The sequence below is a fragment of the Paenibacillus terricola genome (assembly GCF_014779765.1).
In the GTDB taxonomy this organism is placed as follows: Bacteria; Bacillota; Bacilli; order Paenibacillales; family Paenibacillaceae; genus Paenibacillus_T; species Paenibacillus_T terricola.
Window position 1 is genome coordinate 57,672 of the sequence record NZ_JACXZA010000011.1, and the last position, 48,277, is coordinate 105,948.

The following is a 48,277-nucleotide window of genomic DNA, read 5'->3' on the forward strand; positions in this document are numbered from 1 at the left end:
GTGACTACACCCGTAGAAGCCTGTGTGGCGTTGTCTCTGGACAGGGGTTCAAATCCCCTCGCCTCCACCATGTAAAACCACTACCGCATGAGGTAGTGGTTTTTTGCTGTTTTGGAAGCAGGGTTGGTTGTTTGAAAAAGATTGACCGGACACGGAAGCACGGTGCGGGGGCATTGAATGAACGAACTTTAACTAGGAGAGAAGCTCTTTGCTACTACGACGCGAACAGTTGTTTTGCCTCCTGAAGCGTCATTAAGTTAGAATTTTTTCACTTACAATGTGTACGAATAGACGTTAGTATTTATAAAATAATTGAACTTTCACTTTAATGGCAAAAATTTTGGGGGTTAAAATGAAGAGAACAGTATTAGTAGGTCTAATAAGTGCTGCTTTAATGGTTGGTCCAGTGAGTTCATATGCTGCAAATGATGATGTCGCTACAATAAGTTTAAAGGGTATCCTTTCTGAAGGGAGATTATATGCTCCTCTCCGTATAACAGGAGAGAAGCTTGGCGCAGTAGTAAGCTGGAATCAGGAAACTAATACTGCTTCACTAACTAAAGATGGAAAAACTTTTACTGCTACTGTGGGTAATGGAGCATTGCTGATCAGTGGGAAAGTGCATGTTCAATTTAAAGCTTTGAGTAACTTCTTCTATCCGAACGATTATATTAAGTGGAATAAATCTACTATGACAGGAACTTCTGAGCACATTGAAGTTCGGGCTTATCCATTAACAGATGAACAAGCAATAAAATTTGCTACAAAAGCGCTTGATGAAATGCACGGTACCCAGAAGAGAGAGTGGAATAAATTCCTTATTAACCTGCATGGTCTCATGGATAAAGAGATTCAGTGGAATAGCAGCTATACTCAATATACAGCTTCTTTTTATGATTCGCGGGGTGAAAATAGAAACGAAATTATAACTGAGATGACTAAGAAGGGGAATGATTGGATAATGACTTCATTCAAATCCTTAGTAAGATAGGCATCTAATAGAGGATACCTCTCCATTGTGAGGGGTCAAACAGTCCGGCGAGTTGTGGTTTTACACAGCCACGCTTCGCCTCCACCATGTGAAACCCGACCGCGTGAGGTCGGGTTTTTGCTTGTTATCAGAGGTTTACATCGCAGAGGCTTCATTATTTGAATTCCCACTTTATTTCCCCTTCTCTGGTAATACAGGTTCACAGTAATACAGAAATACATTCGGTAAAGAGCAATAATTCCCTGCTAGAACCTTCCTTCAATTTAAAGGAAAGGGAATCCACGCTCCTTCAATGAAGACCGGTCGCAGGAAGATTTCGACGCCTGGACTTGACTTACAAGCTGGCAAACGAAAGCATGAAAAAGCTGACTCTAGTACAGTACCAGAGCCAGCTTGCGAAGTAGGGATTTTTCTTACTGTCCATTAATAAGGGTCTTGACCAAGTCTGCAGCGGGGCTTTTTGTTGTTAATCATAATAATTAAATCATTTAACTACATAATCATATTCATGGGGAACAAACGCTTCACCGAATTTTTTTCTCAGCAGTATTTGATTTTCTGTTGCCTGTTCATAATTAGACCCCGTAGCAATGAAGGCCGGATTCTTATCTTTAAGCTCTATCCAGGTAGTAGATGGCCAGATATTGATATTTTCAAATTTATCATCAAACCATATTAGACCGTATTGTTTAATATTGTGTGGTGGTGAAGGGTCTAGATAAAATAATGAACCCATATTTATGTCTTTATTTCTTTGAGTTATAAATAAAGTGACGTTTTGATCTTTTGTAAAGTCATAGGCATCTATTGTAAAAGTCCCAATAAATTTATTTTGGCGAAATAGTGGTTTATATAGTTTACCATTAACCTTAATTGAGGTGCTTTTCGCGGATGAAGAATCGTTAAGGGTGAAAACGACGGCAGTGCGTTCTACGTTAACCTTTTCCGAAAAATTATAGTTATATAAAAACAAACCAGCACCTATTAGCACAACAACCAGTACAGATGAGATTAAGATTATAGCTTTTTTTAATGTCATAATTCCCCTCCAAAACTTAAAATAGTTGGGATTTACGTCAAAAACGATTTGACGTAAATCCCAACTTCAAATAATTAAAAAATTTAGTACACAAAAGCCATGCCATTAGGTTGAAGAGGCTTAATAGTTTCAACGACTTTACCATCAACACCCCTGAGATCTACTTCAGTTATAAAAGAATATCCAGTAGGACCGGCCAGATAGTAATCTATTGCTTTAGAACCATCTCTATGATACAGGGCAGTAAAACTAAATGGCTGCGATGGTCCCTGATCTATATGTGCACCAATTGTAGCACCAGTTGTTGAACTATAGCTAAACGTAGGAACAGAAAGTGCACTGGAGCCACTAACTGTACTAGTAACAAGCGCTAAGCTTTGATAAGCATCAGACTTACTAGCATTTTTAACAAACATAAAATCTACTGATTCGTACCAATTCCAAATATAAGCGCCCGTAATATTTTTGATTGTAGTTGTTTTACTAAAGTTCGAATCAGAAATAAAGTCCTTTACCGCGTCATATATAGTTATGGCAGCACCTACATAAGCATTAAATGAACCAAGAGTAGATTTCGCTTGTGCTACAAAGAAATTGGAGACACCAGCTGTCAACGTATTTGAGTTTAAAAGAGTCGTTGCCCCCGTGTTCTTGAGTGAAGAGCTTAGGGAATTGGATTCTGCCGTTACGTGTTCAACTTCATATGTAACCCCATTTTTGACCCAGTTAGCCCGGTAACTAGACTAATGAATATTTGAGTCCGCTGGTATAGCAACTAGGGGTTGTATTTGCGAGCCGTTTGCTCCTAATGAATTTTTTTGTGAAATTAAAACTTGTGCTTCCGTTGGTGTTAAGAAATCTACCCCTAAAGATTCTAGTTCCTTCTCTAGTTTATCATATTCTACCTCGTATCCATCCTTATGCTCACCTAGTAGATTCGCTCTTTCTTGATAAATCTTGTTAATCTGCGCTTCGACATCGTTGTTATTGTTGCTCGCGGCGCTAACAACACCAGTTGATCCAAGCAGTACAACACTTGTCAGTGCTATTGCGGCAATTTTTCGGTACATTATCATATTCCCCCTGAAAGTTGGTTTACCAAAAATATTATCCTTTTGGTGGATATTAATGAAAAACGCACTTGTGGTCATAATATTAATGAGCTTAATAAGTTTGCTGGGATGCTCGGAGCATAAGGGTTTTAACCCTATTCAGGGTAGAACTGAGCAGCAGCAAAATGACACGAGTTCAACTGCAGCACCAATGGATATAGCTCAATCCCAGTCCATCTCATCAACATCCCCAGAATTGGATTCGTGGATGGGTGATTATATTTTCACAGAGGATATTACTTCGCAGGAATATGGAAGATTCTACGAGGTCTATATTTCAAAAGAAAATGATGGTTATCATGCAGAGGTGACGATGGATGATTCTGATGCTGGCGAGTATAGTACGCTGTTGGCTCAAGTTAAGGGAGACACGAATCGTATCAACCTCCTGTTCAGTGGCTATTCACCGGATGAGACGAATACGAATACGTCATATCAACCAGGTGATCAATTAATGAGTCTGACAACAACGAACACAGGGGTTATCACATACTGGGGCAAAATGATGCCCATCAACGATATGAACAAAGTGGATGGCACTTATTTTAAAATGCGAGAGAAGAGTGAAGGATATGCTGGACATTGGTATACGTCAACACCGTCTGCAGGAGGAAATAGTACAACGATAGAGGTAGCGAAGTTAACCGAATCGTCTATAAGTTTTTCGTTATATAGCTCGGACATATAGTTATGATGGTACAAATATCAAGTTAGAGAATAATGTTGCCCACTTTATTGATAGTAGTGACGATAATGAAACGATTGGTTCAGTAGAGCTTAGAGATAATCGGATATTCGTCCATATAGAGAAAACCAATATCCCCATTCTGGATACAGGAACAACTGTCTTTAATTACAAGGTTGGTGAGTTTGCAGCCATACACCTTTCTCCTATGAATGGGGCTGCAGGGGTTGATTTAGGGGAAGGAATTGAAATTGATTTTGGCAGAAGAATAACGCCAACTACTAATAGTTTCGATACCCTGCTAGTTACAGCCAATACGCCAATTGGATCGGACGATGGTTATGTAGGAATGACAGCGGAAAAAAAGGGGAATAGGATCAGATACTTTCCTAATTATGATCTCATGAATACATTAGATGAAGTTATTGAGTCAGGACAGAAGTATCAACTCATTATCGGAGATGGTGAGTTTAGAGATGATATAGGAAATATCAATCGTGGATTTACTCTTGAATTTATCACGAAATAATGACGCAAGTCACTCCGGCGAATTGAGGTTATACACATCCATGTTTCGCTTCTGCCATGCTAATTCACTACCGCAAGAGGTAGTGAATTTTACTTTTTCCACAGAATCGCTCTGCACATAAAGAGTAGCAGCATCGCATCGAAGGAATCCTAGGCATAAGGATTTTTTCTGATCGAGGAGCCTTGGGAGGCCTTGGACGATGATGATCAACGTGCTTAATGTGGATGGTCAAGAACTAACCCCATGTGTGCTTGACCGGGCTTGGAGGGAAGTTAACCGAGCACGCGCCATTTGGATAGACGAGCAGACCATCCAATTGCTATACAATCCATTCTTATTTCGTGACTATCGTAAGGCTGCACTGAAACGGGATCATTACAACTGTTTGTGGTGTGGTCGCTCCGGGACGACGGTTGATCATATTATCCCCTCAAGCAAAGGCGGCTCAGATCTGCCCCACAACTTATTCGCTGCTTGCATGGAGTGCAATACGAAGCGGGGAAGTCGTTCGGCGTTCTCTTATTTCAGGGAAAAGATATTTTCTGCGCCAAACAGAATGAAATTATTATATCGTATCCTGAAAGCCAATTATCACCATCTAATGAACGGATACAAGTGATCGTTAGACATCAAATCCGTGATTACACCTGTAGATGCCTGTATGGCGTTATCTTGGACAGGGGTTCAACTCCCCTCGCCTCCACCATGTAAAACCACTACCGCATGAGGTAGTGGTTTTTGCTTTTTCTCGAAACTGCCATTCTAGTTCAAACCCTCCACTAATACACCATCCTGCAACTCATTTGTTATAGTTACCTCCTAAAGTAGTTAGGGGGTTGAACATCATGGTTTTAAGCGTTAAAAACTTATCCGTGACCTATGCCGAGAATGTGGCAGTCGAACGGATCAGTATTCAATTAGAGGCGGGGCAAGCGATAGGATTGCTAGGTGCAAACGGGGCAGGAAAGTCTTCCACAATTGCTGCAGTGCTAGGCATTGAAACAAGTACCTATGATGAGCTTGTTATCGTCGGCAAATCGCCGTTTCGCGACCGGAAGGAAGTATTTGAACAAGTCGGGGTACAGTTTCAAGAAACCCGGTTTCAAGATAAATTAACGGTTTCTGATGCATGTAAGCAGTGGCAAGCACTTTATAAAAAAACGGCTGACGTGCCCGCTTTGTTACAAACCTTTGGGCTTGCAGGTAAGGAAAAGCAGCTTGTTAAGCTGCTTTCCGGCGGAGAGCGTCAGCGTCTCGCGGTACTCCTTGCTTTAATTCCTGATCCGAAGCTTGTGTTTCTGGATGAACTGACCACAGGACTGGATACGAAGGCTCGCCGTATGCTGTGGAAGCAGCTGTTAGCTATGAAAGAGGATGGATTGGCGATTGTATTAACATCGCATTACATGGATGAAATAGAAGCGTTATGCGATAAAATCTTGATTTTGCGTAAAGGTCAAACTGTCTTTCATGGAACAATTCAGGAAGTGTTAATCGCTAGCGGTAAAGCAACGCTTGAAGACGCTTATTTACATTTTGCAGGCGAGGAGGAACAATGGGGATGAATACAATGACTGCGCTCTTAAAAATTGAAGGCAAGCTAGTGTGGAAAGGTATTGATATTTTAATTTTTGGCATTTGTTTTCCGATTATATTAGCTGCCTTGTATGGTTACTTGCTCAGTAGGGATGCATCGGCAGGTTCGTCTAACTTTGAATTATCTTACGCAGCCGTCATAACGATTGGTGTGCTTGCAACTGGTGTAATGGGTCTGCCGCTGACGATTGCTGATTATCGTCACCGAGGCATCCTTAAACGATTTCAAGTGACGCCGGTATCGCCGTTACAGATTCTGGTTGCGCAAGGATTAATTCAGCTTTCTTCAGCGCTTGTTTCTTTTATAGGCGTTACCCTTGTCTACATTTTGTTATTTGATTATCGATTAGCAGGCTCCTGGTTTGTGTTTTTGAGTGTTTATGCCTTTGTTATTGTTGCCATGTACAGTATCGGCGTTTTCATTGGAAGTGTCGTGCCCGATCAAAAGTCAGCAAATATGTGGAGTTCTGTAGCGTACTTTACGATGTTATTATTCTCAGGAGCGACGATTCCGTATGAAGTGATGCCGCGCTTCGTTCAATGGATTATGGATATACTACCCTTGTCGCATGGCATTCATTTATTAAAGGTGGCAACCACAGGTGAAACCATGACGGGTATGGCAGGGGTAGTATCTTTCTTGATATTGGGTACATGCACGGTTGTCAGCTTATTTGGCGCAATCAAATTTTTTAAGTGGAAGTAGGAGTGTGGGATGTACCGAACAAAAGAAATCGCTGCATTAGCTGGGGTGCATCCCAATACGGTACGGATTTACGAAGAGTGGAGATACATTTCATCTGTTCCGAGAGGCGAGAACGGCTACCGCCTATATTCTGACTTGCATTTGTTTCAGCTTAGTATAGCTAGAATCGCTTTTCGTTGTGAAATTGTTCAGGGACGCATCCGGGCAAAAGCAAGGGCCATTATAGAGGCCAGTGGTAAAGAGGAATTTAATCAAGCGCTAGAACTTGCGCAAGATTATTTATCCCATCTAGAAATACAATATGCTCGGGCATTGGAAGCGATTGAACTTTCGGAGCTGTGGATGAGTGAGGAACATTCTATTTTTAATGAAACATATACACAAACATATACACGAAGTGAGGTTGCACAGATTCTAGATCTCACACCTGAAGCCATTCGAAATTGGGAACGAAATGGATTGCTGACGGTACCAAGACTTCCTAATGGATCTCGCTCTTATACCGAGAATGAAATAAGGCAATTGAAAATAATCCGCACGCTAAGAGCGGCCCACTATTCGATAAGTGCCATCCTTCGCTTGATGAATAAAGCAGCGACGATGAGGGGAACGACCGCGATAATTAAGAAAGTGCTCGAAACACCTGAAGATCATGAGGATATCGGTTCAGTAACCGATCGTTTAACCTATTCATTAGAACAAGCGATTGAGTCTGCGAAGGAAATTGTAGAGCTGCTAGAAGAGAAATTGCGCTCAAATGTATAATGAAGTTGGAACGAATCTCGGCGAATTGTGGTTTTGCACAGCCACGCTTCGCTTCCACCATGTAAACCCCGACCACATGAGGTCGGGGTTTCTGCTTTCATCGACGTTGTACTCTCGTTATTATTCATATTCCATAGCAGAATCAACAGGTTCATCAGACGCGATGTCGATAACGGCTTGATATAAATTCGGCGGATACTCGGCGATTCTGTGGCATAAATACAAATACCACTCGTGGCCATAAGTCAGATAGATGCGAACGGGATAACCTGCTTTCCTCAGCTTGCTGCTCAAATCCGGCCGAATCCCGTATAACATTTCGAATTCTACCCCCGGCTTTAGCGCCCATCCCCGATTGATCACCTCATCTACGATGCGCTCATCATGGGTGGCAATTGATACGCGATGCCCTTTATCGATCGATTGCTCCAAGAGATGTAAATAGCGTTCATTGAGAGCGTCTGAACGTGAAATCGCCAGATGTTTCGGCTCTTGATATGCCCCTTTCACAAGGCGCAGACGTCTAGGATCAGCCTGCAAGTCATTCATGTACTGAGCTGTGAGGTGCAGCTGCGCTTGCAATGTGATGCCAATATTCGGATAGATGGCTGCCGCACGTTCATAGATCGCAAGAATCGCTTCCGTTTTGGCGGATTCCTCCATGCTAATAAATAATTCTATTTCAGTTTGCTGGGTCTGGTCCGCCAAGGTCGCCAAATGCTTGAACGCTAATGCGTCGTCTACCGATAAACCGATGTGGGAAAGGTCAAACGACACGCGAGCGGCCATTCCGCGATCAGTCAGATTCTTAATAAGCTGCTTCATTTCTAGTGCCGCCGCTTCACAAGACTGGACATCTGTCGCGTTCTCTCCAATGTACTCTAAAGAAACCGCATATCCCTTATTAATCAGCCTGAGCCCGGCTTCCAGACCGGCAGTTCTATCCTCTCCCGTCACATACTTAGCTGCAGCACGTTGCAGCATATGGTAGATGGATGGCGTCTGCTCGACATAAGCTTTCAAATCCCCTCGCCGAGCAATGGATTTCATTGTTTCTGTAAATTGCTTTTCTAAATCAACTTTTGTCACCATATACTGTTCCTCCTCTTGTTGTCTGATTTCAGTGTACAATCGAGACCAACGAAGAGGATTGTATAAAATTGCTCTTTTCTAAATCGATATCGCGTAAGTTTGAGGCGTCGCACCTACTATTCGGGCAAAAGCTTTCGTAAAATGACTTTGATCATAAAAACCTGTGTTAACGGCTATTTCGGCGATAGGCCGCCGTTTCTTCAGTTCTATCTTGGCATGATTAATGCGCAGCAGATTCTGATACGCATGAGGAGGCAAATGCGTACTTTTCTTAAACAATCGAATGAGATGATAACGGCTGGCGCCGATCTCTTGCTCCAACGTTTCAAGCGTGATCCGATCCTTGTAGTGCGCATGAATATATTCCTTGACTCGTTTGACGTACTTCTGCTCCAGCGCTCCGTACGGTTCGTGCACAAGGTCGGATTCATGCTTAGCGATGAGCATGTGCGCAAGTTCGATTAACGAAGTTTCAATCTCCAGAGAAGATTCATTACAGACAAGGGTTTCCATGGTTCGATTGAATAGTTTCCTGCATGCTTTGTTCTTCCCGTCCTCTAGTAAAAACGGAAATTGAAGTCTATTGATATGAGGCAGTTCGATTTGTTCGAACCATTCCGGTTTAATGAACAACATTTTGTATTTCCAGTCGGCATTCTCAGCAGGCTGACAAGCATGGAGCATGTGCGGAGGAAAGTTGATCATTCTTCCCGATTCCACACGCCATAACAAGCCTTCGCACCACGCTTGCGTTTCGCCTTCATCTATTAATCCGATTGAGTGTTCCTCATGAAAATGTTTCTGATAAGCTAAGTCGCTTTTCCGACATCGTTTTGCTTCCAAGAAAGGCAATGCCTCGTCTCGATAAAATGTTACATCAGCCATGTATGTGTGATCCTCCAATGTGAATGAACAGATTCATTTTATCATAGGCACTTTAGGCAGAGTCGGAACAAATAACTACCAGCGTTGATGCCGTATGCCCGACGGTAACACAATAGCACATAAACGAAGGATGCGCTTATACTCCGAACCTGCCGGAATTTTGCAGTCTTAGGAAACGATTTTGGAGCAAAACTGCCTAAGTCTTAAAACTACTATTTATCAGCTACGACACGTAGGGGCGGATAAGTGATATAATTTTATTACTGCTTACTAGTAAGATAATTGCAGAAGATGGCGTTGAAAATCTGACAACAAAGGAGCCAATGATAAATGAACGTTGTTTATCAATTTGAAGAAGTAGCCAGACTTCCCTTGCCCGGGGATAACTGCGCCGTTGCGATTCGCCAGTTGGACTCCGGTACCGTTATTCAGTTTGAGGGCCAGTCCTTCACCTTGGATTATACGGTTATGGAAGGTCATCGATTTGCGGTGAAAGCAATTGCACAAGGGGAAGAGCTGCTGTCGTGGCAATTGCCTTTCGGCGCGGCGTTAGAGCCAATTCAGCCCGGTCACTATGTGATCAACGAAACTGTTCTGCAAGCGCTTAGTGTGCGTAATCTGGCATTCGCATTGCCGCCTGTGCCCAACTTTGCGGATCAAGTTCATCCTTATGTTCTTGACGAGGAGAACTTCCAGCCGGCGCCAGCATCGCCAGCTTACGAGGATACGCGCACTTTCATGGGGTATCGTCGCCATGTAGATCGCGGGGTTGGTACCCGGAACTACGTTGTCCTGCTTGGCACTACTTCGCACACGGGCAGCTATGTGAAGAAGCTTGCCGCTCGTCTGCATGACGAATGCAAGAACTATGCGAATGTCGACGGAATTGTTCCTGCAGCGCATACGGAAGGCGGCACGGAGAATCCCAATAACGCTGAATTGCTGCTTCGTACGCTAGCTGGGTTTATCGCTAACCCTAACGTTGGCGCCGTATTGGTTGTCGATTATGGCAATGAATCGATCACGAACAAAATGGTGGAGGCTTATGCGCGCGAGAACGGCTACCCGATCGATGATGTGCTCCATAAGTTCGTGTCGCTCACAGACAGCTTCGACGAGGAGTTAGTTAAGGGTGAAGCGTTAGTAAGGGAGTGGCTGCCTACTGTTAATGCGATGCAACGGACGCCCGAATCCATTCGTCACTTGCGTATCGGATTGCAGTGCGGCGGTTCGGACGCATTCTCTGGCGTATCCGCGAATCCGCTGCTGGGCTGGGTGTCGGAACAATTGGTGCGTTACGGCGGCGCGGCCAGCCTGGCTGAGACCGATGAATTGATTGGTGCGGAGCCTTATATTCTCTCAAAAGTACGTAATGTGGAAACCGCACGCAAATTTCTTGAACTTGTAGATCGGTTTAAGGAACGCACGTCGTGGCACGGCACCAGCGCGGAAGGTAACCCATCTGGCGGTAACATGTATCGCGGCTTGTACAACATTTATCTCAAATCCATAGGCGCAGCCATGAAGAAAGACCCTGTAACGCGGATTGACTATGCAACCGAGTATGGGGAGCTTATGAAGGACGGCGGCTACTATTTCATGGACAGTCCTGGCAATGACCTGGAGAGCATCGCTGGTCAGGTAGCCGCAGGCTGCAACATGATCTTCTTTACGACGGGCAACGGTTCGATCACCAATTTCCCTTACGTGCCGACGGTCAAGGTAGTCACAACGACTCGCCGCTTCCAATTGCTCTCGAATGATATGGACGTGAATGCGGGACAATATCTGGAAGGCAAGTCGATGGATGAGCTGGGCCAAGAGGTATTCGAACTGGCGATCCAAATCGCTTCCGGCCAGCGAAGCGTCGGTGAGAAGGCGGGCCATGCTCAGGTACAAATTTGGCGCAACTGGCAGCAGAACGATGCGGGCCAGCTGGATGCCTTGCTGCACGCTCCAGTACCGACAGGAGCGCCAATTGAAATTCAAGAGGATGCAGTAACGATGGCTAATCCAATTGAATTTACTTTTACTCGACATCGCGATCGGCAGTCCAGTGACAATATTGGATTGATTGTGCCGACGAGTCTATGTGCTGGACAAGTAGCTAACATGATCACTCAGCGTCTGAACAAGCAAGGAGCAGGACAGTCTGATCTCTCTCGCTTTGTCACATTGGCACACACGGAGGGCTGCGGTACATCAGGAGGACCGGCTGAATCGCTGTTTGCCCGTACGATGATTGGCTATATTACGCACCCGATGGTGGAGCACTGTTTGCTGCTGGAGCATGGCTGCGAGAAAACGCACAACGATTATATGCGTCATCAGATGGAAGTGCATGGCGTCGATGCAAGCCGCCTCGGATATGCTAGCATCCAGCTTGACGGGGGAATCGCCAAGGTGAGCGAGAAGGTCGAAGCTTGGTTTGCCGATCGATTGGCAGCAGTCGAGCCTGCAGAGAAGGTGACGGTCGGTCTGGAAGGACTCCGTATCGGAATCGTAAGCGACGGTGCCATTACCGACGATGCTGGCAAACAGCTAGCGCAGCTGACCAAGATGATTGTTGGCGCTGGTGGCGTGGTCGTCGTTCCTGAGAACAGTGGATTGCTTGCAGCGACAACATTCGGCCAACACCTTTTTGCATCGTCTCAAGTTTGCCCGTCCATCGCCTATGGTGAACATGTTCGCAACAATGGCCTCCACGTTATGGAGACACCTACAACACATTGGGTTGAGACAATTACGGGACTCGCTGCTACAGGTGTAGAATTAGTGATTGCACTGGTCGGCAACCGTCCGATGCAGACGCATCCGTTCGTACCGATGCTGCAAATGTCAGCAGAGCAGGGCATGCTGCAGAATCATCAGGAAGATCTTGATTTGGTACTCATGGGCAGCCCGGACGTATGGGTGAGTCAAATTCTTGAGCGAAGCAAGCAGATTATGGAGCATACTTATGTGCCGCGTCTCTACCAGAAAGGTAATATCGATTTCCAAATGACGCGCGGCTTCTTGGGCGTGTCGTTATAATCTAGATATTAATGAAAAGAGAGGACTACACGATGTCGAACACACTTTTATCCAAACGGCCGCTCGGCAATACCGGTTTGCTCGTAACGCCGCTATGTATTGGAGCCGCTCCGCTTGGAGATATGCCGGAAACCTTCCAATATGGTGTGCTGGAAGAACAGGCGCTGGACACGCTTCGTACTGCCTTCGAGAGCTCGATCAACTTCTTGGATACGGCTGCAGCATACGGCAATGGCGAGAGCGAGCGGAGAATCGGCAAAGCGATTAAAGCAAATGGCGGGCTTCCGGCAGATTACGTATTGGCGACTAAAGCTGATCGCGACTTGACGACCGGCGACTTCAGCGGCGAACAGATCAAACGATCGATCGAAGGAAGTCTCGAACGTTTAGGTCTTGATCGTCTGCAATACGTTTATATTCATGATCCTGAACATACCACCTTTGAAAACATTATGGGACCCGGTGGGGCTCTAGAGGTGCTGAGAGATTATCTTGATCAAAGAGTTATCGGTAACATTGGAATTTCTGGCGGACCGATCGATATGCTTATTCAATATGTCGAAACAGGAGCGTTCAGCGCTGTAGAGACGCATAATCGATATACGCTGCTTAATCGATGTGCCGAGCCATTGCTTGATGTCGCGAGTCGTATGGGCGTCGCCGTCATTAACGGCGCACCTTATGGCAGCGGCATATTGGCCAAAGGTCCGGATGCCTATGCACGTTACGCCTATAGCGAAGCTCCGGCAATCGTAATCGAACGGGCGCGTTCGTTCGCGAAAGTTTGCCAAGAGTATGATGTGCCACTGGCGGCTGCTGCGCTTCAATTCTCTCTTCGCGACCCGCGAATTGCCAGTACAGTTATCGGCATGACCAAACCGGAACGGGTAGCCCAGACGATAGAGTTCGCGAATTACCCGATTTCTGCTGAGCTATGGCCGGCGCTTGACGCATTCGGCTACGATGTAACCGATCCAGAAGCGACGCGGTTTTAGACTGCTGAGCAAGTTTACAACGGCCACTGTGGCAATATGCAGCGAGAGCTAGAGCATGAGTATAAGCAGTAATGAGTCTTTTGAAGCTTTAGGGGAAATATCAAAAGGACAGGCGACACCCCTTTTCGTTCCGACTGAAAAGGTTAACGTATTCTTGAATCATTAAACTGGACCTTACTAAAAGGATCTCATTCATTCTACACCGTAGACCTGCAAGGCATTGTTTGTAAACCCCGACCACATAAGGTCGGGGTTTATTTATGTGGTAAAAGCGAAGGGTCCGTAGCCCCTTTATCCAAATTTTAAGTGAGTCAACTACTTTTGTAGGATATGATGGGTTTGAATGTAGTCGGTACTAAAGAGATGAGGGCGTCATTGTGAAGAAGTGGCTGTTAGCGATTTTTTTGCTATCTTTAACAATAGGACTTGCTGCTTGCCAATCGGATTCTTCGGACCAGACGCGCGAGGAGCAGCAGGAGGGATCGATACCGAGCTCAACTGAAGATCAGCAGGCGGAGATGGTTAATGAGTCGAGGGATGAGATTGTTATTACCGACATCGCAACTTGGACGCATCCGGTCAAGAGCATTTTGTCAGGTGTGCCATTCGAGTTACATAAGGTTATATTGACGAATGAGTCTACCTATCCAAAGTTTTATGTTCAGTACCCGGATGTAGAGGCTCTGAAGACTTCGCAGGACTTACCGGATAAACTGCTGGCTATTGCCAAGGAGAATGGATATTGGGATTATGAACTTGTGAATGAACAAGGCAAGCTGACCATCGAGGTGAAAATCGATAAAAAAGCGAAGCGCATCAAGAGCATTCTGGTGAATGGCGAACCGTATTCGGTACCTGACGCCGTGAATCAAGATGCGGGCTCTTCGGCGGACGGGGAAGCTAAAGTTCCTGAATCCATTGTAGTTCCTAAGAAGTATGCGGCTTTTGTTGAAGAACACTCTCTTGGAAGCCTTGACGATGTTAACTTCTTCAAGACCGTAGACTTAAACGGGGACGGGATCGAGGAAGCGGTGATTGCATTCTCGGATGTTTATAAAATTTATGTACTTGGCGAAAACAATAGCGAAGTCAAACAATTGGGCGACTCGCTGCAAAGTGCTTATGGAGTGTATAACATCCGGTTCATTCATTTGCAGGACCGGCCTGAGCCTGTCATTGCGTTCGGCTTGTCTAATGGGGGCGGACTGGATGGATTCTGGCTTATTGGCCTCCAAGGAGAGAAGCTCGAAGAGATTTCATATAGCGCATCTGCTACCGGAGCTGGTGTAGATGAGTTAATTGATGCCGATCAGGATGGGAAATATGATGGTTATGTACAAGAGCGATATAGCTATGATGTTATGTATTATCATGTACTTCGAACATTCGAACTCCGTAACCACGAGTTTGTTCAGACTCGGACTAGCGTTGATCTAGGGAAGTATCCTGCAGAGGCGCGGGATGTCATTGCTCAATATATAACGCTGCATGTACTCGATGATGGCTATTCTCCTGAGTTAACGCAGCGCTTAGCAGAGCTATGTCCATCATGTACGGAGGATCAGTTATTGAGATTCGAACATCAATGGAAAACATTCAAAGACTTTGATACTTTCAGTTTGCATGAGTTGTTAATGGATAATGAGAGCATGATTGAGCAAGTAGATCCGAAGATGAATGTAAAGACGATTATACTTACCGAATCGATGGACAATGGGATAGATGGGAAGCTCACAGTACGCCTCGAGAAAACGAAAGACAGATGGGTCATAATTGATTTCTAGTGATAGGTGTAGCCTCTTGATCGCTTGCGGTCAAGGGGCTTTTGTGAACAGCTTGCATGTAATAGCAACAATCCGGCAAATTGTGGTTATGCTAAGCCGCGCTTCTTTTAATATGGTATGATATGGATAAAAATAGTGAGGATTACTCGGAATGAAAAATCGACTATTTTTTCTGGATAACATACGTACGTTTCTAACCATGTTGCTCATAATATTCCACACCGCTATTGCTTACGGAGCGTCGGGGTCATGGATTCTTGATGACGTAGATAAGAGCGAAATCAATGCGACAATTGTTCTGTTAACGATCTTTACCGGAGTATGCCAGGCTTTCTTCATGGGACTCTTCTTTTTGATCTCTTCGTATTTCTTCCCGACATCGTATGAGAGAAAAGGAGCTTTTCAGTTTCTAAAGGGGCGGCTTGTACGTCTAGGAATTCCTCTGCTCATTTATTATTTTGTGATTGGCCCTATGACGGTATGGTATGCCAAATTTCGAGATCAACAAACGATGGTTCAGTTTTATAAGGATAACGTTTGGAGTTTCCGTTGGACTTTCTTTGGTCCTGCTTGGTTTCTGGAAGCCTCTATTTACTTCACCTTGCTCTATATTCTCTTTCGACTTCTTACAAAAGATCGGATCACGAAGAAATCGATTGTTTTTCCCAACAGTAAGACGCTCGTTACTGTGGCGATTGCTCTTGGATTAAGCGCATTTGCAGTACGTCTGGTTTATCCTACGGGCACGGGACCCTTGGAACTGCAATTGGGTTACTTTCCATCCTACATATTGCTGTTCATTGCTGGTATTATTGCGCAAAGACAAGGATGGTTGGAACAAATTCCGGGCAAAATAGAACGGTTATGGAAATGGGTAGCGTTGATTGGCGTGGTGCCCGTTTTGCCACTCGGACTGATCTTAACCGGGGCATTAGATGGAGACGTTCATTTTGACGGCGGATTTAACATGCAGGCCTTGTTTTATGCGATGTGGGAGCCATTCATCTGTTTAGGGATCATTATTTTCCTGCTTTCTTATTTCCACAGAAGATTCAATACGATGAATGCATTCTCGAAATGGTTATCTGATAATGCCTATACGGTCTATTTGATTCACCCGCCAGTCGTTGTCGGATGGACGATCGCTTTTCATGGAGTCGGCGTACCGGCTATCATTAAATGGATCATGGTCTCGGCCCTTTCTATCGCTGTTTGTTTTATTGTCGCCAGTGCAATTCGAATGCTGCCTTATGCCAAACGTGTGTTTTAATAGGAAGTATCCTGGCATCCGCTAATCATCAGATCAGAGCTCCTAACGATTATTCATTAAACTGGGGTCCATTGGGATTAGCTATTTAAGGGTTTGTGTGATATGATGTATATATAAATGTCGTGACTGAATTCACATAGCGTAGAGGGTTATTTACCTAGAGGCAATAACCTTGTACGGTATGTGAATTTTTTATTTCTTTTTCGATAAGAAGGTCATGTAAATATAAATAAGGTGGTTATCCAATTGGAAAAAGGTACAGTGAAATGGTTCAATGCAGAAAAAGGATTCGGTTTTATTGAAGTAGAAGGCGGCGGCGATGTATTCGTACATTTCAGCGCAATCACTGGTGACGGCTACAAATCCCTGGATGAAGGCCAACGCGTTGAATTTAACGTCGTACAAGGCAACCGCGGACCACAAGCCGAGAATGTTGTAAAACTGTAAGTTAGTACTTCAAGCCCCGAACGAACATTTCGTTTGGGGCATTTTTTATCGCAACATCTATTTCATGGAGAGAAAGAGGGATGTACAATTGTATAATAATTCTCGAAAAAAAACACTTGAAGAAATCCCCCTAGTGCCAACCGCCATATGGTCTTGTACAGATGAAAACTGTCGCGGATGGATGAGAGATAATTTTGTTTTCTCCGTCGTTCCTGTATGCTCTCTATGCCAATCCGAAATGGTTAAAGGCGAAAAAATGCTGGCAGCCGTCACCAATACGAGCCCACTCCAGATTAAGCTGTGAATAGGTAATCTTGATAGTAATTCCATTCTCCACGGCTCAAACCAAAATCCGGAACCATACAGGTTGTGGGTTTTGGTTTGAGCTTTTATTAGGAGAGGCGGCGATGAGACCCTCTAACAGACCTTTTCAAGGGGATCGCTGCTCGAATTCTTTTTGCATTCTGCAAAGAATGTGATATAAATCACATTCTTCTCTATCGAAGTATGTTAAATTAAAGCTGCAAGGAGAAAGCAATACATAGCAACAAGAAGAAGGGAAGTATGAACCATGAAAACCCCAGTTCAGAAACGTTCTCGGTTCGAGCGATCTAATATCTCGCGGCAATCCCAGTTTATCGAGTAATTCGGAAGCTAGTTATTTTTTTAGGATATTACGTGAAAAAAATCACAATAATAAAATCGGAGATGATTGTCATGTTAGCATGGCTTAGGACTAATAAATATGTTGCGATTCTTATGATTTTCATTCGTGTCTACCTTGGTTACCAATGGATCGAAGGGGGCTGGCACAAGCTGACGGGCGGTTTCGATGCTGCTGGATTTCTGAAAAATGCAATCGCGAACCCGATCGCCGATAAAACGACGCATGAGTTGGTTTATCCGAACTTCGTATACTTCATCGAGCACTTCGCGATGCCGAACGTAAAGCTCTTTAACATCATCATCCCAATCGGCGAATTCCTCGTAGGCGCCGGATTGATTCTCGGGGGACTGACTGCAGCGGCAGCCTTCTTCGGACTCTTAATGAACTTCATGTTCATGTTCGCCGGAACACTGAACACGAACCCATGGCTTGTCCTTCTCGGAGGAATCGTGCTCTTCGCAGGTACTAACGCAGGACGCTATGGATTGGACTACTACTTGCTCCCGCTGCTGCGCAAAGCACTCAAACATAAGAAGCCTGGTGGAGGCGAAACAATGACTCCTATCGGTACGGCAAACGCCCACTAGCTAAGTAGCTCCAGCAAAAAACGAACCCCCTCGATTCGAGGGGGTCAGCTATTTCATACAGCTGTGAGACAGATTTTATTTTTCATGATACAATCATTTCAAAATCATAGACCGGACACGGAAGCACCGTGCGAGTAGAATGTATATTCTGCTTGCTCGGTGTTTTTTTGTCTCTCTCGAGGAGGATGGAAATGTATCAGAATGTAGAATTCCCGAGGAAGGTAACGGAGAAGTGGCTAACCAAGGCGTTCGCCCCGCTAAAGGATCATTTGGATAAGCACCATTCGGATAATGAGAAGGAAATCATGGCGTGGATGGAGTTCAAGGGTAATTGGGATGGTAAGTTTATCTATGAGAATACGATGACACAGGGTCAAATTATTTTTGCTCAGGATGGACGGGTGATCTCAATCGACGATAATGCTTTGCACTATAAATACGAGCTCGGTTATGAGCGGATTCCGGTGGTAACCGACTTTTATCACCCCAATGTGGATAAATGGATTGAACAGGTTGCAAGTAAAAAGAAGGCTTCCATCTTCCGTGAAGAGCTACGGCTGTTCTTGCAACACATTTGGGGACCGATGGCTAATTTTGATTTTAGCGACTTAAACGTCGGTTATCCGCTTCAAGGTTCGGGTTCATCGTTTTGTTTGTATGTCTATCCGTCACGATTCCACAAGCTGATCGCGTTTCAATTTGTCGGCGAGGAGATCGTGAAACGTACCTGCAGTTTGAGGCAATATCACAAGTTTGAGGAGAGCGAACGGGAATTTGCTTATCAGGGCTGGCAGCTCACGACGCTGATCCACGAACTGCTGCAATATGAGCCGGAACTATCGACGATGCGCGAAGTCATAAAGAAGGGTTTCGGGCTGGCCGACTGGCGCGTTGAAGACGATACGGAGTTTGTGCTTAGCACGAGGGTGGATTAAACTGAGCACGTTGATAACGATGTTAAGGATGGCAGAACAAATGAGTTACATTGTTCAGCCGTCTTTTTTGTATACCAGACTTTTCCCGATCGGATCACAAACAATTCTATTATAATAAGCCCCTTATCAGGCCCGCGAATCCTGTTCAAACCTATCTATTTTGATCATATGGGTTAAAAATGATCATCCTAGGACGAATCAAGAATGTCTTATTGTTGCTAAGAGGAAAGCATAATACGATCTCCATGTATCTGGTTGCATATAATCATCCTGTGAACAAGGAGGTAGCCGTCCGCCTTATCGCTTCGTGAAAGCGCTTCATCAAACTTGTAACATGTAGTATGGCACAACATCTCAAGGAGGTTATGTCTCTATGCATGCTACAGCACATAGGGCTGTAAAGAAGAGGTTAAGCGTCAAAGTAACCAGCCTATTATTGAGTCTGGCACTAGTTGTTCCGGTTATCCCTCAAACGGTATTGGCTGCTGATGGCGGTTCGACAACTGTCGCTTTGACCCAAGTGGGAAGTGTATTGGACTTTGAGAATGGCGAGCTAGCAGGGACAGTCACTGGTGCTCCGGCAACCTCAGGATCTGGTTCAATTACGGTAGCGGACATGGGCTCCAAAGTGCTTCGTATTCAACCGCCAGGATCCGATACCGATTCGAGTACGGCGAAACAAGCAAGTTATTGGTGGACGCTTCCCCTTAATAGCGGAGAATATGACCTTACCGGCAAAGATAAGGTTGAAGTTACCTTTGATTGGTGGGTTGATATTACCCGCCCTAGCGCAAACTCGCTTGACGTTCGTCTTAACGACGATATGGATCAAGTCGTAACGCTTCGAACTTCCGGAGGAGGTACGAATGCGAACTCACCGGCAACGGTATCCTTTTACACCGGCAATATGGCTGCTAATAATGCTCCGGCAACAGGCACCGCCACTAATGCGCTAACAGAAGTACCGCGGCTGACGAAACTTACGGCAACCATAAACGTTGATCTTCTGGCGCAAGTAGCTTCAATCAGCGTTAACGACGGTGGTTCAAGGGCATATACCACGCCACAGCCGATCGCAATAGGTTCCGATAAGCTGACCAGCTTGAGCATCGGCGCGAGCCGGGCAAGCGGACAGAACTGGGCAAGGTTTAATGCGGTTACGGGCGTTGATTGGGATGAGAGCACCTACGGGATGCGTGTAGATAACATCATCTTCAAAGCTGCTTCATCCGGCGATGTCAAACCGATCATTAACCCAAGTGAAATAACGATAACTCCAACCTCTGCTAATCTGGAATATGGAGCAGGTTCGCTTGCGGACAAGCACTCGGCCACATTCAGTGCAGCTGTCATGCCTATTAATGCAACAGATAGAACGTTCACATGGTCGATCAGCGATGACAGCATCGCCACTATAAATGTTAACGATGATAACAGCGTAACTGTTACTGGCATTGGTGCGGGTGATGCTAATCTTATAGCTACGTCTAATATGGACGGCACTATCAAGGGCAGTGTGCCGATCAATGTCAAATATGTACCATCGATTACTGAACCAACGCCAGATTTCTCCGCCCTATTAGCGGAAGGGTACACGCAGGCATTCGGCAGCAATTTCGCCGGTGACGATGCAACCCCACTGTGGATATTCGCTGGTGGCACCTACCACAAACTCGCTAGAGAAGATGTTCCTCAGATCAATAATTATTTCAGATTTGATGCAGCCGGCTCCGGTAATCGCGGCGGTAAGGGAGATTTGCCTCACGCCGTTTACGGCAGTAAGGTTTATGTCAATTTAGACTGGAAGGTTCCGGCGGTTACCACGGCACAGAATACGTTTAACCTAAGCTTCCAGGACGGAGCCAATGTTCTGCTTAGTTTAAGAACTGGCACGTGGAACGGCGCAAGGACAATAGGCGCTTTTGCAGGGACTCTGCCAGGGCCGACCGGCTCGGATCCAGCTTATTTCTGGAGCAGCGACCGTTACCATGCGTTTACTTATAAAGATGTTAATGTGTGGTATAAGGTAGGCATAGAGTTTGATTTCGATACGTTGACTGCTGCGGTATCCCTTGTTCCTAGGGATAATGCTGCCGCGGTGCCATCGGTGGTGACGGTACCTTTCGAGGGAAATCAAATAAGCTCCTTTGTTCTTACCGGTGAGCGCGCGGGCGGGAATAACGTCGACGTTACGGATAATGGCGTTGATAACTTGTATTTCTTTACGAAGCCGCTTTCAGCGGACACGATAACGGAAGTGCTGCCGTATGACTTCTTGCCGGAGCGTCCCGCAACGGCGGACAGCAACACGCAACAGAGCTGGTATAAGACTGTTTATATCGGGGATGCAGCTGACGAGGCAGGGCTTAATCTACCGGCTACAATTAATGTTAAGCTGGCGGACGGCAGTACAGCCGAGGTAGGCGTAACTTGGGCATTAACAGAAGCTCCATGGTCTACGCCAGCTGCGACACTCGTTTACGACCCGAATAAACAAGGCGTATTCACCTATGTAGGCACGCTTACAAGCGTTCCTGACGTAGCGGTAAACCGAATGGCAGTAAAAGCGAAACTTTACATTGAGAACCGCAATAAAGATAAAGCGACTACTGAGCCGCTCTCCATGGAATGGCTGGACAGAGGGGTGGTAGCCGTTCCGGTAGATAGCGGACAAGGCATACTTGTAACATGGCGTTTGCTCGCTTCGGAATACAACAAAGGTTTAACCTTTAACGTGTACAGAAACGGTGTCAAAGTTAATGCATCACCGGTTGCTACGCTGGATTATGTTGATGCTGGCGGTAAAGCCGGAGACCAATACGAAGTAGAGACGATTAATACCGGTTCAATAAGCGAACCTGCAACTGCATGGACTAATAATTACATTGACATTCCATTGCAGAAGCCAGCAGATCGTCCGAACCCGGCGCTTGCTTATGGCGCGACATCCAATGCGGAACCGATTAAATACACAGCTAATGACACCTCGGTTGCGGATGTTAACGGAGATGGAAAGTATGAAATTCTAGTCAAATGGTATCCGTCTGAGGCTCAGGATCCGGGCCTGACAAACAGACATACCGGCGAGACGATATTCGATGCTTATACCCTTGAGGGCAAGCTGCTGTGGAGAATCAACCTGGGTATCAATATCGTGTCCAGCGCGCATCATAGCGCGTTCAACTTCTATGATCTGGATCAGGACGGCAAAGCGGAGTTCACGGTTAAGACTGCTGACGGAACCAGGGGTTACCTTCCTAAAGCGGATGGTACAATCAATGACCTGACAGATACGCCAGCTTGGACTCTAGGCGACCCGACAGCGGTATGGGTAGGCGGTCTTAAGAACCCGGCAAACGGCAACAAAGTCAACGATACGGCGCTTGGCCGAGTTGCATCCGGCCCGGAAACATTTACGGTGTTTAACGGTGAGACAGGAGCGCCGATTGATACAGTCGACTATTTTGCACCGTACAATATCACATCCAATTGGGGCGACACCAACAATAACCGCAGCGACCGCTTCAACGGAGCGGTAGCGTATATGCCGAAGAATGGAGAGCAGGGTGCGGCGCCTTATCCTACAGTGATCGAGGTACGCGGTCACTACGGTCCGCATTTTGCAGCTGCCTATCAGTACATCGACGGTAAGATCGAGAAAATTTGGACGTTTAAATTAGCGGATTGGAACGCCGGCAGTAATCAGGGCAATCATAACGTACAGATTGCCGATGTGGATCAAGACGGTTATAGCGAGGTTGTGCTTGGCGGCGTCACGCTGGACCAAGACGGAACACTGTTGTGGAGCACCAACGGAACTAGGGGCACAGCAGCTGCAGGTCACGGAGACGCGCTGCATGTAGGCGCTATGGTACCGAACAGCGACGAGATCTATGTGTTCCAGCCACATGAAGCCGGACCTCCTAACAACGTAACCCTAGTTAAAGGCTCCACAGGGGAACCTGTATGGACGTATGCAGCTAACTTTGGTGATGTCGGGCGTGGCGTTGCAGCCAATGTAACTCCTTTGCCGGGCTACGAGGTCTGGGCAGTAGGAACGCCTATGTACAATATTATGAGCGGCAAGGTTATTACAGGCGATGTAGGAGACATTGGCGTAGCTAACAAGGCTCCTGTTAACTTCATCCTGTATTGGGACGGAGACTTGCTTAGCGAGTTCTTTGATGGGCCAGACAACCTGAACTCACCCAACCCTCCATCCATTAAGAAGTTCAATTATGATGTGGAAACGGGGAACAGCGAGCTTACAACGCTGCAGACTTTGACTGGAACCTATTCCAACAACGGAACAAAGGCGAATCCAAGCCTTATCGCCGATATCTTCGGAGACTGGCGTGATGAGGTTCTTGTTCGCACGAACGACAATAATGCTTTGAGAATCTACACAACGAATATTCCGACGGACAATGTGATTTATACGCTGATGCATGATCCGGAATATCGCTTGGCTGCGAACTCGCAGAACGCGATGTACAATCAGCCGGAGCATTTGAGCTTCTACCTAGGGGAAGACATTCGCTCCGATGTTCAAGCTATGAAGCTTCCTACGCCGAACCTCTACTATACGGTAGAGAATTCTACGCTCTCGACGGCGACGGCAACGTTCTATACGGATGCCAAAGCTGACGTCACGGTGACGGCAACACTAAAAGGTAATAAGCTTACGGGAATCAAGAAAGGCGATACTGCACTTGCCGACACCGACTACTGCCTCGTTGATGCAACTGCGGATGGCAAACAGGTGATTACGATCAAGAGCAGCTATTTGGCAACGCTGTCGAATGGTGATGTCTTAACCTTCTTGTTCAGCGAGGGTGGACCTGCGACACTGAAGATTAACGTGACGACGACGTATACGCCGACGCCGACTCCGACTCCGGTAACTCCGACGGACCCCGGCGCCACACCAGAGGAAGGTTCTGAGACAGATTCAGGCACGCAGACGCCTACTCCTGAGAAGCCGGCATTAAACAACGACATCGCGAACGCAGAGCAGATCAAAGCTAGGCTGCTGCAAGCGTTGCAAGAGAATCCGCCAGTCAACTTCTCTGACGTGCCAGCGAAGTATTGGGCTGCCAAAGCGATCGAATATGCTGCGCAGCTTGGTATTGTCGAAGGTAAGTCTAACGGCAAGTTTAAAGGCTCGGATCATGTAACGCGCGCTGAATTCGTTGCGATGATCGTCCGTGCTTTAGGTATTGATACGACAGGGGAGAACGGTTCCTTCTCCGATACGGATGGTCACTGGGCGGATGCCGCTATCAGAGCCTTGCATCGTGCAGGAATCGTACAGGGTACAGGCAAAGGCGCATTCAATCCTGATCAAGAGATCACTCGTGCCGAGATGTCCGCAATTCTAGCTCGCGTACTGAACATGAGCGCAGCTAACGGGGCATCGAAGTTCTCCGACATCAGCGGTCATTGGGCTGCTGGCAATATCAATCAGCTTAGCCAAGCAGGCATCGTGAACGGTGTCAGCGCCGGCAAGTTCGCACCGAACGATACCGCTACTCGCAATGAGTCGGTGACAATTATCATGCGGATGCTGAACATCGTGCTTGATCTTGGGCTTGATCTGTAAGGGCAGTTATATCTTCAACCGAAATCCACTACCGCATGCGGTAGTGGATTTTTTTTTCTGCAGTTTGCAGCGAAAATAGCGGAAGTGATGTTATGGTAATTGAGTGATAAAATGACTGATGCGATTCGAAGGTGATTAATAGGAGACAGGCCGGAATGATGAGGAGTGGAGGATAAACTTTGAATGGGTACATACGCGTAAAATCGCTGCTTGCAATCGTTATTTTGCTGTTGTACAGCAGTTGTAGTAATCCAGAAGCGCCTGATTATAACGATGAGGATAATCAGGGCGGTGGAAAGAGCCTGGTTCTTGCAGACTTGAATGGGGATAAGGTGAACGATCAGGCATCGATCACCCTGGAGGGGCAGAATATCAACCTGCAAGTAGAGGTTCAGCGGGCGGTGATTAAATTAGAAGGATCCATGCTGGAACAAGATACGCATCCTTTTTATGAAGAGCCTAGTATACATCTACTGAACGAGAAGGATTCCAACCATAAGCTAATCCTTGTAAGCGTCCTATGGAATACGAATAAAATAGGGACAAAAGCTGACCTGTGGGTCTTTACATATGATGAAACCGGTCTAGTGAAAGTATGGGATAGTAACACAGACGGTAGGGTGGAATTGGCATATACCGTTTCGGACTATAGGGATGGAGAAGTGAGTTTAGAAATCCCGAGACTCTCCCTGTCTACTCGAGTACCTATTGATGAGGCTTACTATGAGGGGTATTTGAGCGCACATTCTGAAGGGATCATTGAAGAGACAACAACTAGTATGTACGAGATCAGAGACTTTGATAATGATAATACCCCTGAGCTAATAATCGAGAAAGTAGTATCTACAGGCGCGGTAGAGTGGTTACCATTCCGAAGAGTGCTTGAAGTATATCAAATCGCCAACGATGAATTGCATCTGCTAAAAGTTATCCCTAGAGACAATATTCCCGAACAATCTCAATAGAAGTGGTAAGGACCTTTATTAACACCTTCAGCCTATTTCCGTATCGCAGTATGCGGGGGCGAACAGAGGGTGTTTTTGACTATGTTTGGTCCTGAGAGGCCCATGTCCGTTTGTCGAAAGGGTGAAAAAAAGGAATAAATTAACGAAATTTTATAGTCTAATCGGTAAAAATAGCCTATAATGTAACAAAAGAACTAGGAGCTTGGACACCATGTACGAAGCGTTTTCTGTTTGTGCTACCGAGATGTATCAACGGAAGTACATCGACTTTTTGTTGACTCATTATGAGGGCTTAAGGCTGCCGTTTCCTTTTCCTGTCGCGTTCGGCTTTATTGCGAGTCCCATTCTTATGGCGAATGAATGCTTCTTGTGCTTGGATGACGATGGGGAAGCTGTTGGCGCATTCAGCTATATCCACGGTACTGGCGAAGGTAACTATGAGGATCGACATATTGTACAGCTTCAGGTTGCTTATCTAGCAGAGACGCATAGGTGCACGACATTGTTCCTTCAAGGTCTGTACACACTTGTGGAGCATTTGAACGAGCTGGGCGAAGAGGTATCGGAGCTAGTATTTTGGACGGGGACGGATGACTATACGACAAGGCTGTTCGGTAAGTTCGCCGAGCGGACAAGCATAGGGGAGTCGGTTGTCGGGTACCGTGTTGCGTTGGATAAGCTAAGCAGCTACTTAGCAAGGTTCAAGCGCAGATTGTCATGACATGCATGAGAGCAAGGAGGAATGAGTAGTGGGACGTCTCTACGCGACACCATGTAAACAGGATAAGGACTATGCGAGATTCGCCAGCTACTATATCGAGCACAGCCACGAGTTTGACGAACATTATCCTTTTCAAGAGGCGATTGTGCATCTGGTTGTCTCATTGCACGAGAGTCGGATTCATTTGTTTGATGACGAGAATGGTAAGCTGCAGGGCTTTATTCAATATCGTTACGAGGCAGATCAGGATACGGTATTTATAGAATCTAGCATTGTATCGCCCGCATATCGCAGCGGCCACGCTTTCTATAAAGGCTTCGGAGATTGGCTGCGTCAAGTTATAGAGGAAAACAACGATGTTCGTTGGGTCCGACTCCATGTGCGAGCAGACCATGGCTATCTCAACCGATTGTACGCTAAGTTTGCTAAGCGAATAGGTGAGAGGGAGAGTAATGGCCGATTAGAGGCTGTGTACGAGTCAGCATGCGATGATCTAAGGCGGTATTTAAGACTCGACACCTTATCAAATGATATTAAGTAAAGGAGGTGACAAACTATGTACCCACCGAGACCAGATCTTAAAGAAGTCGTGAAAGGCAGCGGCTTTGGCCGTATCATCCTCGACGCTCTGAAAGCAAACGAGCAAGTAAGAACTTCCGCAGCAGCGGCGAAATAATCGCTAGCTAGCGCAATGGGGGCTGTCCCAACTGTCATCTAGTATGACGTTTGGGACAGCCCCTTTCTCTTTTGACAAGCCGGATGTCATTGAAGCGACGGAGAACGGGGAAACCTTGCAGTATAGCAAAATCAAAAACTAACAGTACAGAACCTGATCATATATGATCAGGTTTTTGTTATAATTATTTCCAAATAAAGTGTATTGCTAGTCAAATCACTAATTATACTGTTACATTATCTTAATATACCCTTGTTGACCTATATGAATTCACCATGGATAATTGTGAAAGTATATACTTATATGAGAATGGATAGAGGTGTTCATCTATGTTTGCAACTGTGAATGGAACCCGTTTGTACTTTGATGTTGAAGGATCCGGTTATGTGCCAGTGGGAAGCTCTATGGTGGCTCGTCCTGTTTTATTCGCCGTACACGGCGGTCCAGGAAGCGATCACTCGGACTTCAAGCCTTGGCTGACGCCGCTGACTGAACATATGCAAATCGTTTACTTAGACCTGCGCAGCAATGGCCAGTCGGAGAGAGTTGATCCGGCGACTTGTACACTAGAGCAATTAGCTGACGATATCGAAGCGATGCGGCTTTACTTGGGCTTCGATCGCATCCATCTACTTGGACACTCGTTCGGAGGAATGGTTGCGCAAGTGTACGCAAGCCGTTATCCGACTTCGCTGGAGAAGCTTCTACTTATCTGTACAGCTCCGAGCAAGGAATTCTATCCTGCGGCGCTTGAGATCGCTAGCCGTATCGCAACGCCAGAACAGCTTCGAGTTATTCCTGAGCTGTTCGAGGGACGAGTTGAGAATGAGGAGCAGCTCATTGCATGGTGGGACATCAACTTCCCGCTGTATTTCCACGTGAAAGATGAACAGCTAATGATGGAAACCGGCAATCGTCCAATTGGATCGCTTGAGGTTGCTAACTATACGTTCAAACATTTCATCCCACAATATGATGTGCGGCCGCAGCTTCTAGCATTCCCAATGCCTGTGCTCATTGTCGCTGCCCGCTATGATTGGATTACACCTGTGTCTCAATCGGAGGAAATGCACCAGTTGATTCCGCAATCGGAACTAATTGTGTTCGAGGAGAGCGGACATATGCCGTTTATTGAAGAGCATGATGCTTTCATTCGTAAAGTGTCCGAATTTGTTGTTGGAGAGGGTGCTTAACGATGATGCCGCTAGAGGAATGGAGAGCCTATCGCCATCAATCGGTCATTGGTCCCCAAGGTGATCTGGCATTGATTCTTCTCCAGAATATCCAAGAACCAACACGTATCGATGGCATACCGGGCCTATGGGCTCCTCGTACATCGGCGTCAAACGGTCTCTTATTGACTGCGTCAATCTCGGATGGTATTACCGTAGATGGCCGACCCGTCGAAGGGACAGTCACGCTGGAGTCGGATGTTTCTGTCGTACAGTTCTCGGATACGCTGAGTGCTATGGCGACCGAACAGCCTGGATCTGAGCATTTGCTGGCCGTGTGGGATATACAAATCGAACCGGTGCAAAGCTTCGATTCGATCTCGACCTACCCGTACGACCCTCAATGGATTATCGAAGGAACCTATGTTGCAGGCGAGCAAGGTCAGACGGCTTCCTTTGCTCATATTGCCGATCAAGAGGGCAGCCTTCGTCATCATCAGTCACCGGGTGAGATCCAGTTCGAAGTAGATGGCGTCCCTTGCCGAATGACCCCTTTCGCATCGGGTGAATCGCTCATCATCATCTTCGGTGACCTGACGAATGGTCAAGAAACGTATGGACTGGGGCGTATGCTGCTCGTTACCGTAAATACCGACGGGACTGCTGTCCTTGATTTCAATCGGGCATTCCTGCCGTCCTGTGCCTTCTCGCATCATTTCAACTGCCCGATTCCGCCGCGGCAGAATCGACTGCCCTTCGAAGTTAAGGCAGGGGAAAAGCAGGTTGTCCATCGTTAAGTTCGTCTCGTTGAATCCATAATAGATGTGACGGGAGAATGTCACCCGTCCTCTTTTTTTGACATATATTCGACAAATTTCGATGCATATTGACAAATCCTCAAAAACATTCGATACTCAGATAAAGCCAATAAGAATAATAGGAATAAAAAGAGGGGTTATATAATCATGATTACTAGAAAAGGTATGAAGATGTCGTTAATGCTATTGCTTGCTGCTCTCTTAGTCACGTTGACGGCTTGCAGCGGCAGCGACGCCAATAGCAATAACGCAGGAACGGACAGCACGTCTGCAGCTAATGGCAAGAAGGTCGTCAATATCGGGGTCACGTATGCACCAAGCGGCATTAACCCGCTCGCCCCAGTAGGCTTGGTATCCACTTATGTTGCAGGACTGATGTTCCCGCCGCTTGTGGAACTCGATTCGGATCTGACGTACAAGCCAATGCTGGCGAATTCCATTGAGACGACGGATAACAAAACCTTTACGGTCAAACTGAACGAACAAGCCAAATGGACGGATGGAACGCCTGTAACGGCTGACGATGTGATCTTTACGCTTAAGCTGATGACGAACGCTGCTGTAGCTTCCAATTACGCTTATATATTCGCAACTATTGAAGGTATTGACGATTCTGGTTATTTGCCAGAAGGGACGGCCGATATCGCTGGCGTGAAGAAGGTAGACGAGCATACGCTTACGTTCACGACTAAAGCACCAACAACGCTTAACATCTTTAAAGATACGATCGGAAGAAACCTGATGACGCTGCCGCAATCCGCACTGAAGGATATTGCGCCTGCAGACATTAATAAGAGCGATTTCATGCAGAAGCCGACAGTGACGAGCGGTCCGTTCAAGCTGACAAGCATCGATCGCGATCACTACGTCACGATGGAAGCGAACAAGGATTACTTCAAGGGCGCTCCTAAGCTGGAACAATTGAACTTCAAAGTGCTGCAAGGCTCGGCAATCTCCACTCAGCTTCAGAGCGGTGAGATTGATATGAACATTCCTTCTGCCGGCGTTATCCCAATCAACGACTATGAGAAGGTCAAAGGTCTCAACAGCGTAACGACGGTGGATGGACCGCCGATTGCAACGCAATTCATGTACATCAACGAGAAAGTTGTGCCGGATGCGAAGCAGAGACAAGCGATTTCCTATGCCATGAACCGTGGTCAAATCGTAGATAAACTGCTGAAGGGGGCTGGCGAGGTTGTAGATGGTTATTTCACAAGCTACAGCCCATACCGTGACGAGACTGTACAGCCGGTTGCGTACGATCCAGAGAAAGCGAAGAGCCTTCTGCAAGAATCGGGCTGGAAATCGGGCAAGACGTTGACGCTGTCGGTTCTTTCCGGTGACGCGACGCTCGAGCAAGCATCCAATATTATTGCGGAGAACCTGAACGCAGTAGGCATCCCTGTCAAAATTCAAATGTTGGACCTCGCAACGCTGATCGACAAGTTGGTGAAGATGGATTACGACTTGGGCATTCTGACGGTATCCTTGACGCCGATCAATCCGCTGCCGGACATCGCTTACTTCTTGAATGAAGGCAATCCGAGCGGATACAAGAATGCAGAGGTTGAACAAATTCTCGCTTCCTTGGGCGCCGAGACGGACGAAGCGAAGATCACATCGGATTACGCGAAGCTGCAGCAAATCATTGCACAAGATGTTCCGATGCCATCCATTTATGCAACGAAAGCGCTGGGTGCTGTGAACAATCGAGTAACAGGCGCTTCGCCGAAAGACTTCGGTATGTTCATTAACGTGAATGAGTGGGATGTTAAATAAACTTTCGTCAAGTCAACGAATCCGTCAGTAAGGGGGTAGTCACAATAGAGAACGTTCTAGACGTCAATCAATTACGGACGGTATTCGAGACGGACCGAGGGCAAGTCGTTAGCGTAGACGATGTGAGCTTCTCGCTGAAGGCCGGGGAAGTATTGGCTATCGTTGGAGAATCCGGCTGTGGCAAAAGCGTTACGGCATTATCCATCATGCGGCTGTTAGGCAAGAACAGCCGCATCGATCATGGCAACATCGTTCTGGACGGCACCAATCTGCTGGAACTGAATGAGAAGCAAATGCAGGAGATCCGAGGCAATCGGATCTCTATGATTTTTCAAGAGCCGATGACTTCGCTCAATCCAGTCTTCACGATCGGATACCAGATGATTGAAGCGATTCAGCTTCATACCGATCAAGATAAGAAGCAAGCTAGCGCGAGCGCGATCGAGATGCTCAAGAAGGTCGGCCTGCCGCGGCCTGAACGAATTATGAAGGACTATCCGTTCGCCTTGTCAGGCGGTATGAGACAACGCGTCATGATTGCAATGGCGCTCGCATGCAAACCGAAGGTGCTTATCGCGGACGAGCCGACGACGGCACTGGATGTTACTGTCCAGGCGCAGATCATCAGGCTGATGAAGGAGCTGTGCGCGGAAGTGGGTACGGCGATTATCCTCATTACACATGATCTAGGCGTTGTTGCCGAAATCGCCGATCGCGTACTCGTTATGTATGCGGGGCAAGTGGTCGAGGAGACGGACGTCTTCACGTTGTTTGATCGTCCAGGCCATCCCTACACACAAGGTCTGCTAAGGTCCGTTCTCCATCTGGATGCGGACAAAGACGCAAGGTTAGTATCGATTCCCGGGTCCGTTCCGACGATGTACCAGTCGCTGAAGGGATGCCGGTTCCATAATCGCTGCTCATATGCAACAGAACACTGTCTCAGCCATCCGCCGACGCTTGAAGCGACGCAGCAGGGTCATTGGACTCGCTGCTGGGAAGTAGAAGCAGCCGCAAGCAGCGAGCGACAATCGGGAGGGGGAGTAAGCTCATGAATAATTACGAGGCTGCCAGCAGTTCCCCAGCCCCGCTGCTCGTCTTGGATGGACTGAAGAAGCATTATCCGATTCGCCGAGGTCTGTTGAACCGCTCGGTTAACAGCATTAAAGCAGTAGATGGCGTCGACCTAACGATTCTGCCAGGAGAAACCCTCGGCTTGGTTGGAGAGTCCGGCTGCGGTAAGTCGACTATTGGGCGTTCCATCGTCGGGCTTGAGAAGCCGACGGAGGGGCGGATTCTGTTCGAAGGAACGGAAATCTCCTCCTTGTCTAATCGGGAGATGACCGATTTTCGATCGAAATTGCAAATTGTGTTCCAAGATCCGTATTCATCGTTGAACCCTCGCAAGTCGATTGAAGATCTGCTCGCTGAACCTTTGTTGGTGCATCGTATTGTACCGAAGAATGAAGTCTCATCGGAAGTCGACCGACTGCTTGAAATCGTAGGGCTTCCAACAACGAGCAAGCATCGTTATCCTCATGAATTCTCAGGTGGGCAGCGGCAGCGGGTTGGCATTGCCCGTGCTTTATCGCTGCGTCCGAAGCTGATCGTGTGCGATGAACCGGTGTCGGCACTGGATGTATCCATTCAAGCGCAGGTGATGAACCTGCTCAAGGATCTGCAGCAAGAGTTAAATCTGACGTACTTGTTTATTGCCCACGGTCTGGGCGCTGTCAAATATATGAGCGATCGAATCGCGGTCATGTATTTAGGCAAAATTGTAGAGATCGGCACGGCGGAGGAGTTATTCCGTAATCCCAAGCATCCGTATACGAAGGCGCTGCTGGATGCATTCCCGATTGCGAATCCGCGGCTTCGGCTCAATGCGCGAACTGTGCTCCAGGACGATGCGATCAATGCGAACCCTTCGTCCCACGGCTGCCGGTTCTATTCACGCTGTCCGGTGGCAACAGCGCAGTGTCGTGAACAAGAGCCCGAGCTGATTGGCGATGGCGACCATGCATCCGCTTGTTTTTTCTCCAATTGATGAAGATCCGGGGTGTTAGCTGTGCTTAATTATGTAATACGACGGATCCTGATTGCCATTCCGGTTCTGTTCGGGGTAACGATCATCAACTTTATCATTATGAGAATGGCGCCAGGCAGTCCTATCGATATGCTCGTCAGTCCGAAGCTTCCTGCCGCGGCGATTGAAGCGAAGAAGGTAGAGCTTGGGCTGAACTCGCCCGTATACGTCCAATATTATCATTGGCTGAAGAACCTCGTACTCCACGGGGATCTGGGCTATTCCATGATTACGTATGAGTCCGTAACGAAGATGATATGGAGCCATATGGGGCCTACTGTGCTGCTTATGGGGACTTCGCTCATTCTCGGCGTTGCGATTGCCATTCCGCTAGGCGTTCTAAGTGCGACGAGACAATATTCCAAGCTCGATTACACAGCAATGACGGGTTCATTCTTGGGAATATCGGTTCCTAGCTTCTTCTTGGGCCTTGGACTCATCTATATATTCTCTCTTCAGCTGCATTGGCTTCCTTCCAGCGGTATGACGGTGTTAGGCGGCAGCGGAGGAGTGGTAGATGTATTGCGGCATATGATCCTGCCTGTTATCGTTCTGACAGCTAGCGTTGCGGGACGAAACGTACGTTACGTACGATCGAGCATGCTGGAGATTATGGGGCAGGAGTATCTGCGAACAGCACGTGCCAAGGGATTAAGAGAATTTCTTGTTGTTAACCGCCATGCGATGCGCAATGCTCTTATTCCGATTGTAACGGTGCTGGGCATGGAGATTCCGATTCTGTTCGGAGGTGCAGTTGTCATTGAACAGATTTTCTCCTGGCCGGGTATCGGGCAATTAACACTGTCCTCGATTATGAGCCGTGATTATTCCACAATTATGGGACTAAATTTGGTAGCGGCTTTCGTCGTTATTCTTGCTAACTTGCTGACAGACGTTCTATATGCCTTGGTCGATCCTAGAATCAAATACAGCTATCAAGGAGCGGCCAAATCATGAATCTATTCAAACGGTATTTCATTCGGCGATCGGAACCGGCAGTTGGCACCGATCTGGTATGGACCGAACGAGATGGCAGCTCCAAGGGTATGTTCTTCATCCGCTTCAAGCGCCATAAACTTGCGGTAGCGGGGGTCTTCGCGCTATGTGTCATTGCACTGTGCGCGGTGCTGGCCCCATTCATAACGGCCTATGCGCCAACCACCGTAACCGATTCCTTCGGGGAGGGGCCTTCCTGGAAGCATCCGCTCGGGACAGACTTGGTCGGACGGGATATGCTCAGCCGTCTCATCTATGCGGCAAGAGTATCGCTAGCCGTCGGTATAGGTGCAGTGGCGATCTCTGCTGCAATCGGGACGGTTCTCGGACTGATCTCCGGTTATGTTGGCGGCTGGATTGACGGCATTATTATGCGAATTACAGACATCTTCATGTCGTTCCCTTACATCATGCTTATTCTGGTCGTGTCCAGCATTGTGGGACCAGGGCTGTTAAACATTATTCTGATCTTAGGCGTACTGGGCTGGCCAGGCGTTGCTCGTCTCGTTAGAGGTAACGTGTTGTCGATCAAGCAGATGGATTATGTGAAAGCAAGCGTTGTGCTTGGATTCCGAATGCCGCGAATTCTGTTCCAGCATATTCTTCCGAATACAGTAGCGCCAATTCTGATCTATGCGACTTCTGGTGTAGCGTTAGCCATTCTCGACGAAGCGGCACTGAGCTTCCTCGGATTGGGCGTTCAGCCGCCTACGCCAAGCTGGGGCAATATGCTGGCAAGCGCCCAATCGCTTACCGTTCTGCTCAGCCAATCTTGGTTATGGCTTCCGCCGGGTGTGCTCATCATTATTACGGTACTATCCATCAACTTCATTGGGGATGCGCTGCGGGATACGCTTGACCCTAAGAATAATAAATAGCGCCAAGTGAGTTGCGCCAACAAAGAAGCCCTGTCCAATGGACAGGGCTTCTGGTATTTACTCATGTTCACTTGTAATAGGAAGTCGTCAGAGGAACGAACATGCTGCCGCCATCCTCCACATCTGCGTATATAAACAGTTCATCTACACCGCTAATATTGATCTCGAATGTTTTCAATCCTTCGCTAACGGCAATCGTGTCGATTTTGAGCTTGCTATCGTCCCGATCATCCTGAACGAAGAATCTCTCGATATCCTTGCCAATAGCGGCTACTTGGAGGTACAGCTTCTGGTATTTGCCCTTCGGATAAAGGATAAAGCTGCTGGATCGATTGCCGCTCAAATTGTTGAAGAATACATCTTTGTAGTCCTTGCCATTGTAGCTCGTTAACTGAGGATCCTTCGTGTGCTGATCGCCGGTAAAACCGTCGGCAATCGGGATGCCATCGATCTTCTCGCCGAGCAGAACCGTATTGTTCTTGCCGTCATATTCAATCGCAACGCCAAGCGCCTTGGAGATGGCCCGAACGGGGAGATAGGTACTTCCGTTGTAGGAAATTGGGGCTAGAACAGCGCCTTTGTCATTCTGAGGCTGAAACGGTTTTCCGTCCACCTTGAATTTCATCGAAGGATCCAAATATGCCTTGATCTGCTGAAGCTTCGTTCCTGCATACACGCCTGCGCTCGTACTTAGCAGCAGAATAGCTGCAGCTCCGGCTGCAATCCATTGTTTCTTCATACCGTCACTTCCTCTCGATTAATGAATGTTTGATTTTGGAAAATATCAGTTTATATTGTACATAGAATCATGGAATTGTAATATGATTCCAAAGTCTTATTCCTGAAAATAGGGAGGTCTGTATCGTGAGAATGAACAAGGACAGATTGGCATTGTTCGCAGACAATGCTGGAGAGATGAAGACGTCATTCAAGTGGCATCACGCGATGGTGAATCGACTAGCGGCACTGCTATATACCGTGGAAGATCGGACAGTAGATGTACCAGCGATTAGAGAAAATATAGATAGGATCAAGAAGAACACAGGCATCTTCTCTTCGTTCAGAGGCAGTGCGGTTGTTAGCTTCGCTTCGCAGTTATCGCTCTCCAGTGATCCTGATACACAACTAGCTCGTGCATTAGATGTATTGGAGCTGTTAAGAGGGCTGAAATTCAGATCCTCGCCTTACCTATCGGTTGCCGCTTACCAGATCGCCGCTCATGCGACGGTAGAGCAGTATGCAGATGTTACGGAGCGAGCGAGATCCTTCTATACAGCGATGAAAGAGAACCACCCGTTTCTGACGGGACAGGATGATTATATTTTCACTGCGATGCTAGCACTCTCCGATATTGAGGTCACAGCAGGGACTGAGCGGATGGAGCAGTTGTACACCCTACTAAAGGCTGAGCTGCGTATTGGCAATGGATTGCAGGCATTATCTCAGGTGCTTGTCCTGGGAGAAGGAATGACAGACCCCGTATCCAGAGTATTGAGGCTGAAGGATGCTTTCCGTTCCAAGGGGATTAAGATGGACCGGTCCGATACGCTATCCTCGCTTGGTGTATTGACTTTGCTTCCTTGCGATGATGGGGACATCGTAGAAGATCTTGTGCAGACGTCTGAATGGCTGCGCATGCAGAAGGGTTTCAGCAGATGGTCGGTTACAGAGCCGGAGTTGTTGCTTTATAGCTCGGCCTTCGTTGCTTATCAGCATCTGCAAGAATCATCGGGCTCTGACATCGTCCCAATTACCGCGCTTAGCACGAGCCTTACGAACATCCTCATTGCACAGCAAGCGGCAATTACGGCGGCGGCGACGGCATCGGCGGTTGCTGCGTCTTCATCGTCCCATTAATGGCATGAACGCGAGCTATCCCTCGCTGCAGAGTGTAGGCTATAATGGTTGATATGTATATTCAACAAGGTGAACGAATCATTGAATTCCACGTGTCCTATGGACAGCGAAGCAAGTTATCGATCCATGTCGATCCGACGGGATTTGTTACGGTGAAGGCACCGAATGGTACCAGCGAAGAGCTGATTGTGCGCGCCGTACAGCAGTATGGACAGCAAATCGCGGCGCAACTTGATGCGATTGAGAGAGCTCGCGATGTATCTCATATCCGAGAGTATGAGGATCAAGGCAAGTTTCTTCATCTCGGCCGTTACTACAAGCTGGAAGAGCTGATTGATACGGGAGCGGCGAGCGAAGAGGAGCTTCGGCAGCGATTGAAGAAGTTTTATTTTGCCAGCTGCAAGAAGGTTGTCCAAGAGCGTGTTGCGGGCTATCAGCGACAGTTGAAGCTGGTGCCCAAATCGATCGAAATCGCCGAGTCCAGCACCAAATGGGGAAGCTGCAGCTCAAGCAAGCAGTTAATGTTTAATTATCGCCTTGCGATGGCGCCGGTCGATGTCATCGATTATGTCATTGTGCACGAGCTGTGCCATCTCAAGCATATGAATCACGATCGTTCCTTCTGGCGGCTCATTGGGAGCATTATGCCCGACTATAAAGAGAAGGAAGCTTTCCTAGCTCGGTATGGGCAGGCGATGACGCTCTAGCTGCATGGTGTCAATAGAAGATGATGTCGTCACTTTTGTTTGATAGGAGAAGAGAATATGAATTTGCAAGAAGTGTGTGCATGCATTGGCTTGCCGGATCAAATGAAAAGAAAAGTGCTGGAATTCGCGGGCGGGTTCGACGAGACAACGACAGAGCCCTTTATAGACGCCCTGAATGCCCCCTCCACTTGGGAGAAGGCGGTTAAAGATATAGCAGAGGTTCTGGGAGACGACCCGGATGGAAGCAAAATGCTCTCGTGTATGCTTCTGCGTGCAGTAGATGCGCATAAGGAATACGGGAAGAGAGGAATCAGCGAGACCATCTTTATCGATACGATGAAGTTCTGCACCCGATTCGTTGAAGAGCATTACGAGGTGCATGGCGCCTATGCATTCGTGTGGGGATGGTGGTTTCCTAGACAGCTGTCGCTTCACGAATTCCGAATCGGCGCGCTGGAATATGAAATGATCGAGAAGGAAGACAAGAAGTTAATCAATGTCCATATTCCCGCTGATGCGGACATGGGGCGCGAGAGCTTGCGTAAGTCCTATGAGGACGCTAGAGCATTCTTCAAACAATATTATCCGGAGTATGGAGAGTCCGATATGGTGTGCGATTCCTGGCTGCTTTCTCCTGTTCTTGCCGAGCTGCTTCCGGAAAACTCGAATATCGTCCGCTTTCAGAAGGCGTTCGACTTGATTCGAGAAGATGAAACGAACGACAGCTCGATCCGATGGGTGTATGGAAGAACGGATCTTCCTATACACGATCTTCCGGAACATACCTCCTTGCAGCGTAAAATCAAGACCCGCCTGTTGGATGGCGGCAGCATTGGAGCAGGATATGGGACGCTGCAGCGGAACCCTTGGAAGGGCTGACGAAAGAAGTTTAAATGACAGGGCCCCGAAGAGGCTCATACCTGAAGCTCTAGAGTCCGGAGCGAGTTCACTGTAGCCCGGCATGTTACAATTGCTTGTCAATCGACCGAATCGCCTTCCCAGGTGCGCAAGTCTCGGTTATAATGAGTGGGAGATTTTGCGTAAAACCATCATATTTTTATGCCGTTAGGTGCCTTGTCGGTCTTCAAGAGCTGTTAGAGCTCAAGGGGATTGCGCAGGGTTAAAAGGGAAACCGGTGCAAATCCGGTGCGGTCCCGCCACTGTAATACGGGGACGACCTCGAAGTGCCACTGTTCGTTATCGAATGGGAAGGCGAGGAAGTCATGAACCCGTAAGCCAGGAGACCTGCCTAATCGGTACGCCAATGAAGCTCCTTCGCGGAAAGGATCGGTCGATCAGGGCAGACGCTTATGTCTGTTTGCTTGTTTATTTTCCTGATTTGTATCGCCTTGTTTCCTTGTGGAGACAAGGTTTTTTTTCGTTGTATGGCCTTTCATAAAAATGGATCGGACTGTGCGCATTCTCGCCATTACAATCGGTAAGGGGAAGAGAAGAATGCAACGTATTTTACTAGTTTTGATGTCGGCTATGCTAGCTGTGATGTTGGCGGCATGCGGAGCGGACAAGAGCACGGACAACAAAGGGAACGCGGATGCGGTTTCGAACGCGACGTCAGAAACTTCACAAGAACAGACAGAGGAAGCCAAGAGCACGGTCTATCCGCTTACGGTGAAGGACGCATCGGGTAAAGAAATCACATTTGAGAAAGCGCCAGAGAAAATTGTATCGACTTCGCCGGCAGAGACGGAAATGTTGTTCGCGCTCGGCTTGAACGACCGGATCGTAGGCGTATCGGACTACGATGACTATCCGGAGGAGGCGAAGAGCAAAACAAAAGTCGGCGGCGTAGTCGAGCCTAATGCAGAAGCGATCGTCGCTGCGGGATCCGATCTTGTCGTGTCCGGCATCTCGATTAGCGAAGAGGCGCTCAAGCATTTGAACTCGCTTGGTCTGAAGGTATTCGCGTCGAATCCGAAATCGGTGGACGACGTGCTTAGCGAGATTCTGTTACTGGGTCAAATCACGGATAAACAGTCGGAAGCGGAAGCGCTGGTCGGGCAGATGAATGCGGACATCCAGAAGGTGAAGGATGCGGCGGCGACCGTTAAGGATAAGAAGAAAATGTACATCGAGTTCTCGCCGGGCTGGACGGTCGGCAGCGGCGAGTTCATGGATGAACTCATTACGCTGGCAGGCGGCATCAATATCGCGTCGGATGTGGCAGGCTGGTATCAGATCAATGAAGAGCGAATCGTTGCCGACAACCCGGACGTTATTATGTATACGCTGGACGGGATGGACAACGACAGCGGCAAAACGATCGATCAGTTGATCTACAGCCGCACGGGTTGGGACCAGATTAAAGCGGTGAAAGACAAACAGGTAATCGGGGTTGACGGCAATTTGCTGTCCCGTCCAGGCCCGCGGATTACGCAAGGTCTGCTTGCGATCTCGAACGCGCTTTATCCTGGAGCGGTCAAATAACAAGCGATCAAATGGTAGATGCAGAGGAGGAGCCGAGATTGTGCTCCTCTTTCTTTCACTTTAGGAGGGAATTCATGATGTCGGACTGCTTCAATACTGAAATGTCGTGCGAGACCGAAGGGACAGACTCGCGGCATCTCGCCGCAACGATCATGCTGCAGGGTACGGCGTCCGATGTCGGCAAGAGTCTGCTTGCGACAGCGCTGTGTCGAATCTTCAAGCAGGACGGCAGGAAGGTGGCCCCTTTCAAGTCGCAGAACATGTCGCTCAACTCTTATGTGACGCCTGATGGCCGTGAGATCGGCAGAGCGCAGGGGATGCAAGCGGATGCTTGCGGCATTGCGGCGACGACCGATATGAACCCGATCCTGCTGAAGCCAACGAAGGACATGGCGTCGCAGGTTGTCGTGCATGGCAAACCGCTGATGGATATGGCCGCACGGGATTATCGGGAGCACTATCTTCCCAAAGCAGGGGCCATCGTGCGGGAGGCGCTTGCCCGTCTCCGTGATGATAATGACATTGTCGTGATCGAAGGAGCCGGCAGTCCGGCGGAAGTGAACCTGAAGGATCGAGACATTGTCAATATGCGGCTGGCTGGTTGGGCAGACGCTCCGGTGCTGCTGGTTGCCGACATTGACCGTGGGGGCGTATTCGCAGCAATCGTCGGCACGATGGAAATATTGGAGCCGGAAGAGCGGGACCGCGTGAAAGGCATTATTATTAACAAATTCCGCGGGGATGTCTCGCTGTTGACGCCTGGCTTGGATTGGCTTGAGCAGCGAATCGGCAAGCCGGTGCTTGGGGTTGTGCCCTATCTCGGCGGGCTGCAGCTGGAGGACGAGGATGGGGCATCACTGGACGCCCGAGGCTACCGTACGCGTGCGGCCTCGAGCGATGAGCTGGATATTGCCGTGATTCGGCTGCCGCGCATCTCGAATTTTACCGATTTTGACCCGCTGCAGCATGAGCCCGGCGTCGTCCTTCGTTATGTGCGTCATGCACGCGAGTGGGGAGAGCCGGACATCGTCATTATACCCGGCAGCAAAAACACAGTGGAGGATTTGCTGTTCCTAAGAGAATCCGGCCTTGAAGCACTGCTGCTTAAGCACATCCGAGAGGGCGGCAGAGCGGTAGGCATCTGCGGGGGCTACCAGATGATGGGTCAACGGCTGCTCGACCCCGACGGCGTTGAATCGAACGTTCCGGAGCTAGCGGGACTGTGTCTTTTCCCGATGGAGACGGTATTCGCGAAGGAGAAGACGACGGAGCGGGTGACAGGGACGTTCGGGGCAGGCTTGAACGAAGCGACAACGGTGGAAGGGTATGAAATTCATATGGGTCGGACGACCTTCACGGATCCAGTCATGCAGCCCTTCCGCATCCGGTCAAGCCGCTTGAATGAAGAGTCAACTTCGTATCATCTGGATGGAGCCATATCATATGACGGCCTCCTATGGGGTACGTATATCCATCATATTTTTCACAATGATCAGTTTCGCCATAATTGGCTGAACGAAGCGCGTCATAGCAAGGGACTGCCGTTGTCCGAGGAGGTAACTCCGTTCGGCAGTCTACGGGAGATGAGCTTTGATCGGCTAGCTGACCATGTTCGCAAGCATATCGATATGGCGGCGATCTACGAGATCATGAACGGGGGAAGCAGCAATGAATGAGATGACGGAAACAAGCAAGCCTAGCAAGGAACGAGGGTTGGTGCTTGTCTATACAGGCGATGGCAAAGGAAAAACGACGGCAGCGATCGGTGCGGCCATTCGTGCCGCAGGGCGAGGATTAAAGCCATTGATCATTCAGTTCATTAAATCGCCGGAACGTTCGTATGGCGAGGCGATCATGCTCGACAAGCTGGATATTCCGATTCATCAGATGGGCGTCGGCTTTACCTGGTTGAAGACGCCGGAGGAGCATCGCGAGGCGCTGGCGAAGGCGTGGGCTTATGCGAAGGAACGGATTCTTTCTGGAGAGCATGGACTTGTCGTGCTGGATGAGATCAACAACGCGCTCGCTATCGACCGTTTCCCGATTGACGATGTACTGCCGCTTGGAGACGTGCTGGAGACGATTCAGCGCCGTCCGCAAGGGCTGCATCTCGTGTTGACCGGGCGCGATGCGCAGCCGGATGTATTGGCCGCTGCCGATCTCGTAACGGAGATGAAGCCGCATAAGCATTACTATGATGAAGGTGTGCCGGCTGTTCGCGGCATCGAATTTTAAAGAAAAGGAGGTCTGGAGCCATGAGAATCGCATCGCTGTGTCCAAGCAATACAGAACTGCTCGCATTCGTCGGTTTAGCTGCTCGCATTGTTGGCGTCGATAAATATTCGGATTGGCCGCAGACGTTGAACAACGTTCCTCGGCTGGGCTCGGATATGGATATCGATATGGACGCGCTGGAGGCGCTTCGACCGGATCTGGTCGTCGCGTCGCTGAGCGTTCCAGGCATGGAACGAAATATTGAGCGCCTGCAGGAGCGGAATCTTCCTTATATTGTCCTTGATCCAAACAGCTTGGCCGATATCGGCAGCAATATGCTGACTGTAGGCGCTGCAACGGATACGCTGGCGCATGCTGCTGCGGCACGAGAACGGTATGAGCATATGCTGGATCAATATCGCGAAATAAGCCGGACGGTGACAGAGAGACCGAGGTTGTATTGGGAATGGTGGCCGAAGCCGGTCTTTACGCCAGGCGGCGCCAATTGGTTGACTGAGATTAGCGAACTGGCGGGCGCGGTCAACGTATTTGCCGATGATGAAAGGGCGAGCGTGAAGACCGACTGGGAGGATGTCGTCGGCCGAGATCCCGATTATATGCTGCTTGCCTGGGTTGGCATACAGCAGCATCTCGTTAAGCCGGATACCGTTCGCAGTCGCCTTGGGGGATCGGAGCTTCGGGCTGTTCGGGACAATCGCGTGCTGGTCATGGAGGAGCCGCTGTACTGCCGTCCATCGCCGCGACTAGTCGCCGGGCTTAGCAAGTTGGCTGCTATGCTGCACCCTGATCAGTATCCTGCATATGACGAAGCGAAGCTGGAGGAGTGGCTGGCATGACACGATCGATTGTTATAGCGGGGCCAGGAAGCGGGGAAGGCAAGACGACGGTCGCCATCGGATTGATGGCAGCATACCAGAGCTTAGGTTATGCTGTGCAGGGCTTCAAATGCGGCCCGGATTACATCGATCCGACTTACCATACAGCTGTAACAGGCAGGCCTTCTCGCAACTTGGACAGCTGGATGTGCGCGCCGGTTGCTGCTCGCGAGCTGTTCGAGAGAGGCGCTCGCGGGGCGGATATCGCTATCGTTGAAGGCGTGATGGGAATGTTCGATGGGAAGGACCCGCTCAGCAACGAAGGGAGCACCGCGGCCATTGCCAAGCTGATCGATAGTCCGGTGCTTCTGGTCGTCGACTGCAGCGGCATGGCCAGGAGTGCGGCAGCCATTGTGCAAGGGTTTCAAAGCTTCGATCCCGATGTTCGAATTGTCGGCGTTGTGGCGAACAAGGTCGGCAGCCGCGGACATTTTGAGATGATTCAGAAGGCAGTCGAGCAGACGTGCGGCATCCCGGTTGTCGGATACCTCGAGCATGGCGACCAGCTTGTTCTGCCGGAGCGGCATTTGGGCTTGGTACCGTCTATCGAAAGAGGGGAGTTGTCTCCATTCTTCGGGCTGCTGGCGGAGCGGGTTAAAGGCGGCTTCGAACTGTATCGGCTGCTGGAGGCGATGGGAACCGTTAATGAGAGTGTGAGCGCGGCAATACATGGTAGCTCCCTGTTTGCAGGGGATCCCATCTCGCCCAAGGTGAAGATTGCAGTAGCGAGAGACGAAGCGTTCAGCTTCTATTATCCGGAGAATCTCGAGCTGCTGACGCATTATGGCGCGACAATCATTCCATTCTCGCCGCTGAGAGGCGAGTTGGTCCCGGCTGATGCAGACGGGCTGTATCTCGGAGGAGGTTTTCCGGAGGAATTCGCGGAGGCGCTGTCCCGGCAGATCGAGTCGCTGGAATCGATTCGTTCGGCGATTCGCCGAGGGCTGCCGACGATCGCGGAGTGCGGCGGGTTTATGGTGCTGACAGAGGAGATTGTTGCGCGAAACGGAGTCGGTTATCCGATGATCGGCATCATTCCGGGCCGCGTACGAATGCAGAGCAAGCTCGCTGCTTTGGGCTATCGGGAAATTACCGGCGCGCCGGGCAATTTTCTTATCGGCCCAGGCGAGCAGGCGCGAGGACATGAATTCCACTACTCGGTCTATGAGCCGAATGATTGTGTCGAGGAGCCGCTTCCTTACGCCTATGTGACGAAGGGGATGTTCGGCCAATCGCCGGAAGGCTTTACTGTCGGAAGCCTCGCCGCTGGTTATACCCACATCCATTTCGGCTCGGCGCCTTGGCTTGCGAAGCGCTGGGTTGAGGCGTGTTTGAGGCTGCGGGAACGAGTCTACTGATTGAGAGAGCGATTAATCTAGTAGTCGAGCATGAACGATAAACCAAATAGACGAAAGCCCAGTCCGCACACCGTGCGGGCTGTTTTTGCTTGCTTGATTTTCTGAAAAGGCGTCACAAAAGTCGAATTTGTAAGAATTATGTCAGAAACGTCTGATATAACTATCAGTATTGTAACTATTCCCAAGCAGTCCTTCTTAAACTGTAGTATATTAGGACCGATTATATTGGATTTATAGAATAAATTATAGTTCCGAAGTCTTAACTAAGATGATTTTGTAGGTGAAATTAAGGGAGGGTTTTGTCGATATATAGAATAATATGATGATTATACGGACAGAGGGGTTACTATGAGCAAAAAAAAGAGACTTAAAGGAACGGTTTTATCGAAACAGCGCTTGCAACGCTCTCTATTGGCCGGCGCATTGCTGACTGGAATTATACCTGGGGCGGCTTATGCGGATCAGGCTTCGATTCCCAATCCGACAAGCACTAGCTCGTCAAGCTTTTCTGACTTGAAGGGGTTATCGATTGCATCACAAGAGGCTATACAGAAGGCTCGTAGCATGGGGATATTGGAAGGCGATTCCGTAGGAACGTTCAGACCGTTTGACCACTTATCGCGTCAGGAGTTTGCTGCGTTACTCGTTCGGGCGATGAATTTGCCGCTGTCCAATGAGCCTGCCTCATTCTCTGATGTGCCGAATACAAGCTGGAGCGCTTCGTACATAGATGCAGTATCCCGTGCAGGATTGATGACCGGCAAAGGAGCAAACTCCTTCCGTCCGCAAGATCCTGTAACCCGCGAGGAAATGGCTGCGGTGTTTGTGCGTGCCGTGGGCGGAGCAAATACGCGAGGCGGTTTGCCTACGAATGTCCAGGACGCGCAGCAAGTATCCGCGTGGGCGGCTAATCAGGTAGAGGCTGCTGTGCGGCTTGGTTTAATCGGTACACAGGATGGGAACTTCAATCCGAAAGAAATGGTTCAACGCGGAGAGATTGTTACGTTTCTAGTGGATATCTTCCAACGGGGCGAGCAAACTCGGACGATTACGAATGTAGATGGAGATGTGCTGATTATCGATGGCGTTCCTTATTTGGTAGCTAATGAATGGAGGAACTTGTTAGGGGAGCGCAACAGCGAAGCGCTTCAGGGGGCGATTGTACATCTCCTGACGACGAACCGAAGCATTAATGATTTGTCGAGCCTAGAGATTGTTCGGGATGGCGTTGTACTTGATGCAACGGGCACCCGCTTTGAGGGCACCCTGCGTATTTCCGGCAATGGGGTGCAAGTAAGCGGGGATTCGCTTGGTCATGTATCTGTTTCGAGTGGCGTATCTGAGGTCAGCATGAATGCTAATGTTCAAAATCTGGCATTGGAAGGCGGGCATCCGTTTCAATTGCATGGGAATGTACAAGTGAGCACCTTGCATGTTGCGGATCCTCAAGCAAGAGTGACGCTTGGCAATAACGTGAAGATTCAAGATATTCAATTGCCTGCGGATGTCAAGCTGTCTCAGATCATTGCGAATTTGAATCAAGTGAGCAGTCAAATCAAACAGGTGAAAACGGGCATAGACGATCGCAACCAATCGAATTGGCCGGTTTCCTCGGGGTCTAGTGCTGTCAACCATGCGCCAACGGTGGCAGGAGCTATCTCGCCGGTAACGGCGGAAGCGTCCGGCAGCGTCAAGACAGTGAGCCTGACGGGCGTATTCGCGGATGAGGACGGGGATACGTTGACGTACACAGCCGTATCGTCGGATACGAACGTGGCGACGGTATCCGTAAGCGGAACGAATGTGAGCATTACGCCAGTGGCTGCGGGCACGACAACGGTAACGGTAACGGCGAACGATGGCAACGGCGGCAGTGTAACGACGACCTTTGTCGTAACGGTGAATCCGGCGCCGCCAGTCAACCATGCGCCGACGGTAGCGGGAGCTATATCGCCGGTAACGGCGGAAGCGTTCGGCAGCGTCAAGACGGTGAGTCTGACGGGCGTATTCGCGGATGAGGACGGGGATACGTTGACGTACACGGCCGTATCGTCGGATACGAACGTGGCGACGGTATCCGTAAGCGGAACGAATGTGAGCATTACGCCAGTGGCTGCGGGTACGACAACGGTGACGGTAACGGCGAACGATGGAAATGGCGGCAGTGTAACGACGACCTTCGTCGTTACGGTGAACCCGGCGCCGCCAGTCAACCATGCGCCAACGGTGGCAGGAGCTATCTCGCCGGTAACGGCGGAAGCGTCCGGCAGCGTCAAGACGGTGAATCTGACGGGCGTATTCGCGGATGAGGACGGGGATACGTTGACGTACACGGCCGTATCGTCGGATACGAACGTGGCGACGGTATCCGTAAGCGGAACGAATGTGAGCATTACGCCAGTGGCTGCGGGTACGACAACGGTGACGGTAACGGCGAACGATGGCAACGGCGGCAGTGTAACGACGACCTTCGTCGTGACGGTGAACTCGGCGCCGCCAGTCAACCATGCGCCGACGGTGGCAGGAGCTATCTCGCCGGTAACGGCGGAAGCGTCTGGCAGCGTCAAGACGGTGAGCTTGACGGGCGTGTTCGCAGATGCGGACGGGGATACGTTGACGTACACGGCGGTATCGTCGGATTCGAACGTGGCGACGGTATCCGTAAGCGGAACGAATGTGAGCATTACGCCAGTGGCTGTGGGCACGACAACGGTGACGGTAACGGCGAACGATGGCAACGGCGGCAGTGTAACGACGACCTTCGTCGTTACGGTGAACCCGGCGCCGCCAGTCAACCATGCGCCGACGGTAGCGGGAGCTATATCGCCGGTAACGGCGGAAGCGTTCGGCAGCGTCAAGACGGTGAGTCTGACGGGCGTATTCGCGGATGAGGACGGGGATACGTTGACGTACACGGCCGTATCGTCGGATACGAACGTGGCGACGGTATCCGTAAGCGGAACGAATGTGAGCATTACGCCAGTGGCTGCGGGCACGACAACGGTGACGGTAACGGCGAACGATGGCAACGGCGGCAGTGTAACGACGACCTTCGTCGTTACGGTGAATCCGGCGCCGCCAGTCAATCATGCGCCGACGGTAGCGGGAGCTATATCGCCGGTAACGGCGGAAGCGTCCGGCAGCGTCAAGACAGTGAGCCTGACGGGCGTATTCGCGGATGAGGACGGGGATACGTTGACGTACACGGCCGTATCGTCGGATACGAACGTGGCGACGGTATCCGTAAGCGGAACGAATGTGAGCATTACGCCAGTGGCTGCGGGTACGACAACGGTAACGGTAACGGCGAACGATGGCAACGGCGGCAGTGTAACGACGACCTTCGTCGTTACGGTGAACCCGGCGCCGCCAGTCAACCATGCGCCGACGGTAGCGGGAGCTATCTCGCCGGTAACGGCGGAAGCGTCCGGCAGCGTCAAGACGGTGAGCCTGGCGGGCGTGTTCGCGGATGAGGACGGGGATACGTTGACGTACACGGCGGTATCGTCGGATACGAACGTGGCGACGGTATCCGTAAGCGGAACGAATGTGAGCATTACGCCAGTGGCTGCGGGTACGACAACGGTGACGGTAACGGCGAACGATGGCAACGGCGGCAGTGTAACGACGACCTTCGTCGTTACGGTGAACCCGGCGCCGCCAGTCAACCATGCGCCGACGGTAGCGGGAGCTATCTCGCCGGTAACGGCGGAAGCGTCCGGCAGCGTCAAGACGGTGAGCCTGGCGGGCGTGTTCGCGGATGAGGACGGGGATACGTTGACGTACACGGCGGTATCGTCGGATACGAACGTGGCGACGGTATCCGTAAGCGGAACGAATGTGAGCATTACGCCAGTGGCTGCGGGCACGACAACGGTGACGGTAACGGCGAACGATGGCAACGGCGGCAGTGTAACGACGACCTTCGTCGTTACGGTGAACCCGGCGCCGCCAGTCAACCATGCGCCGACGGTAGCGGGAGCTAT

General features: G+C 48.9%; 41 protein-coding genes, 1 other RNA gene and 1 riboswitch (1 of these 43 running past the window's edge). Of the genes, 36 read left to right on the forward strand and 6 right to left on the reverse strand.

The annotated features are described in order from the left end of the window. Together ssrA and H8B09_RS28755 are read left to right on the forward strand one after the other, a co-directional pair. Nucleotides 1-70, forward strand: a transfer-messenger RNA (tmRNA) gene (gene ssrA / locus H8B09_RS28750); it begins 295 nt to the left of the window's first position. A 282-nt stretch (nucleotides 71-352) separates the two neighbouring features. Next, the gene (locus H8B09_RS28755) at nucleotides 353-991 is read left to right on the forward strand and encodes a stalk domain-containing protein (protein WP_224754111.1); all 639 of its coding nucleotides are present in this window, start codon (nucleotides 353-355) and stop codon (nucleotides 989-991) included. Between the two features lie 484 nt (nucleotides 992-1,475). On the opposite strand, the gene H8B09_RS28760 is transcribed toward H8B09_RS28755, so the two are convergent. The 3 genes from H8B09_RS28760 to H8B09_RS28770 form a co-directional block, all read right to left on the reverse strand. Continuing rightward, nucleotides 1,476-2,030, reverse strand: a complete 555-nt coding sequence (locus H8B09_RS28760) for a hypothetical protein (RefSeq protein WP_191207016.1) — start codon at nucleotides 2,028-2,030, stop codon at nucleotides 1,476-1,478. Nucleotides 2,031-2,113: 83 nt separating this feature from the next. Next, entirely contained in the window at nucleotides 2,114-2,644 is a 531-nt protein-coding gene (locus H8B09_RS28765; RefSeq protein WP_191207017.1) for a hypothetical protein, read from the reverse strand. Between the two features lie 129 nt (nucleotides 2,645-2,773). Beyond that, entirely contained in the window at nucleotides 2,774-3,100 is a 327-nt protein-coding gene (locus tag H8B09_RS28770; RefSeq protein ID WP_191207018.1) for a hypothetical protein, read from the reverse strand. A gap of 58 nt (nucleotides 3,101-3,158) precedes the next feature. Here H8B09_RS28770 and H8B09_RS28775 point away from each other — a divergent pair, with 58 nt between their 5' ends. The 6 genes from H8B09_RS28775 (at nucleotide 3,159) to H8B09_RS28800 (ending at nucleotide 7,423) form a co-directional block, all read left to right on the forward strand. After that, on the forward strand, nucleotides 3,159-3,830 hold the full coding sequence (locus H8B09_RS28775; protein ID WP_191207019.1) for a DUF5991 domain-containing protein: 672 nt from the start codon (nucleotides 3,159-3,161) through the stop codon (nucleotides 3,828-3,830). A gap of 205 nt (nucleotides 3,831-4,035) precedes the next feature. Beyond that, nucleotides 4,036-4,356, forward strand: a complete 321-nt coding sequence (locus H8B09_RS28780) for a hypothetical protein (protein ID WP_191207020.1) — start codon at nucleotides 4,036-4,038, stop codon at nucleotides 4,354-4,356. Nucleotides 4,357-4,555: 199 nt separating this feature from the next. Continuing rightward, the gene (locus H8B09_RS28785) at nucleotides 4,556-4,975 is read left to right on the forward strand and encodes an HNH endonuclease (protein ID WP_191207021.1); all 420 of its coding nucleotides are present in this window, start codon (nucleotides 4,556-4,558) and stop codon (nucleotides 4,973-4,975) included. Between the two features lie 226 nt (nucleotides 4,976-5,201). Beyond that, a complete protein-coding gene (locus H8B09_RS28790; RefSeq protein WP_191207022.1) occupies nucleotides 5,202-5,921 on the forward strand; it encodes an ABC transporter ATP-binding protein in 720 nt (239 codons plus the stop codon). Beyond that, a complete protein-coding gene (locus tag H8B09_RS28795) occupies nucleotides 5,918-6,658 on the forward strand; it encodes an ABC transporter permease (RefSeq protein ID WP_191207023.1) in 741 nt (246 codons plus the stop codon). The genes H8B09_RS28790 and H8B09_RS28795 overlap by 4 nt, the downstream gene beginning before the upstream one ends. 9 nt (nucleotides 6,659-6,667) lie before the next feature. Continuing rightward, nucleotides 6,668-7,423: a MerR family transcriptional regulator gene (locus H8B09_RS28800; RefSeq protein WP_191207024.1), complete on the forward strand. Its 756-nt coding sequence runs from the start codon at nucleotides 6,668-6,670 to the stop codon at nucleotides 7,421-7,423. Between the two features lie 120 nt (nucleotides 7,424-7,543). Here the strand turns inward: H8B09_RS28800 and H8B09_RS28805 are convergent, their stop codons facing one another. Together H8B09_RS28805 and H8B09_RS28810 are read right to left on the reverse strand one after the other, a co-directional pair. Then, complete coding sequence (locus H8B09_RS28805; protein ID WP_191207025.1) at nucleotides 7,544-8,515, reverse strand: proline dehydrogenase family protein; 972 nt, start codon at nucleotides 8,513-8,515, stop codon at nucleotides 7,544-7,546. Between the two features lie 78 nt (nucleotides 8,516-8,593). Further along, complete coding sequence (locus H8B09_RS28810) at nucleotides 8,594-9,400, reverse strand: AraC family transcriptional regulator (RefSeq protein WP_191207026.1); 807 nt, start codon at nucleotides 9,398-9,400, stop codon at nucleotides 8,594-8,596. Between the two features lie 330 nt (nucleotides 9,401-9,730). Here H8B09_RS28810 and H8B09_RS28815 point away from each other — a divergent pair, with 330 nt between their 5' ends. The 19 genes from H8B09_RS28815 to opp4C all read left to right on the forward strand — a co-directional run bounded on the left by H8B09_RS28815 (nucleotide 9,731) and on the right by opp4C (nucleotide 34,814). Next, nucleotides 9,731-12,433, forward strand: a complete 2,703-nt coding sequence (locus H8B09_RS28815) for a UxaA family hydrolase (protein ID WP_191207027.1) — start codon at nucleotides 9,731-9,733, stop codon at nucleotides 12,431-12,433. 32 nt (nucleotides 12,434-12,465) lie between these two features. Next, nucleotides 12,466-13,428 carry an aldo/keto reductase gene (locus H8B09_RS28820; protein ID WP_191207028.1) on the forward strand — a complete coding sequence of 321 codons (963 nt, stop codon included), beginning with the start codon at nucleotides 12,466-12,468 and terminating at the stop codon, nucleotides 13,426-13,428. 377 nt (nucleotides 13,429-13,805) lie between these two features. Then, nucleotides 13,806-15,212 carry a hypothetical protein gene (locus H8B09_RS28825; protein WP_191207029.1) on the forward strand — a complete coding sequence of 469 codons (1,407 nt, stop codon included), beginning with the start codon at nucleotides 13,806-13,808 and terminating at the stop codon, nucleotides 15,210-15,212. A gap of 151 nt (nucleotides 15,213-15,363) precedes the next feature. Beyond that, entirely contained in the window at nucleotides 15,364-16,482 is a 1,119-nt protein-coding gene (locus H8B09_RS28830; RefSeq protein WP_191207030.1) for an acyltransferase family protein, read from the forward strand. A 246-nt stretch (nucleotides 16,483-16,728) separates the two neighbouring features. Further along, on the forward strand, nucleotides 16,729-16,929 hold the full coding sequence (locus tag H8B09_RS28835) for a cold-shock protein (RefSeq protein ID WP_191207031.1): 201 nt from the start codon (nucleotides 16,729-16,731) through the stop codon (nucleotides 16,927-16,929). A gap of 64 nt (nucleotides 16,930-16,993) precedes the next feature. Then, nucleotides 16,994-17,233 carry a cold-shock protein gene (locus H8B09_RS28840; RefSeq protein ID WP_397376106.1) on the forward strand — a complete coding sequence of 80 codons (240 nt, stop codon included), beginning with the start codon at nucleotides 16,994-16,996 and terminating at the stop codon, nucleotides 17,231-17,233. A 413-nt stretch (nucleotides 17,234-17,646) separates the two neighbouring features. Further along, the gene (locus tag H8B09_RS28845; RefSeq protein WP_191207033.1) at nucleotides 17,647-18,183 is read left to right on the forward strand and encodes a DoxX family protein; all 537 of its coding nucleotides are present in this window, start codon (nucleotides 17,647-17,649) and stop codon (nucleotides 18,181-18,183) included. Between the two features lie 191 nt (nucleotides 18,184-18,374). Then, nucleotides 18,375-19,118, forward strand: a complete 744-nt coding sequence (locus H8B09_RS28850) for a hypothetical protein (protein WP_191207034.1) — start codon at nucleotides 18,375-18,377, stop codon at nucleotides 19,116-19,118. A gap of 373 nt (nucleotides 19,119-19,491) precedes the next feature. Beyond that, nucleotides 19,492-24,720: a rhamnogalacturonan lyase family protein gene (locus tag H8B09_RS28855; protein WP_191207035.1), complete on the forward strand. Its 5,229-nt coding sequence runs from the start codon at nucleotides 19,492-19,494 to the stop codon at nucleotides 24,718-24,720. Between the two features lie 179 nt (nucleotides 24,721-24,899). After that, a complete protein-coding gene (locus tag H8B09_RS28860) occupies nucleotides 24,900-25,685 on the forward strand; it encodes a hypothetical protein (protein ID WP_191207036.1) in 786 nt (261 codons plus the stop codon). A gap of 211 nt (nucleotides 25,686-25,896) precedes the next feature. Beyond that, nucleotides 25,897-26,406, forward strand: coding sequence for a hypothetical protein (locus tag H8B09_RS28865; protein WP_224754112.1), 510 nt, complete (start codon nucleotides 25,897-25,899; stop codon nucleotides 26,404-26,406). A gap of 28 nt (nucleotides 26,407-26,434) precedes the next feature. Next, nucleotides 26,435-26,947 carry an N-acetyltransferase gene (locus tag H8B09_RS28870; RefSeq protein ID WP_191207038.1) on the forward strand — a complete coding sequence of 171 codons (513 nt, stop codon included), beginning with the start codon at nucleotides 26,435-26,437 and terminating at the stop codon, nucleotides 26,945-26,947. A 464-nt stretch (nucleotides 26,948-27,411) separates the two neighbouring features. Continuing rightward, the gene (locus H8B09_RS28875) at nucleotides 27,412-28,275 is read left to right on the forward strand and encodes an alpha/beta fold hydrolase (RefSeq protein ID WP_191207039.1); all 864 of its coding nucleotides are present in this window, start codon (nucleotides 27,412-27,414) and stop codon (nucleotides 28,273-28,275) included. Nucleotides 28,276-28,277: 2 nt separating this feature from the next. After that, entirely contained in the window at nucleotides 28,278-29,051 is a 774-nt protein-coding gene (locus H8B09_RS28880; protein WP_191207040.1) for a DUF1684 domain-containing protein, read from the forward strand. A gap of 168 nt (nucleotides 29,052-29,219) precedes the next feature. After that, nucleotides 29,220-30,854 carry an ABC transporter substrate-binding protein gene (locus tag H8B09_RS28885; RefSeq protein ID WP_191207041.1) on the forward strand — a complete coding sequence of 545 codons (1,635 nt, stop codon included), beginning with the start codon at nucleotides 29,220-29,222 and terminating at the stop codon, nucleotides 30,852-30,854. Nucleotides 30,855-30,898: 44 nt separating this feature from the next. Beyond that, on the forward strand, nucleotides 30,899-31,909 hold the full coding sequence (locus tag H8B09_RS28890) for an ABC transporter ATP-binding protein (protein WP_191207059.1): 1,011 nt from the start codon (nucleotides 30,899-30,901) through the stop codon (nucleotides 31,907-31,909). After that, nucleotides 31,906-32,901, forward strand: coding sequence for an ABC transporter ATP-binding protein (locus H8B09_RS28895; RefSeq protein ID WP_191207042.1), 996 nt, complete (start codon nucleotides 31,906-31,908; stop codon nucleotides 32,899-32,901). The genes H8B09_RS28890 and H8B09_RS28895 overlap by 4 nt, the downstream gene beginning before the upstream one ends. Nucleotides 32,902-32,922: 21 nt before the next feature. Beyond that, complete coding sequence (locus H8B09_RS28900; RefSeq protein WP_191207043.1) at nucleotides 32,923-33,897, forward strand: ABC transporter permease; 975 nt, start codon at nucleotides 32,923-32,925, stop codon at nucleotides 33,895-33,897. Beyond that, nucleotides 33,894-34,814: an oligopeptide ABC transporter permease gene (gene opp4C, locus H8B09_RS28905; RefSeq protein WP_191207044.1), complete on the forward strand. Its 921-nt coding sequence runs from the start codon at nucleotides 33,894-33,896 to the stop codon at nucleotides 34,812-34,814. Before H8B09_RS28900 ends, opp4C begins: the two co-directional genes overlap by 4 nt. A gap of 67 nt (nucleotides 34,815-34,881) precedes the next feature. Here opp4C and H8B09_RS28910 read toward each other — a convergent pair whose 3' ends face one another. Next, nucleotides 34,882-35,553, reverse strand: a complete 672-nt coding sequence (locus H8B09_RS28910) for a stalk domain-containing protein (RefSeq protein ID WP_191207045.1) — start codon at nucleotides 35,551-35,553, stop codon at nucleotides 34,882-34,884. Nucleotides 35,554-35,684: 131 nt separating this feature from the next. Between H8B09_RS28910 and H8B09_RS28915 the strand changes: the two genes are divergently transcribed. From H8B09_RS28915 to H8B09_RS28955, 9 genes are all read left to right on the forward strand, one after another. After that, entirely contained in the window at nucleotides 35,685-36,671 is a 987-nt protein-coding gene (locus H8B09_RS28915) for a DUF4003 family protein (protein ID WP_191207060.1), read from the forward strand. A gap of 53 nt (nucleotides 36,672-36,724) precedes the next feature. Next, nucleotides 36,725-37,378: a M48 family metallopeptidase gene (locus tag H8B09_RS28920; RefSeq protein ID WP_191207046.1), complete on the forward strand. Its 654-nt coding sequence runs from the start codon at nucleotides 36,725-36,727 to the stop codon at nucleotides 37,376-37,378. 57 nt (nucleotides 37,379-37,435) lie between these two features. Next, nucleotides 37,436-38,257, forward strand: coding sequence for an acyltransferase domain-containing protein (locus H8B09_RS28925; protein ID WP_191207047.1), 822 nt, complete (start codon nucleotides 37,436-37,438; stop codon nucleotides 38,255-38,257). Between the two features lie 172 nt (nucleotides 38,258-38,429). Then, a riboswitch (cobalamin riboswitch) is annotated at nucleotides 38,430-38,645 on the forward strand. Nucleotides 38,646-38,833: 188 nt separating this feature from the next. Continuing rightward, on the forward strand, nucleotides 38,834-39,823 hold the full coding sequence (locus tag H8B09_RS28930) for an ABC transporter substrate-binding protein (RefSeq protein WP_191207048.1): 990 nt from the start codon (nucleotides 38,834-38,836) through the stop codon (nucleotides 39,821-39,823). Nucleotides 39,824-39,900: 77 nt separating this feature from the next. Beyond that, nucleotides 39,901-41,499 carry a cobyric acid synthase gene (locus tag H8B09_RS28935; protein ID WP_397376108.1) on the forward strand — a complete coding sequence of 533 codons (1,599 nt, stop codon included), beginning with the start codon at nucleotides 39,901-39,903 and terminating at the stop codon, nucleotides 41,497-41,499. A 1-nt stretch (nucleotide 41,500) separates the two neighbouring features. Continuing rightward, entirely contained in the window at nucleotides 41,501-42,058 is a 558-nt protein-coding gene (locus H8B09_RS28940; RefSeq protein ID WP_191207061.1) for a cob(I)yrinic acid a,c-diamide adenosyltransferase, read from the forward strand. A gap of 20 nt (nucleotides 42,059-42,078) precedes the next feature. Next, complete coding sequence (locus H8B09_RS28945) at nucleotides 42,079-42,894, forward strand: cobalamin-binding protein (protein WP_191207050.1); 816 nt, start codon at nucleotides 42,079-42,081, stop codon at nucleotides 42,892-42,894. Beyond that, a complete protein-coding gene (locus H8B09_RS28950) occupies nucleotides 42,891-44,291 on the forward strand; it encodes a cobyrinic acid a,c-diamide synthase CobB (protein WP_191207051.1) in 1,401 nt (466 codons plus the stop codon). Before H8B09_RS28945 ends, H8B09_RS28950 begins: the two co-directional genes overlap by 4 nt. Before the next feature lie 348 nt (nucleotides 44,292-44,639). Next, on the forward strand, nucleotides 44,640-48,277 hold a 3,638-nt coding region (locus tag H8B09_RS28955), incomplete at its 3' end, for an Ig-like domain-containing protein (protein WP_191207052.1).

Coding starts and splice junctions, on each gene's coding strand:
- H8B09_RS28755 (WP_224754111.1), top strand. CDS start 353: ATGAAGAGAACAGTATTAGTAGGTCTAATAAGTGCTGCTTTAATGGTT.
- H8B09_RS28760 (WP_191207016.1), bottom strand. CDS start 2,030: ATGACATTAAAAAAAGCTATAATCTTAATCTCATCTGTACTGGTTGTT.
- H8B09_RS28770 (WP_191207018.1), bottom strand. CDS start 3,100: ATGTACCGAAAAATTGCCGCAATAGCACTGACAAGTGTTGTACTGCTT.
- H8B09_RS28775 (WP_191207019.1), top strand. CDS start 3,159: ATGAAAAACGCACTTGTGGTCATAATATTAATGAGCTTAATAAGTTTG.
- H8B09_RS28780 (WP_191207020.1), top strand. CDS start 4,036: ATGAATGGGGCTGCAGGGGTTGATTTAGGGGAAGGAATTGAAATTGAT.
- H8B09_RS28785 (WP_191207021.1), top strand. CDS start 4,556: ATGATGATCAACGTGCTTAATGTGGATGGTCAAGAACTAACCCCATGT.
- H8B09_RS28790 (WP_191207022.1), top strand. CDS start 5,202: ATGGTTTTAAGCGTTAAAAACTTATCCGTGACCTATGCCGAGAATGTG.
- H8B09_RS28795 (WP_191207023.1), top strand. CDS start 5,918: ATGAATACAATGACTGCGCTCTTAAAAATTGAAGGCAAGCTAGTGTGG.
- H8B09_RS28800 (WP_191207024.1), top strand. CDS start 6,668: ATGTACCGAACAAAAGAAATCGCTGCATTAGCTGGGGTGCATCCCAAT.
- H8B09_RS28805 (WP_191207025.1), bottom strand. CDS start 8,515: ATGGTGACAAAAGTTGATTTAGAAAAGCAATTTACAGAAACAATGAAA.
- H8B09_RS28810 (WP_191207026.1), bottom strand. CDS start 9,400: ATGGCTGATGTAACATTTTATCGAGACGAGGCATTGCCTTTCTTGGAA.
- H8B09_RS28815 (WP_191207027.1), top strand. CDS start 9,731: ATGAACGTTGTTTATCAATTTGAAGAAGTAGCCAGACTTCCCTTGCCC.
- H8B09_RS28820 (WP_191207028.1), top strand. CDS start 12,466: ATGTCGAACACACTTTTATCCAAACGGCCGCTCGGCAATACCGGTTTG.
- H8B09_RS28830 (WP_191207030.1), top strand. CDS start 15,364: ATGAAAAATCGACTATTTTTTCTGGATAACATACGTACGTTTCTAACC.
- H8B09_RS28840 (WP_397376106.1), top strand. CDS start 16,994: ATGGAGAGAAAGAGGGATGTACAATTGTATAATAATTCTCGAAAAAAA.
- H8B09_RS28845 (WP_191207033.1), top strand. CDS start 17,647: ATGTTAGCATGGCTTAGGACTAATAAATATGTTGCGATTCTTATGATT.
- H8B09_RS28850 (WP_191207034.1), top strand. CDS start 18,375: ATGTATCAGAATGTAGAATTCCCGAGGAAGGTAACGGAGAAGTGGCTA.
- H8B09_RS28855 (WP_191207035.1), top strand. CDS start 19,492: ATGCATGCTACAGCACATAGGGCTGTAAAGAAGAGGTTAAGCGTCAAA.
- H8B09_RS28865 (WP_224754112.1), top strand. CDS start 25,897: ATGTACGAAGCGTTTTCTGTTTGTGCTACCGAGATGTATCAACGGAAG.
- H8B09_RS28875 (WP_191207039.1), top strand. CDS start 27,412: ATGTTTGCAACTGTGAATGGAACCCGTTTGTACTTTGATGTTGAAGGA.
- H8B09_RS28880 (WP_191207040.1), top strand. CDS start 28,278: ATGATGCCGCTAGAGGAATGGAGAGCCTATCGCCATCAATCGGTCATT.
- H8B09_RS28885 (WP_191207041.1), top strand. CDS start 29,220: ATGATTACTAGAAAAGGTATGAAGATGTCGTTAATGCTATTGCTTGCT.
- H8B09_RS28895 (WP_191207042.1), top strand. CDS start 31,906: ATGAATAATTACGAGGCTGCCAGCAGTTCCCCAGCCCCGCTGCTCGTC.
- opp4C (WP_191207044.1), top strand. CDS start 33,894: ATGAATCTATTCAAACGGTATTTCATTCGGCGATCGGAACCGGCAGTT.
- H8B09_RS28910 (WP_191207045.1), bottom strand. CDS start 35,553: ATGAAGAAACAATGGATTGCAGCCGGAGCTGCAGCTATTCTGCTGCTA.
- H8B09_RS28915 (WP_191207060.1), top strand. CDS start 35,685: ATGAACAAGGACAGATTGGCATTGTTCGCAGACAATGCTGGAGAGATG.
- H8B09_RS28920 (WP_191207046.1), top strand. CDS start 36,725: ATGTATATTCAACAAGGTGAACGAATCATTGAATTCCACGTGTCCTAT.
- H8B09_RS28925 (WP_191207047.1), top strand. CDS start 37,436: ATGAATTTGCAAGAAGTGTGTGCATGCATTGGCTTGCCGGATCAAATG.
- H8B09_RS28930 (WP_191207048.1), top strand. CDS start 38,834: ATGCAACGTATTTTACTAGTTTTGATGTCGGCTATGCTAGCTGTGATG.
- H8B09_RS28935 (WP_397376108.1), top strand. CDS start 39,901: ATGTCGGACTGCTTCAATACTGAAATGTCGTGCGAGACCGAAGGGACA.
- H8B09_RS28940 (WP_191207061.1), top strand. CDS start 41,501: ATGACGGAAACAAGCAAGCCTAGCAAGGAACGAGGGTTGGTGCTTGTC.
- H8B09_RS28945 (WP_191207050.1), top strand. CDS start 42,079: ATGAGAATCGCATCGCTGTGTCCAAGCAATACAGAACTGCTCGCATTC.
- H8B09_RS28950 (WP_191207051.1), top strand. CDS start 42,891: ATGACACGATCGATTGTTATAGCGGGGCCAGGAAGCGGGGAAGGCAAG.